At 34.7% G+C, this 57,671-nt stretch carries 53 protein-coding genes and 4 tRNA genes (2 of these 57 cut by a window edge); 45 read left to right on the top strand and 12 right to left on the bottom strand.

Annotation, left to right across the window (positions count from 1 at the left end; translation table 11 throughout):
- A protein-coding gene (soj, locus tag AAG068_RS27440) for a sporulation initiation inhibitor protein Soj (protein WP_000516117.1) crosses the window boundary here: on the top strand, positions 1–596 show its 3' portion. Its footprint begins 166 nt before the window's first position; 596 of the gene's 762 nt are visible here — the last part of the coding sequence; the start codon falls outside the window, past its left edge; it ends in the stop codon at positions 594–596.
- The gene (spo0J, locus tag AAG068_RS27435) at positions 589–1,440 is read left to right on the top strand and encodes a stage 0 sporulation protein Spo0J (protein ID WP_342716553.1); all 852 of its coding nucleotides are present in this window, start codon (positions 589–591) and stop codon (positions 1,438–1,440) included. Before soj ends, spo0J begins: the two co-directional genes overlap by 8 nt.
- Positions 1,441–1,460: 20 nt before the next feature.
- Here the strand turns inward: spo0J and yyaC are convergent, their stop codons facing one another.
- Positions 1,461–2,057 (bottom strand): spore protease YyaC, encoded by a 597-nt coding sequence (gene yyaC / locus AAG068_RS27430; RefSeq protein WP_342716552.1) that lies wholly within the window; start codon positions 2,055–2,057, stop codon positions 1,461–1,463.
- A gap of 259 nt (positions 2,058–2,316) precedes the next feature.
- Between yyaC and AAG068_RS27425 the strand changes: the two genes are divergently transcribed.
- The 27 genes from AAG068_RS27425 to AAG068_RS27295 all read left to right on the top strand — a co-directional run bounded on the left by AAG068_RS27425 (position 2,317) and on the right by AAG068_RS27295 (position 25,366).
- Positions 2,317–3,198, top strand: a complete 882-nt coding sequence (locus AAG068_RS27425) for a mechanosensitive ion channel family protein (RefSeq protein ID WP_342716551.1) — start codon at positions 2,317–2,319, stop codon at positions 3,196–3,198.
- Positions 3,199–3,218: 20 nt separating this feature from the next.
- The gene (locus AAG068_RS27420) at positions 3,219–3,416 is read left to right on the top strand and encodes a DUF951 domain-containing protein (RefSeq protein WP_000436051.1); all 198 of its coding nucleotides are present in this window, start codon (positions 3,219–3,221) and stop codon (positions 3,414–3,416) included.
- Positions 3,417–3,531: 115 nt separating this feature from the next.
- A complete protein-coding gene (ychF, locus tag AAG068_RS27415; RefSeq protein ID WP_342716549.1) occupies positions 3,532–4,632 on the top strand; it encodes a redox-regulated ATPase YchF in 1,101 nt (366 codons plus the stop codon).
- A gap of 191 nt (positions 4,633–4,823) precedes the next feature.
- Positions 4,824–5,114 (top strand): 30S ribosomal protein S6, encoded by a 291-nt coding sequence (rpsF, locus tag AAG068_RS27410; RefSeq protein WP_001233778.1) that lies wholly within the window; start codon positions 4,824–4,826, stop codon positions 5,112–5,114.
- A gap of 26 nt (positions 5,115–5,140) precedes the next feature.
- Complete coding sequence (gene ssb / locus AAG068_RS27405) at positions 5,141–5,662, top strand: single-stranded DNA-binding protein (RefSeq protein ID WP_000981967.1); 522 nt, start codon at positions 5,141–5,143, stop codon at positions 5,660–5,662.
- A gap of 45 nt (positions 5,663–5,707) precedes the next feature.
- Positions 5,708–5,941, top strand: a complete 234-nt coding sequence (rpsR, locus tag AAG068_RS27400; protein WP_000918873.1) for a 30S ribosomal protein S18 — start codon at positions 5,708–5,710, stop codon at positions 5,939–5,941.
- 80 nt (positions 5,942–6,021) lie between these two features.
- Entirely contained in the window at positions 6,022–6,957 is a 936-nt protein-coding gene (locus AAG068_RS27395) for a YybS family protein (protein WP_342716548.1), read from the top strand.
- A 78-nt stretch (positions 6,958–7,035) separates the two neighbouring features.
- The gene (locus AAG068_RS27390; RefSeq protein ID WP_001113895.1) at positions 7,036–9,009 is read left to right on the top strand and encodes a DHH family phosphoesterase; all 1,974 of its coding nucleotides are present in this window, start codon (positions 7,036–7,038) and stop codon (positions 9,007–9,009) included.
- On the top strand, positions 9,006–9,452 hold the full coding sequence (gene rplI, locus AAG068_RS27385; RefSeq protein ID WP_342716547.1) for a 50S ribosomal protein L9: 447 nt from the start codon (positions 9,006–9,008) through the stop codon (positions 9,450–9,452). Before AAG068_RS27390 ends, rplI begins: the two co-directional genes overlap by 4 nt.
- Before the next feature lie 27 nt (positions 9,453–9,479).
- Entirely contained in the window at positions 9,480–10,841 is a 1,362-nt protein-coding gene (gene dnaB, locus AAG068_RS27380) for a replicative DNA helicase (RefSeq protein WP_342716546.1), read from the top strand.
- A gap of 214 nt (positions 10,842–11,055) precedes the next feature.
- A complete protein-coding gene (locus AAG068_RS27375; protein WP_342716545.1) occupies positions 11,056–12,345 on the top strand; it encodes an adenylosuccinate synthase in 1,290 nt (429 codons plus the stop codon).
- Between the two features lie 140 nt (positions 12,346–12,485).
- A tRNA-Lys gene (locus AAG068_RS27370) sits at positions 12,486–12,561 on the top strand.
- Positions 12,562–12,574: 13 nt separating this feature from the next.
- Positions 12,575–12,646 (top strand) — tRNA-Glu (locus AAG068_RS27365).
- 21 nt (positions 12,647–12,667) lie between these two features.
- Positions 12,668–12,743, top strand: a tRNA-Asp gene (locus AAG068_RS27360).
- A gap of 41 nt (positions 12,744–12,784) precedes the next feature.
- Positions 12,785–12,857, top strand: a tRNA-Phe gene (locus AAG068_RS27355).
- A 437-nt stretch (positions 12,858–13,294) separates the two neighbouring features.
- Complete coding sequence (gene walR, locus AAG068_RS27350; protein ID WP_000971865.1) at positions 13,295–14,002, top strand: cell wall metabolism DNA-binding response regulator WalR; 708 nt, start codon at positions 13,295–13,297, stop codon at positions 14,000–14,002.
- Between the two features lie 3 nt (positions 14,003–14,005).
- Positions 14,006–15,847 carry a cell wall metabolism sensor histidine kinase WalK gene (gene walK, locus AAG068_RS27345; protein ID WP_098668536.1) on the top strand — a complete coding sequence of 614 codons (1,842 nt, stop codon included), beginning with the start codon at positions 14,006–14,008 and terminating at the stop codon, positions 15,845–15,847.
- Positions 15,844–17,160: a YycH family regulatory protein gene (locus AAG068_RS27340; protein ID WP_342716544.1), complete on the top strand. Its 1,317-nt coding sequence runs from the start codon at positions 15,844–15,846 to the stop codon at positions 17,158–17,160. Before walK ends, AAG068_RS27340 begins: the two co-directional genes overlap by 4 nt.
- A complete protein-coding gene (locus AAG068_RS27335) occupies positions 17,141–17,983 on the top strand; it encodes a two-component system regulatory protein YycI (protein WP_342716543.1) in 843 nt (280 codons plus the stop codon). Before AAG068_RS27340 ends, AAG068_RS27335 begins: the two co-directional genes overlap by 20 nt.
- Positions 17,967–18,761 carry an MBL fold metallo-hydrolase gene (locus AAG068_RS27330; RefSeq protein WP_342716542.1) on the top strand — a complete coding sequence of 265 codons (795 nt, stop codon included), beginning with the start codon at positions 17,967–17,969 and terminating at the stop codon, positions 18,759–18,761. The genes AAG068_RS27335 and AAG068_RS27330 overlap by 17 nt, the downstream gene beginning before the upstream one ends.
- A 63-nt stretch (positions 18,762–18,824) precedes the next feature.
- Positions 18,825–20,000, top strand: a complete 1,176-nt coding sequence (locus AAG068_RS27325) for a S1C family serine protease (protein WP_342716541.1) — start codon at positions 18,825–18,827, stop codon at positions 19,998–20,000.
- A gap of 53 nt (positions 20,001–20,053) precedes the next feature.
- Positions 20,054–20,239: a CxxH/CxxC protein gene (locus tag AAG068_RS27320; protein WP_001052827.1), complete on the top strand. Its 186-nt coding sequence runs from the start codon at positions 20,054–20,056 to the stop codon at positions 20,237–20,239.
- Between the two features lie 59 nt (positions 20,240–20,298).
- On the top strand, positions 20,299–20,778 hold the full coding sequence (rlmH, locus tag AAG068_RS27315) for a 23S rRNA (pseudouridine(1915)-N(3))-methyltransferase RlmH (RefSeq protein WP_266132488.1): 480 nt from the start codon (positions 20,299–20,301) through the stop codon (positions 20,776–20,778).
- Positions 20,779–20,896: 118 nt separating this feature from the next.
- A complete protein-coding gene (locus tag AAG068_RS27310; protein WP_000611313.1) occupies positions 20,897–22,396 on the top strand; it encodes an Eco57I restriction-modification methylase domain-containing protein in 1,500 nt (499 codons plus the stop codon).
- Between the two features lie 162 nt (positions 22,397–22,558).
- Positions 22,559–24,055 (top strand): GmrSD restriction endonuclease domain-containing protein, encoded by a 1,497-nt coding sequence (locus AAG068_RS27305; protein ID WP_170964299.1) that lies wholly within the window; start codon positions 22,559–22,561, stop codon positions 24,053–24,055.
- Between the two features lie 272 nt (positions 24,056–24,327).
- Positions 24,328–25,047: a DUF1643 domain-containing protein gene (locus AAG068_RS27300; RefSeq protein ID WP_342716539.1), complete on the top strand. Its 720-nt coding sequence runs from the start codon at positions 24,328–24,330 to the stop codon at positions 25,045–25,047.
- Between the two features lie 13 nt (positions 25,048–25,060).
- Positions 25,061–25,366, top strand: a complete 306-nt coding sequence (locus AAG068_RS27295; RefSeq protein WP_342716538.1) for a hypothetical protein — start codon at positions 25,061–25,063, stop codon at positions 25,364–25,366.
- Between the two features lie 137 nt (positions 25,367–25,503).
- Here AAG068_RS27295 and AAG068_RS27290 read toward each other — a convergent pair whose 3' ends face one another.
- Positions 25,504–25,956 carry a hypothetical protein gene (locus AAG068_RS27290; RefSeq protein ID WP_342716537.1) on the bottom strand — a complete coding sequence of 151 codons (453 nt, stop codon included), beginning with the start codon at positions 25,954–25,956 and terminating at the stop codon, positions 25,504–25,506.
- A 248-nt stretch (positions 25,957–26,204) separates the two neighbouring features.
- Between AAG068_RS27290 and AAG068_RS27285 the strand changes: the two genes are divergently transcribed.
- The 7 genes from AAG068_RS27285 (at position 26,205) to AAG068_RS27255 (ending at position 33,341) form a co-directional block, all read left to right on the top strand.
- Complete coding sequence (locus tag AAG068_RS27285; protein ID WP_332278591.1) at positions 26,205–26,714, top strand: hypothetical protein; 510 nt, start codon at positions 26,205–26,207, stop codon at positions 26,712–26,714.
- Positions 26,715–26,982: 268 nt separating this feature from the next.
- Positions 26,983–27,411: a hypothetical protein gene (locus AAG068_RS27280; RefSeq protein WP_215558981.1), complete on the top strand. Its 429-nt coding sequence runs from the start codon at positions 26,983–26,985 to the stop codon at positions 27,409–27,411.
- A complete protein-coding gene (locus AAG068_RS27275; RefSeq protein WP_342716536.1) occupies positions 27,404–29,008 on the top strand; it encodes a DNA primase family protein in 1,605 nt (534 codons plus the stop codon). The genes AAG068_RS27280 and AAG068_RS27275 overlap by 8 nt, the downstream gene beginning before the upstream one ends.
- Positions 29,009–29,262: 254 nt before the next feature.
- Positions 29,263–30,909, top strand: coding sequence for a recombinase family protein (locus tag AAG068_RS27270; protein ID WP_342716535.1), 1,647 nt, complete (start codon positions 29,263–29,265; stop codon positions 30,907–30,909).
- A gap of 112 nt (positions 30,910–31,021) precedes the next feature.
- Positions 31,022–31,312: a hypothetical protein gene (locus AAG068_RS27265; RefSeq protein WP_087986482.1), complete on the top strand. Its 291-nt coding sequence runs from the start codon at positions 31,022–31,024 to the stop codon at positions 31,310–31,312.
- A 672-nt stretch (positions 31,313–31,984) separates the two neighbouring features.
- The gene (locus AAG068_RS27260; protein ID WP_087986483.1) at positions 31,985–32,221 is read left to right on the top strand and encodes a hypothetical protein; all 237 of its coding nucleotides are present in this window, start codon (positions 31,985–31,987) and stop codon (positions 32,219–32,221) included.
- A gap of 241 nt (positions 32,222–32,462) precedes the next feature.
- Positions 32,463–33,341, top strand: a complete 879-nt coding sequence (locus AAG068_RS27255; RefSeq protein WP_342716534.1) for a radical SAM/SPASM domain-containing protein — start codon at positions 32,463–32,465, stop codon at positions 33,339–33,341.
- Positions 33,342–33,528: 187 nt separating this feature from the next.
- Here AAG068_RS27255 and pepF read toward each other — a convergent pair whose 3' ends face one another.
- Both pepF and guaC read right to left on the bottom strand, forming a co-directional pair.
- Complete coding sequence (gene pepF, locus AAG068_RS27250; protein WP_342716533.1) at positions 33,529–35,343, bottom strand: oligoendopeptidase F; 1,815 nt, start codon at positions 35,341–35,343, stop codon at positions 33,529–33,531.
- Between the two features lie 134 nt (positions 35,344–35,477).
- Complete coding sequence (guaC, locus tag AAG068_RS27245) at positions 35,478–36,461, bottom strand: GMP reductase (protein ID WP_000432444.1); 984 nt, start codon at positions 36,459–36,461, stop codon at positions 35,478–35,480.
- A gap of 477 nt (positions 36,462–36,938) precedes the next feature.
- On the opposite strand from guaC, the gene AAG068_RS27240 reads away from it, so the two are divergent.
- The gene (locus AAG068_RS27240) at positions 36,939–38,384 is read left to right on the top strand and encodes a DEAD/DEAH box helicase (RefSeq protein ID WP_342716532.1); all 1,446 of its coding nucleotides are present in this window, start codon (positions 36,939–36,941) and stop codon (positions 38,382–38,384) included.
- A gap of 39 nt (positions 38,385–38,423) precedes the next feature.
- Here the strand turns inward: AAG068_RS27240 and AAG068_RS27235 are convergent, their stop codons facing one another.
- Positions 38,424–38,984 (bottom strand): DUF1836 domain-containing protein, encoded by a 561-nt coding sequence (locus tag AAG068_RS27235; RefSeq protein ID WP_000427879.1) that lies wholly within the window; start codon positions 38,982–38,984, stop codon positions 38,424–38,426.
- A gap of 164 nt (positions 38,985–39,148) precedes the next feature.
- On the opposite strand from AAG068_RS27235, the gene trhA reads away from it, so the two are divergent.
- On the top strand, positions 39,149–39,796 hold the full coding sequence (trhA, locus tag AAG068_RS27230) for a PAQR family membrane homeostasis protein TrhA (protein WP_101169006.1): 648 nt from the start codon (positions 39,149–39,151) through the stop codon (positions 39,794–39,796).
- A 186-nt stretch (positions 39,797–39,982) separates the two neighbouring features.
- Positions 39,983–40,999 (top strand): UDP-glucose 4-epimerase GalE, encoded by a 1,017-nt coding sequence (gene galE, locus AAG068_RS27225; RefSeq protein ID WP_342716531.1) that lies wholly within the window; start codon positions 39,983–39,985, stop codon positions 40,997–40,999.
- Positions 41,000–41,048: 49 nt separating this feature from the next.
- On the opposite strand, the gene pelG is transcribed toward galE, so the two are convergent.
- From pelG to AAG068_RS27200, 5 genes are read right to left on the bottom strand one after another with little or no spacing between them, the layout of a single operon-like run.
- Complete coding sequence (gene pelG / locus AAG068_RS27220; protein WP_342716530.1) at positions 41,049–42,503, bottom strand: exopolysaccharide Pel transporter PelG; 1,455 nt, start codon at positions 42,501–42,503, stop codon at positions 41,049–41,051.
- On the bottom strand, positions 42,491–43,912 hold the full coding sequence (gene pelF / locus AAG068_RS27215) for a GT4 family glycosyltransferase PelF (RefSeq protein ID WP_342716529.1): 1,422 nt from the start codon (positions 43,910–43,912) through the stop codon (positions 42,491–42,493). Before pelF ends, pelG begins: the two co-directional genes overlap by 13 nt.
- 3 nt (positions 43,913–43,915) lie before the next feature.
- Positions 43,916–45,748, bottom strand: a complete 1,833-nt coding sequence (locus AAG068_RS27210) for a DUF2194 domain-containing protein (RefSeq protein WP_342716528.1) — start codon at positions 45,746–45,748, stop codon at positions 43,916–43,918.
- The gene (locus AAG068_RS27205) at positions 45,732–46,652 is read right to left on the bottom strand and encodes a tetratricopeptide repeat protein (protein WP_342716527.1); all 921 of its coding nucleotides are present in this window, start codon (positions 46,650–46,652) and stop codon (positions 45,732–45,734) included. The genes AAG068_RS27210 and AAG068_RS27205 overlap by 17 nt, the downstream gene beginning before the upstream one ends.
- A complete protein-coding gene (locus tag AAG068_RS27200) occupies positions 46,652–47,875 on the bottom strand; it encodes a nucleoside-diphosphate sugar epimerase (protein WP_342716526.1) in 1,224 nt (407 codons plus the stop codon). The genes AAG068_RS27205 and AAG068_RS27200 overlap by 1 nt, the downstream gene beginning before the upstream one ends.
- Before the next feature lie 297 nt (positions 47,876–48,172).
- On the opposite strand from AAG068_RS27200, the gene AAG068_RS27195 reads away from it, so the two are divergent.
- The 3 genes from AAG068_RS27195 to AAG068_RS27185 all read left to right on the top strand — a co-directional run bounded on the left by AAG068_RS27195 (position 48,173) and on the right by AAG068_RS27185 (position 51,004).
- Complete coding sequence (locus tag AAG068_RS27195) at positions 48,173–48,991, top strand: putative glycoside hydrolase (protein ID WP_342716525.1); 819 nt, start codon at positions 48,173–48,175, stop codon at positions 48,989–48,991.
- Positions 48,992–49,426: 435 nt separating this feature from the next.
- Positions 49,427–50,017 (top strand): AmiS/UreI family transporter, encoded by a 591-nt coding sequence (locus tag AAG068_RS27190; RefSeq protein WP_000542569.1) that lies wholly within the window; start codon positions 49,427–49,429, stop codon positions 50,015–50,017.
- Between the two features lie 105 nt (positions 50,018–50,122).
- Positions 50,123–51,004 (top strand): NAD-dependent epimerase/dehydratase family protein, encoded by an 882-nt coding sequence (locus AAG068_RS27185; RefSeq protein WP_342716524.1) that lies wholly within the window; start codon positions 50,123–50,125, stop codon positions 51,002–51,004.
- Positions 51,005–51,092: 88 nt separating this feature from the next.
- Here the strand turns inward: AAG068_RS27185 and sodA are convergent, their stop codons facing one another.
- Positions 51,093–51,719: a superoxide dismutase [Mn] gene (sodA, locus tag AAG068_RS27180; protein ID WP_342716523.1), complete on the bottom strand. Its 627-nt coding sequence runs from the start codon at positions 51,717–51,719 to the stop codon at positions 51,093–51,095.
- 215 nt (positions 51,720–51,934) lie between these two features.
- Between sodA and AAG068_RS27175 the strand changes: the two genes are divergently transcribed.
- A complete protein-coding gene (locus AAG068_RS27175; RefSeq protein WP_342716522.1) occupies positions 51,935–53,005 on the top strand; it encodes a nitric oxide synthase oxygenase in 1,071 nt (356 codons plus the stop codon).
- Positions 53,006–53,367: 362 nt separating this feature from the next.
- A complete protein-coding gene (locus AAG068_RS27170) occupies positions 53,368–54,936 on the top strand; it encodes a BCCT family transporter (RefSeq protein ID WP_342716521.1) in 1,569 nt (522 codons plus the stop codon).
- A gap of 96 nt (positions 54,937–55,032) precedes the next feature.
- Here AAG068_RS27170 and AAG068_RS27165 read toward each other — a convergent pair whose 3' ends face one another.
- The gene (locus AAG068_RS27165) at positions 55,033–56,331 is read right to left on the bottom strand and encodes an MFS transporter (RefSeq protein ID WP_342716520.1); all 1,299 of its coding nucleotides are present in this window, start codon (positions 56,329–56,331) and stop codon (positions 55,033–55,035) included.
- Positions 56,332–56,662: 331 nt separating this feature from the next.
- On the opposite strand from AAG068_RS27165, the gene lytS reads away from it, so the two are divergent.
- Positions 56,663–57,671: the 5' portion of a two-component system sensor histidine kinase LytS gene (lytS, locus tag AAG068_RS27160; RefSeq protein ID WP_342716519.1), read on the top strand. It continues 761 nt past the right edge of the window; only the first 1,009 of its 1,770 coding nucleotides appear in the window; the start codon lies at positions 56,663–56,665; its stop codon lies off the right edge, out of view.

Here is a 57,671-nt window from a genome sequence, read left to right as displayed (position 1 = left end):
TAGATCAATGTATTTACAACGTTCTTGTGGAAGATGCAGATGTTCAAGGGGTTATACGGAAAACCGCAACTGAAAACTTAGATGTTCTACCCGCTACAATTCAATTAGCAGGTGCTGAAATTGAATTGGTACCGACTATTTCCCGGGAAGTACGTTTGCAAAGGGCATTACAGCCAGTTCGTGATGAATACGATTATATTATTATCGACTGTCCCCCATCCTTAGGGTTATTAACGATTAATGCATTAACAGCAGCAGATTCTGTTATTATTCCTGTTCAATGCGAATATTACGCATTAGAAGGGTTAAGTCAGCTATTAAATACAGTTCGACTTGTGCAAAAGCACTTAAATAAAAATCTAGCAATCCAAGGTGTATTGCTAACAATGTTGGATGCCCGTACAAATTTAGGGATTCAAGTTATAGATGAAGTGAAAAAATATTTTAGAGACAAAGTATACCGTTCAATTATCCCTCGTAATGTTCGTTTGAGTGAAGCACCAAGTCATGGGAAACCAATTATGCAGTATGACGCTAAATCAAGAGGGGCAGAAGTATATATAGATTTAGCAGAGGAAGTGATTGCAGGTGGCTAAAGGATTAGGAAGAGGAATCAATGTGTTTTTTCCTGATTTAGATGTGAAAGAAGAAGAGACAATTCAGGAGATTGCGATAACTGAATTAAGACCGAATCCATATCAACCACGTAAACACTTTAATAAAGAGGCGATTCAAGAATTATCGGCTTCTATTAAAGAGCATGGCATATTACAACCGTTAATTGCTAGAAAGAGTATTAAAGGATATGAAATTGTCGCAGGTGAAAGAAGGTATCGTGCTGCTAAAGAGGCTGGGCTCGAAAAGGTGCCTGCTGTTGTAAGACAATTAAATGAGCAGCAAATGATGGAGTTTGCATTGCTTGAAAACTTACAACGAGAAGATTTAAATCCAATGGAAGAAGCAATGGCATACCAAATGTTAATGAATGAGCTAAATGTAACGCAAGAACAATTAGCAAAACGTCTTGGCAAGAGCAGACCTTACATTGCAAACTATACGCGATTATTAAGCCTCCCTTCTTTTGTGCAAGATATGATTGCAAACGGTCAACTTTCAATGGCTCATGGGAGAACTTTACTTACGATAAAAGATGAAGAACAGTTGAAATCTTTACTAAAACGAATTGAAAAAGAAGGATTAAATGTTCGTCAATTAGAGAAAATTGTTCAGGAGATTAATCAACGCGTTTCACGTGAAACAAAACAAGTGAAAAAAGAGAGAAACATATTTTTCGTAGAACGCGAAACGTTCTTAAGAGAAAAGTTTGGCACAGAGGTAAAAATTAAAGAAACAAAAAAAGAAAAAGGTAAAATCGAAATTGAATTTTTCAATAAAGAAGATTTAAATCGTATTTTAGAATTATTAGCGCAGCAAAACTAAAGAGCAAACCATCTTATTATTTATAGATGGTTTGCTTTTTTTAATACAGATAATTTTTGGTCTGTTTCTTTTATGCTTTGTGCAATTACATCAGCCATTTTCATGACTAAGCTTAATCTTGTATTTTGCAGGACGAAAAACTCCATAAAACCGTTCAGATTTACGATGCCATGAATATGTAAGTCACCAACTGCTGGTAATTTCTTATTCATCGCAGCTCCGGGTTTACTAGGCCCCATTCCGGTAGTGATGGAACCGATATTTTGAGATTTTCCTAAACAGGCATCAACCGCAATTATAAATGAAGTAGGGTTATCTTTCTGTATATTCCGAATTTTTTCTTCTAAATTTAGCGCATGTACTGGTTCATCTAGTGTGCCGAACACTTGGAAGTTTGTAATTCCTACTTGTTCTAGTTTCGTACCGACTAATGGCCCGAGTGCATCGCCTGTAGAACGATCTGTTCCGATACAAACGAGAATAATTGGTATATGGTTTTTAATAGGGATATGGGAAAGTAAGAAGTTACTAATTGTCTCGGAGGCTTCTAAATCTTGGTGCATAACGTTTTGAGTTTCTTTTTCGAAAAAAGGTAAGCGAAAACTTCCAATATTCATGAAGCACCCATCCTTTTAATAAATTTTCAAAATATGTTATATGTTGAGTGAAATGGAAAACTATAAGTGCATATGTGATGTAAAACTTAAATGAAGACGGAAATAATAGTACTAGTATATATATATTTGTTCCATTTTATACCTGCATGGAAGTTAATAAATAGAATTAAAGTTATAAAATTTTTTCAGCAATCAGGAGACTTCTGATACAATAAGAAGGGTAATTAAAAAGAAATTTTGGCTGGAGAGGTAGAGGTACATGGATTTATTAACGAATTGGTTTAATGCTACGAAACAGTATTTATTAGATGCTGATCGTTGGGCTCATATTGGAATTGCGGCATTAAAAATATGTATCATTTTAACAATTGGTGCAATTGTAGTGCGAATTGCAAGAGCGGTTGTACGAAATGCGTTTCGTATGGGAAGTCGTTCTCCAATTCAAATTTCAGAACGTCGTACAGTTACAGTAGCGAAGTTACTTGAAAATATTGTGGCATACGTTGTTATGTTCATTATGTTAATTGCGATTTTAGGTGTGTTTAATATTAATGCATCAGGTTTATTAGCCGGTGCTGGGGTAATTGGTTTAGCAGTCGGATTTGGTGCTCAAAGTTTAGTAAAAGATGTTATTACAGGATTATTTATCTTGCTAGAAGATCAATTTTCAGTAGGTGACTATGTAAGAATTGGGCAGTTTGAAGGTGTCGTTTTAGAAATTGGACTTCGTACAACAAAAGTGAAAAGTTGGACAGGTGAAATTCATACTTTACCAAATGGAAGTATTATTCAAGTTACGAACTTCTCGGTAAGTAATAGTGTAGCGTTTGTGGATGTATCTATTTCATATGAGGCGGACATTGCAAAAGCAGAGCAAGTCATTGAAGAGTTATTAGAGGAATTACCTGCAAAGTATGAAAAAATGGTAACAACGCCTCAGTTGTTAGGTGTACAAACATTAGCTGCTTCAGAAGTTATACTACGTGTTATTGCTGAAGTAGAGCCAATGCAACATGCAGTTATTGCAAGGGCACTTCGTAAAGAAATTAAAAATCGTCTAGATTTACATGGTATTGAAATTCCATATCCACGTATGGTTTTATATAATCGTGAAGAATTAGTGAGTGGAAAAGCAATTTAGTATGGAGAGGGGTTTGGAGAATGGAGCAAAAGCAGTATAACTTGTATGATGTTGTGGAAATGAAGAAAGCCCACCCATGTGGTGAGAATCGTTGGAAGATTATTCGTATGGGAATGGATATCCGCATTAAGTGCGAGGGATGTGACCATTCAGTAATGATTCCTCGAAGAGAGTTCGATCGTAAGGTAAAAAAAATACTTGTGAAGCACGAAGAATAGAGAGAACGTAACAGTTGCGGTAGGTAGCTGTTACTTTTTTTCGTTTGGAGGAAACTTGTCATTTTTTTCGTTACTATCTATAATGATGAAAGATTGAGACATAGGAGTGAAAAATATGGGATTAACGGCTGGGATTGTTGGATTACCTAACGTAGGGAAGTCCACTTTATTTAATGCAATTACACAAGCAGGAGCAGAATCTGCAAACTATCCATTCTGTACAATTGATCCAAACGTAGGAATTGTAGAAGTACCAGATGAGCGTTTAAATAAATTAACGGAATTAGTAGAACCGAAAAAAACTGTTCCGACTGTATTTGAGTTTACTGATATTGCAGGTATCGTAAAAGGTGCTAGTAAAGGTGAAGGTTTAGGAAATAAATTCTTATCTCACATTCGCCAAGTAGATGCAATTTGCCAAGTTGTTCGTTGTTTTGAAGACGAAAATATTACGCACGTTTCAGGGAAAGTAGATCCAATTGATGATATTGAAACAATCAACTTAGAGCTAATCTTAGCAGATTTAGAATCTGTTGATAAACGTATCGAACGTGTTGTGAAATTAGCAAGACAAAAAGATAAAGAAGCAGTATATGAGCATGAAATTTTAGTTCGTTTAAAAGAAGCTTTTGAAGAGGGAAAACCAGCTCGTACTGTTGAATTTACAGAAGAGCAAATGAAGATTGTTAAAGGCCTTCATTTACTGACAACGAAAGAAATGTTATATGTAGCAAACGTAAGCGAGGACGATGTAATCGATCCTTCTGAAAACAAATATGTACAAATGGTAAAAGAATTTGCTGCGAATGAAAATTCTCAAGTAATCGTTGTATGTGCAAAAATCGAATCAGAAATCGCCGAGCTAGACGAGGAAGAGAAAAAAGTATTCCTTGAAGAACTAGGTATTGAAGAATCTGGTTTAGATCAATTAATTCGTGCTGCATATGATTTATTAGGACTTGCTACTTACTTCACAGCTGGTGTGCAAGAAGTACGTGCATGGACGTTCAAACAAGGTATGAAAGCACCACAATGTGCTGGCGTAATTCACACAGACTTCGAGCGTGGATTTATTCGTGCGGAAACAGTATCTTACGAGGACTTAATGACAAACGGTTCTATGACAGCTGCAAAAGAAGCTGGTAAGGTTCGTTTAGAAGGAAAAGAGTATATCGTAAAAGACGGAGACGTTATGCATTTCCGTTTCAACGTTTAATTTGATATTTCCTAGGAAAAATAAAGATATGAACTTGGCAAATATATTATGTGTTTGCCAAGTTTTTTATGTATGGGTGAGTTGATTCATCTAACTTACTATGATATAATCTAAACTCGTGAGTAATTACTATAAATTAATTGCTCCTTGCCCATTATGGGCCGTTTAGACCAAAAGGAGGTGAAAGTGTAATGAGAAAGTACGAAATTATGTACATCATTCGTCCTGGCGTTGAAGAAGAAGCTCAAAAAGCTTTAGTTGAACGTTTTGCAGGTGTTTTAACAAACAATGGTGCAGAAATCATTAACACGAAAGAGTGGGGTAAGCGTCGTTTAGCTTACGAAATCAACGACTTACGTGAAGGTTTCTACATGATCTTAAACGTGAAATCTAACGCAGAAGCGATTAACGAATTCGACCGTTTAGCTAAGATCAACGAAGACATCCTTCGTCATATCGTTGTTAAAGAAGAAGAAAAATAATTGATATATAAGGGAGAGTGGTTCGATTGATGAATCGTGTTATCCTCGTTGGTCGTTTAACTAAGGACCCTGACTTACGTTACACGCCCAATGGTGTTGCAGTAGCTACTTTTACGTTAGCTGTGAATCGCGCATTTGCGAATCAACAAGGTGAGCGTGAAGCTGACTTTATTAATTGTGTAATATGGCGTAAACAAGCAGAAAACGTAGCAAATTATTTGAAAAAAGGTAGCTTAGCAGGCGTAGATGGGCGTCTTCAAACTCGTAATTACGAGGGACAAGATGGTAAACGTGTATATGTAACAGAAGTTCTTGCGGAAAGCGTACAATTTTTAGAGCCGCGTAATGGCGGTGGGGAGCAACGTGGTTCATTTAATCAGCAACCATCAGGAGCTGGTTTCGGTAACCAAAGCTCTAACCCATTTGGTCAATCTAGTAATTCAGGCAACCAAGGTAACCAAGGAAACTCTGGATTTACGAAGAATGACGATCCATTTTCAAATGTAGGTCAACCGATCGACATTTCTGACGACGATTTACCGTTCTAATACAGTAAATTTGTTAGTTTTAACAAAGAATGGAGGGAAATAGACATGGCAGGACGCAAAGGTGGACGTGCGAAACGTCGTAAGGTGTGTTTCTTCACAGCTAACGGCATCACTCGCATCGATTATAAAGATGTTGATTTATTAAAACGTTTCGTTTCTGAGCGTGGTAAAATTTTACCTCGTCGTGTAACAGGAACAAGCGCAAAATACCAACGCAAACTTACAGTTGCAATTAAACGTGCTCGTCAAATGGCACTTTTACCATATGTTGGTGAATAATAGCGTATGAAATGCACAGTAGAGTCGGACTCTACTGTGCATTTTGCTATGCTTTTCTTTTTTGAAAGAGAGGTTAGATGATGAAAAATACGAAATTTATTACTGGGGGTGCAGCGTTGTTAGCGATATATGCAATGTTATTGCTTATATCTATGTATGTTCCGATTTTAGGTACAGTCGTAACGTTTGCATTGCCGTTGCCATTTATATTGCTAACGATAAGATATAAAATATCTAATGCCTTTGTAATTTTTACGGCAGCGCTTTTTATTACTATTATTGTCAGTCAACCGATGAACCTAGTAAAGACAACTATGTTTGGATTAATAGGTATCGTTTTAGGACATATGTATAAAAAACAAAAGAAGCCAGTAGAAATTTTGATGGCGGGGACGCTTGCTTACTTAATTGGTATTATGCTCATTTATGTTGCGAGTATAAAGTTTTTTAACATAGATTTAATGAAGCAAATGCAAAATATGTTTAATGAAAGTATGGCGCAAAGCGAAAAGATAGTTACTGCTGCGGGCATGCCTATTAGTAAAGAGCAAAAAGAGTTATTTGCACAATTTAATGATGTGTTACAAACGTTATTCCCAAGTTTACTTGTCATGGTATCGGTATGTTTCTCTTGGATTACAGTTATGATATCCGGTAGTGTTTTAAGAAAGTTAAAACATGACGTTATACATTGGCCTAAGTTTAAAGATATACAATTACCAAAGAGTATTGTTTGGTATTACGTTATATTTATTTTGCTATCAACTTTTATAAAAGTAGAACCGACATCATATTTACATATGGTATTTTCTAACCTATATGTCATATTTGCGTTACTACTAGTACTGCAAGGTCTGACATTTATCGCTTTTCTAGCGCATAGTAAAGGTTTTACGAAAGGGGTTCCTATTATTAGTTTTATCGCTTGCATGTTTATCCCGATGCTGTTTCCTCTTGTGACAATCTTAGGTATAATTGATTTAGGGATTTCATTGCGTTCTAAAATAGGAGGATAAAATAATATTCCTTATACTATTTTAATCTGTATTACTAACTGGAAGATGAGTTAGTTTTACTTTATAGGAGTTGTATACATGCCTGAATTTTATAAGAAACAGTGGTTTTTATATCCTGTTTACGTATTGGCATTTTTTGTGTTTGTGCTCATTTCAATCCTCTGTTATTTTCACTTGATAATGGGGATCGTCTCCTTCTTTATTTTTTGTATCGTCCTTTTTCTTGTTGTACGATTTGAACTAACCTTTCAAAAGAATTTCGAGAAACATACGACAGATATGATTACAAGGGTAAAGAAAGTGAGTAATGAAGCATTTAACCAGATGCCAATTGGTATTTTGTTATACAATAAGGATTATGGGATTGATTGGGCGAATCCTTATTTATCTTCGTGTCTCGGGCAGCATGCATTAGCTGGATGGCACCTTTATGATGTATCAGAAACGTTACTTCTTTTTATTAAGGGAGAAACTTCCGATGATATAGTCTCTTTAAATAATCGAAAGTTTCGTGTCTTTGTAAGGAAAGAAGAAAAGTTAATTTATTTCTTTGATGTAACGGAACAAACAGAGATTGAAAAGATGTACGAGGATCAACGTACTGTTTTGGCTGTCATTTATTTAGATAATTATGATGAAGTTACACAAGGATTAGATGATCAATTACGTACGAATATAACAAGTCTTGTAACATCAAGACTAAATGAATGGGCCGTTAAGTATGGGGCATATTTAAAACGTGCATCTTCAGAAAGATTCTTCGTTGTGTTAAATGAAAGTATTTTAGCACAGATGGAGAAAGGGAAATTTAGCATTTTAGATCAAGTGCGTGAAGAAACATCTAAAAGGAATATACCACTCACCTTAAGTGTAGGTGTCGGTTCAGGTGATTTACCTTTATCAGAACTTGGGGCAATGGCTCAGTCCGGCTTAGACCTTGCACTTGGCCGCGGTGGAGATCAAGTAGCTATTAAGCAAGCAACAGGTAAAGTTAAGTTTTATGGTGGTAAGACAAATCCGGTAGAAAAACGTACTCGTGTACGTGCTAGAGTTATTTCGCACGCATTAAAAGATTTAGTATTAGAAAGTAGTAACGTCATTATAATGGGGCATAGGGCTCCTGATATGGACGCAATTGGTGCTGCGATTGGTATTTTAAAGGTAGCGCAATTAAATGAGCGCAAAGGATATATTGTGCTAGATGAAAATGATTCTGATAAGGGAATTAAGCGTTTAATGGATAAAGTGAAACAAAACGAAGAGTTATGGTCTCACTTTATTACACCAGAACAAGCGATGGAATTTGCAAATGATGATTCATTACTTGTTGTTGTTGATACGCATAAACCTTCAATGGTGATGGAAGAAAAGCTGTTACGCAAGATTGAAAATGTAGTTGTTATTGACCATCATCGCCGAGGAGAAGATTTTATTGAAGATCCATTGCTTGTTTACATGGAGCCTTACGCTTCTTCTACGGCAGAGCTTGTTACCGAATTGCTTGAATACCAACCGAAAAATTTAAAAATGACAATGCTAGAAGCAACGGCATTGTTAGCAGGTATTATTGTTGATACGAAAAGCTTTACATTCCGTACGGGTGCTCGTACGTTTGATGCCGCTTCTTATTTACGCTCTCATGGTGCAGATACCGTACTTGTACAAGAGCTTTTAAAAGAAGATATGGATCAGTATTTACGGGTTGCAAAAGCTATTAAAAATGCGTACATTTATACAAATGGAATTGCGATTGCAAAAGTTGATAGTGATGATTACTACGATCAAGTGCTTATTGCGCAATCAGCGGACACATTATTAACAATGACAGGAATTACTGCATCATTTGTTATTGCAAAACGTGGCGAGAATTTCATTGGAATTAGCGGCAGGTCTTTAGGTGAAGTGAATGTGCAGCTAATTATGGAAAACTTAGGTGGTGGGGGGCATTTAACGAATGCAGCCACACAAATGAAAAATGTTACAGTAGATGAAGCTGAGGAGAAGCTTCGATTTGTTATTGATGACTATTTACAGGGAGGCACACAATCATGAAAGTAATTTTTCTAAAAGACGTAAAAGGTAAAGGGAAAAAAGGAGAAGTAAAAAACGTACCAGATGGTTATGCAAATAACTTCTTACTAAAACAAGGATTAGCTGCTGAAGCGACAAATAGCAGTATGAAAACTTTAGAAGCTCAAAAGCGCAAAGAAGAAAAAGATGCAGCAGCAGATCTTGAAAATGCAAAACAATTAAAAGAAACGTTAGAGAAACTAACTGTAGAATTAAAGGCTAAATCTGGAGAAGGTGGACGTCTATTCGGTTCAATCACAAGTAAACAAATCGTAGATGCAATGCAAAAATCACACAAAATTAAACTTGATAAGCGTAAATTTGAAATGGATGATGCAATTCGTGCATTAGGCTATACAAACGTTACTGTGAAATTGCATCCGCAAGTAACAGCAACAGTAAAAGTTCATGTTAGTGAACAATAAAACTAAGTTAAGCAAGGAGGATTGCGTATGAGTGATGTAATGGCTGATCGTACCCCTCCGCATAATATAGAAGCTGAGCAGGCAGTCTTAGGTGCTATATTGATTGATCAGGATGCATTAACGTCAGCATCGGAACTATTGGTACCTGACTCGTTTTATCGAACGAAACACCAAAAGATTTTCGAAGTCATGCTTGGGTTATCTGATAAGGGGGAGCCAATCGACTTAGTAATGATGACGTCAGCGATGGCTGATCAAGGGTTACTAGAAGAACTTGGTGGTGTTTCTTACTTAGCAGAGTTAGCAGAAGTTGTTCCAACTGCTGCTAACGTAGAGTATTATGCACGAATCATCGCTGAAAAAGCGCTGTTACGTCGTTTAATTCGAACAGCGACTCATATTGTGTCTGATGGATATGAGAGAGAAGATGATGTGGATGGCCTATTAAATGAGGCTGAGAAAAAAATATTAGAAGTATCACATCAAACGAACGCTAAGGCATTCCAAAATATTAAAGACGTTCTTGTAGATGCCTACGATAAAATCGAACTTTTGCATAACCAAAAAGGTGAAGTTACCGGGATACCAACTGGATTTACTGAATTAGATAAGATGACGGCAGGGTTCCAACGAAATGATTTAATCATCGTGGCAGCACGTCCATCGGTAGGGAAAACGGCATTTTCATTAAATATCGCACAAAACGTAGCGACGAAAACGGATGAAAATGTAGCGATTTTTAGTCTAGAGATGGGTGCCGATCAGCTAGTTATGCGTATGCTTTGTGCAGAAGGGAATATTGATGCACAAAGACTTCGTACCGGATCATTAACTTCTGATGATTGGGCGAAATTAACGATGGCGATGGGGAGCCTTTCTAATGCCGGTATTTATATTGATGATACGCCTGGGATTAAGGTGAATGAGATTCGAGCAAAATGTCGTAGATTAAAACAAGAACAGGGTCTTGGTATGATCTTGATTGACTACTTACAGCTTATTCAAGGAAGTGGGAAATCAGGAGAGAACCGTCAGCAGGAAGTATCTGAGATTTCTCGTACACTAAAAGGGATTGCACGTGAATTGCAAGTGCCTGTTATTGCCTTGTCGCAGTTATCTCGTGGTGTAGAATCTCGTCAAGATAAACGTCCGATGATGTCTGATATTCGTGAATCGGGAAGTATTGAGCAGGATGCTGATATTGTAGCCTTCTTATATCGTGAAGATTACTATGATCGAGAAACGGAAAACAAAAATACGATTGAAATTATTATTGCGAAGCAGCGTAACGGTCCAGTAGGCTCAGTAGAGCTTGCATTCGTTAAGGAGTTCAATAAGTTCGTTAACTTAGAACGTCGCTTCGAAGATGGACATGCGCCGCCGGCATAAAGATGGTATAAAAAAGAAACACATTTCTTATAATAAGATGTGTTTCTTTTTTTTATATAAAAGATAAGGCTTTCATAATGTGAAAATATAATTCTTACGAACGAAAAAGTTTTTTTGTAAAAAAATGTTCGCTTTTTGGTTGACTTCTTTTTCCGTTTTGGTACAATTATATTGTTTGAATAGATCGTTTGAAAATTGCGGAGGTGCTGTAATAATGTCTTCAGTAGTAGTTGTAGGAACACAATGGGGCGACGAAGGAAAAGGTAAAATCACTGATTTTCTTTCTGAGCATGCGGAAGTAGTTGCAAGATATCAAGGTGGAAATAACGCAGGACATACAATTGTATTCGGCGGGGTTAAATATAAATTACACTTAATTCCATCTGGTATTTTCTATAAAGAAAAAATTTGTGTAATCGGAAACGGCTTAGTAGTAGATCCGAAAGCGTTACTTGAAGAGTTAAAATACTTACACGATCGTGGTGTAAGTACTGAAAATTTACGCGTAAGTAACCGTGCGCACGTTATTTTACCTTATCACTTAAAACAAGATGAGTTAGAAGAAGCAAGTAAAGGTGATGACAAAATCGGTACAACGAAAAAAGGTATCGGTCCTGCATATATGGACAAAGCTGCTCGTATCGGTATCCGTATGGCTGATCTTTTAGACCGTGAAGCATTTAAAGAGAAGCTTGAGCGCAATTTAGCACAAAAAAATCGTTTGTTTGAAAAAATGTACGATACAGAAGGTTTCAGTGTAGAAGAAATTTTCGAAGAGTACTTCGAGTACGGACAACAAATCGCACAATATGTGTGTGATACGTCTGTTGTATTAAATGATGCATTAGATAACAATCACCGTGTACTATTTGAAGGTGCACAAGGTGTTATGCTTGATATCGACCACGGTACGTACCCATTCGTTACATCTTCTAACCCGATTGCTGGTGGTGTAACAGTTGGAACTGGAGTTGGTCCTGCAAAAGTTACTCGCGTTGTAGGTGTATGTAAAGCATATACAAGCCGTGTTGGTGATGGTCCATTCCCTACTGAGCTTCATGATGAAATTGGTCATCAAATTCGTGAAGTTGGTCGTGAGTATGGAACGACAACTGGTCGTCCACGCCGCGTAGGTTGGTTCGATAGCGTTGTTGTAAGACATGCACGTCGTGTTAGTGGTTTAACAGATTTATCATTAAACTCTATCGACGTTCTAACTGGTATTCCAACTCTTAAAATTTGTGTTGCTTACAAATGCAATGGCGAAGTTATCGATGAAGTTCCAGCAAACTTAAATATTTTAGCGAAATGTGAGCCTGTATACGAAGAGCTTCCAGGTTGGACAGAAGATATTACTGGTGTAAGGTCATTAGACGAGCTTCCTGAAAATGCAAGAAAATACGTAGAACGTGTTTCTGAGTTAACAGGAATTCAATTATCTATGTTCTCAGTTGGACCAGATCGTAACCAAACAAATATCGTTCGTAACGTATACGAAGCTTAATTGATATTTTTGAGAAAAAACTCATGTTTACATGAGTTTTTTCTTATCTTTTATAAAAAATAAAAAAAGGTATTGCAAAAGATAAAGAAAACATGTTATGATACATCTTGTCGTCACGAAAATATGACGTTGGTGAGTATGAGCCATTAGCTCAGTTGGTAGAGCATCTGACTTTTAATCAGAGGGTCGAAGGTTCGAGTCCTTCATGGCTCACCATTTTATTTTTCGTGGCCCGTTGGTCAAGTGGTTAAGACACCGCCCTTTCACGGCGGTAACACGGGTTCGAATCCCGTACGGGTCATGTTTTTTTATGTTCATTTTTGGTCCCGTGGTGTAGTGGTTAACATGCCTGCCTGTCACGCAGGAGATCGCCGGTTCGACCCCGGTCGGGACCGCCACTTTTGTTTATACCACCATTAGTGGTTTTATATATAGTTTTGGCTCGGTAGCTCAGTCGGTAGAGCAGAGGACTGAAAATCCTCGTGTCGGCGGTTCGATTCCGTCCCGAGCCACTCTCAGGATATTAAGTGGGCCCACTTAATATCCTTTTTATTTGTGTAATTTTACAAAATTGAGTAGTTATTTTAAAATAGAATGAGGAGCCTCTAGCAGTTGAAGCTAGAGGTTTTTCTATAGATCGTATAGGATTCCGTGTAAATGTGGATTATACATGAGTCTGTGAGAATAGAGGAAAAAGTACTTAAGCAAAAGATGCGGTCATATAGGGACATACTATGTAGACATCAATGTGTTTAAGGATATTGACCATATTTTTACCCCACTATTTACTGGGCAGTAAGCCCCCCCGCCTTAAAATTCAGCGAAAGCAAAGAAGTTAGGTGGGGAGCGGGCTGCCCGTAAAAGCCCAATTGGTGAGGGCTAATAATCAGTGGGTGATGAAGAAAACACCCACCAATTAAAGTTTCACTTTATAAGGAGGAAATAGACGATGATGGGAAAGAAAATTTTAGTAGTTGATGATGAAAAGCCGATTGCAGATATTTTGAAGTTCAACCTAGAAAAAGAAGGTTTTGAAATTGTAATGGCGCATGATGGTGATGAAGCAATTGAAAAAGCGAATGAAGAACAGCCGGATATGGTTTTATTAGATATTATGCTACCAGGTAAGGATGGCTTAGAGGTTTGCCGTGAAATACGTAAAAGCTCAGAAATGCCGATTATTATGCTTACAGCAAAGGATTCTGAAATCGATAAAGTATTAGGACTTGAGCTTGGAGCAGATGATTATGTAACGAAGCCATTTAGTACGAGGGAATTACTTGCTCGCGTGAAGGCGAATTTACGTCGCCATCAACAAGGTGGTGCTGCAGAAAAAGAAGAAAATACGGAAATGGTTATTGGACCGATTGTTATCAATCCGAATGCATATAGTGTAACGAAGCGTGAAGAAAATATTGAACTTACACATCGTGAATTTGAGCTACTACATTATTTAGCAAAACATTTAGGACAAGTTATGACGCGCGAACATTTATTGCAAACGGTTTGGGGTTATGACTACTTTGGAGATGTACGTACAGTGGATGTAACAGTTCGTCGTTTACGTGAAAAAATTGAAGATAATCCAAGTCATCCTACATTAATAGTCACTAGACGTGGAGTAGGGTATTACTTGCGTGACCCAGAGCAGGAATAGTATATGAAGAAAGTCGGTTTTTTTCAATCTATTCATTTAAAATTTGTACTCATATATATGCTATTAATATTGATAGCTATGCAGGTTATTGGGGTATATTTCGTTAGAGAATTAGAAAAGAGTCTTGTACAAGGATTTAGAGATTCTTTAACGCAGCAAACGAATTTATTATCATATAACTTGAAACAAGAGTTTAAAAAAAGTCATACAAAAGCAGAAACAGAATCAACAGATGAAACGATTAAAACTTCAATTCGAAAATTTGCCTCTGATCGAAAGAAAGATATCCAAGAGGTAAGTGTATTTGATTCGAATAGAAAGTTACTTGCTATTTCAGATGAGTCAAAGCAAAACAAGGTAAATAGAACATCAACTGATATAGCCGTTCAGCGGGTATTGGTACAAAAAAAGCCAGAAGTGAAAATTGAGAAGGATGGTCGTACAGGTCATCGCGTACAAGTTATGCTTACTCCTATTCTAGATGATAATGGAAAGGATGCACTTGGTGTTATTTACATTGTTGCATCTATGGAAGATGTCTATAAACAGATGAAGGATATTAATCAAATTTTTGCGACTGGAACCGTTATTGCATTACTCGTAACAGCTGTACTTGGAATTTTGTTAGCTCAAACGATTACGAGACCAATCTCAGATATGCGAAGACAAGCGATTGAAATGGCAAAAGGAAACTATTCAAGAAAAGTAAAAGTGCATAGCCATGATGAAATTGGACAATTAGCATTATCTTTCAATAATTTATCAAAAAAATTACAACAAGCTCGTTCTTCAACGGAAAGTGAAAGACGTAAATTATCATCCGTTTTATCACATATGACAGATGGGGTAATTGCTACCGACCGAAAAGGAGACATTATTTTATTAAATGATCCTGCGGAAAAGATGCTAAATGTTTCGCGTGAAACGGCACTCGATCAATCTGTTTTAGAAGTATTAGGGATACAGGAAGAATTTACGCTCGATCATTTATACGAAGAGCCTGATTCCGTTTTATTAGATTTTAGTACGAGAAATGAGCCATATATTTTACGTGCTAGTTTCTCTGTTATTCAAAAAGAGACAGGGAAAGCAAATGGTTTAATAGCCGTATTATATGATGTAACTGAACAAGAGCGTATAGAGAGGGAACGCCGCGAGTTTGTGGCAAACGTTTCCCATGAATTAAGAACGCCATTAACGACGATGCGAAGTTACTTAGAGGCTCTTACGGACGGCGCGTGGCAAGATCCGAATATTGCACCGCAATTTTTAACAGTTACACAAGAAGAAACAGAAAGAATGATTAGACTTGTAAATGCGTTATTGCAACTTTCTAAGCTTGATAGTACAGAGCATCGATTAATGAAAGAATGGGTCGACTTTACTGACTTCTTTAATAACATTATTGATCGTTTTGAAATGTCTAAAGAGCAAAACGTAAGTTTCAAACGATCTTTCTCTAAGAAATCCCGATTTATTGATATGGATACGGATAAAATTACACAAGTATTGTATAACATTATTTCGAATGCATTAAAGTATTCACCAGAAGGTGGAACAGTAACATATCGCTTACGTGATCGTGGTGAGTTATTAGAAATTAGTGTAAGCGACCAAGGAATGGGTATTCCGAAAGAGAATGTTGATAAAATCTTTGAACGTTTTTACCGCGTAGATAAAGCACGTTCAAGACAAATGGGTGGTACAGGACTTGGATTAGCGATTGCGAAAGAAATGATTGAGGCACATGGTGGCTCGATTTGGGCGAAGAGTGAGGAAGGAAAAGGGACAACTATTTATTTCACATTACCAATGGCAGCGGATGAAGAGGACGATTGGGAATGAGTATGGAAAATGTTAAAACGATCGTTTTAATTAATTTAGTTGTAATTAGCCTATTTCTTACTTTTAACTTATGGACGTATGTGCCAGATTCCACGTCTATGCAAAACGCAAAATTTGTGCAGGGTAATGAAGGAACTACTCAAACTAAAATCGGTGATGTTGTCCGCCCTACTTCTATCATTGTCCACAAAGATAAAAATCATTACGGGAGCAAAAGAGAGGGAGATATAGAATCAATTTATAAACCTTTGGAAGCAGGGGAATTATATGATTTCAAAGAGATATCGCTTGCTAAAGCTGATTTCCTTTCTTATGTGCATGGTGAAGGGAAAATTGAACTTGTTTTTCCTACCAACATCCCGTTTGATGCAGTTAAATCTATGTTTAATATGAAAGAAAAAAGTATAAATAAGCCTAAATATTTTAATCGAATTATTCTTGATCCTTCTAGAAGTAGGGATCAAGAAATTAAAATTAATTTTGTTTCTGATGGTGATAACTCTAGAATATATGAAGCAAAATTAAGTGGTGTGTATTTAAAAGATATTGTAAATGCACAAAATCAATTTATAGTATCGGCAAAACCTTATTTTGACTATCAAATTAATGATATGAAAAAGTTATTTTTACCAGATGGAGCGACAGAATTAAGTAATATAACATATATTTCATCTAATTTAGCGGTGGATACATTTAAGAATGCTCTTTTTAGTGACCCGCGTTATTTAAGTCCTATTACCGAGAAATCGAAAGAAACATTTACAGACGGTATTAGGTCTATGGAGATTGAAAACGATCATCATATGCTAAAGTATAAAAATTCTTCTGTTTCAAGTGAGAAAACGACAGATAATTTAATGCTTTTACAAAAAAGCTTTGATTTTGTAAATGGTCACAGTGGGAGCTTGGATTCATATCGTTTGGACTATATGAATAAAGGACAGACGGTATTTCGTCTACATGAAGATGGATATTCTGTATTCAATACAGATGGATTAGCTGAATTGAGACAAGTATGGGGATCAGAAGAAGTAATGGAATATGAAAGACCGTTGTTGTCTTTAAATACGAAAGGTATAGAGCAAAAGGTCACTCTTCCATCAGGTCACGTTGTAATAGCATCCTTAGAAAATAATCCCGCAGTAGATAAACGATTCATTAAAGACATTGGTATTGGATACAAATTATCACTAGATGGGCAAGTAGCTCGACTACAGCCAATTTGGTATGTAAAGTTTGTTGAAGATGAAGCTGGCAAACAAAAAATATATGAGTGGAGTGAGGGAGGACTAAATGGATTGGGATCGGATTAAAACCATATTTATTGTGACCTTTTTTGTTTTGGACCTCTTTCTCATTTTTCAATTCATTCAAAAGCAAGATAGTAATCAATTGGAGCTTATTGCAGAAACAAAGATAGATCAAGAACTAAAAGCGAACAAAATTACGATGGGTAATTTCCCTAAAGAACCAAAAAAAGAGTCATTTATTAGGGCGGAAAATAAGGCATTTAAAGAAGAAGATGTACAGTCTTTAAAAAATCAAACGGCCCATATACAAAATATGTACAAGATAGAAAGTAAGCTAAAAGAGCCCTTTTTGAATACAAAATCATTATCTAAAGATAAGTATAGTGATTTTTTGAAGAACTATGTATTGGATGGGCAAAAGTATGAGTTTGGTGCGATGAAAGACTCTAAAATTTACTTCTTCCAAAAATATAAAGATAAGCCTATTTTTTATAACGATCAGGCGATGATTGTTGTGGAATTAAATGAAAAAAATGAACTTGTGTCGTACACGCAAACGATGCTAACTGATTTAAAAGAAATGGGCGAAAGTGAAAAAACGAAACAGCAAGAAATTATTACTGCCCAAACGGCTTTAGAAAACCTATATTTAAAAAATAAAATTCATGGGAATACACATGTAAAAGAAGCACAAATTGGTTATGCCAACCTTACCGCATCTACTTCTAATAACCAAGTACTCGCTCCAACATGGAATTTAAAAACGGAGCAGAAGCAGGACTTCTTTGTAAATGCAATTGAAGGACAAGTTATGGAATTAGGTGAAAAGGAAAATCAAGTGGTTGATGAACATACTGGAGTGAGAAAGAATGGGGTTGCATTTTAGCGTACTTGCAAGTGGAAGTACAGGGAATATGCTATATGTAGGAACAGATGAAAAGAAATTACTCGTCGATGCAGGTTTAAGTGGTAAAGCAACAGAGGCTTTATTTAAACAGGCAGAACTAAATATAAATGATGTATCAGGTATTCTTGTAACACATGAACATAGTGATCATATTAAAGGATTAGGTGTATTGGCACGTAAATATGATTTGCCTGTTTATGCAAATGAGAAAACATGGAACGCAATGGAACACTTAATAGGAAATATCCCGACTGAGCAAAAGTTTATTTTCTCAGTTGGGGATGTGAAAACATTTGGTGATATTGAGGTCGAGTCATTTGGGGTGTCTCATGATGCGGCAGAGCCGATGTTCTATGCTTTTCATAACAATAATAGAAAATTAGCCCTTATTACAGATACGGGATACGTGAGTGACCGTATGAAAGGTGTTATTAAGGGAGCTAATGCTTTTGTATTTGAAAGTAATCATGACGTAGAAATGCTTCGTATGGGGCGTTATCCATGGAGTATTAAGCGACGTATTTTAAGTGATGTGGGTCACGTTTGTAATGAGGACGCTGCATTAGCGATGGCCGATGTAATTACAGATGAGACAAAACATATTTATTTAGCCCATTTAAGTTTAGATAATAACATGAAAGAACTAGCACGTATGTCAGTATCACAAGTATTACAGGAAAAAGGATTTGGAGTGGGAGAAGCCTTTGAAATTCACGATACAGATCCAAAAATGCCGACAAAAATTCAATACGTATAATTCTTCATTTTAGTAAACAATAAAGGTGAATATAGTTGTTTTCAGGAAGATAGGTGAACAAATATGTCCTTTATTGATGAAGAAAATTATCGTATGAAACGTGCAAGAAAAAAGAAGCATAAAGGTATTGTTATTTCTAGTATAGCAGGAACAATTGTAGGAGCTTCGTTATTTGCATTTGGAGCTCCTTTGTTTTCAAATGATGCAGGCGCGTTTCCACAAGCGGAAGCAAGTGGAAGTAATATGGCCCAAGCACAAGGAATTAAACAGATTAGCTTTGTGGATGCTGTTGATCGTGCGTCTGAAGCTGTTGTTGGCGTTATTAATATTCAGCGAGATAATTTTTCAGAGGCAGATTCAGAAGCTGGTACAGGATCAGGTGTAATTTATAAAAAGACAGATGGCCAAGCTTACATTGTAACGAATAATCATGTTGTTGCTGGGGCGAATCGTATCGAAGTAAGTTTAAGTGACGGTAAGAAAGTTCCAGGAAAAGTATTAGGAACGGATGTAGTCACAGATTTGGCTGTACTAGAAATAGATGCAAAGCATGTGAAAAAAGTAATTGAAATTGGCGATTCTAATGCGGTTCGTAGAGGAGAACCGGTCATTGCGATTGGAAACCCGCTCGGGCTACAATTTTCTGGAACTGTCACACAAGGCATTATTTCGGCTAATGAACGTATTGTCCCTGTAGATTTAGATCAAGATGGGCATTATGATTGGCAAGTAGAAGTATTGCAAACAGACGCAGCAATTAATCCAGGTAATAGTGGTGGTGCGCTTGTAAACGCAGCAGGTCAATTAATTGGTATTAATTCAATGAAAATTGCTGCAAAAGAAGTAGAAGGAATTGGACTAGCCATTCCTGTTAATAGAGCTGTTCCTATTATGAATGAATTAGAGAAGTACGGAAAAGTAAGAAGACCATATGTTGGAATTGAACTTAGATCGTTAAATGAGATTCCGAATTATTATTGGTCAAAAACATTGCATTTACCAGGCAATGTAACAGAGGGAGTTTGCATTTTAGATGTGAAAAGTCCTTCACCAGGTGCAGATGCTGGTTTACGAGAACATGATGTGATTGTAGCAGTAGATGGAAAACCAGTTCGTGATATTATCGGATTCCGTACGGCCTTATATGATAAAAAAATTAATGATAAAATGACTCTTACATTTTATCGTGGTACAAAACGAGCAACAACAACGGTTAAACTAGGCATTCAAAAGTATTAAAAACAGGAGGGCCTACCTCCTGTTTTCTATTGTAGAAAAGTGAGGTGAAGAATATGAATTTACCTTGTTGTTTAGAACATGTTGAATTAGCTTTAGATATTATTGTGGATGAGTGTGAAGTTGCACCGGTTATCAACAATGTGGATAACTCAGAAAAAGAGAAAAAAACATGTGAATTTTGTCAAAATGAGGCGACATATGTTGTATCGAACACAGATTCTCACACAATATGTGGGTAAAATTTGTGGATATGTGGATAAGTTATGTGGATAACATGTTTGTAAGGTGGGGAATACGTGTGAATATCTCGATTATTTCAATTGGGAAATTAAAAGAAAAATATTTAAAACAAGGTATAGCAGAATACTTAAAACGATTATCTGCATACGCAAAAGTAGAAGTAATCGAATTGCCAGATGAAAAGGCGCCAGAAAATTTAAGTGAAGCAGAAATGTTAATTGTAAAAGAAAAAGAAGGTATACGTATACTGGATAAAATTTCTGATAATACGCATGTCATTGCGTTAGCGATAGAAGGAAAACAAAAATCATCAGAAGAATTTGCGGTAAGTTTAGATCGTCTTGCTACATATGGAAAGAGTAAAGTTGCCTTTGTAATTGGTGGATCACTTGGACTAAGTTCAGAAGTAATGAAGCGTTCAAACGAATCACTTTCTTTTTCAAAGATGACATTACCACACCAATTAATGCGATTAGTATTGCTGGAGCAAGTGTATAGGGCGTTTCGTATTAATCGTGGGGAACCGTATCATAAGTAAATGAGGTTTTTCGCTTGAACTGCAGAAATGTAGTTCAAGCTTTTTTAGTACTCAAAATTAGCAATTTAAAGTAAGTCGTAAATCATTTATAATTATAACTTAATGGAGGTTGTGTTTGATGATTAACGTTTTACTAGAAAAAATTAATAAAAGATCCATTGAGACAACTTCTGATGAAACTAGAGTTCAACTCAAAGAAAAAAATGATCAGTACTTCACACCAATAGATATTGCTGATTTCATGAGCTCGATGTTTAAAGAAGTTAAAAAAAATGAGATAAATATATTAGATCCGGGCTGTGGCATAGGAAACCTTACTGCTGCTTTGATTTTTAAAATATGTAATTGGAAAAGAAAACCTAGAGCTATTAACATTGAGCTATACGAAGTCGATGACACGTTATCAGACAAGCTCGATGAAAATTTATTAGATTTAAAAAACTTATGCAAAGATAAAGGAATCACTTTGAATGTTAAAATAAAATATACAGATTTTATTTATGCAGGATTGAAAAAAATTAATGAATCTGAGAGTAGATTTGATTACATTATCTTAAACCCACCATATCGTAAATTAAACAGTGATTCTAATCATAAAAGAGCCCTATTACAAGCAGGGATTGACGTCCCTAACCATTACGCAGCTTTTATAGCTATTGCAAATAAACTATTAAAAAATAAGGGACAATTAGTATGTATAGTTCCTAGGAGTTTCTGCAGTGGAGCGTATTTTAAATCGTTTAGAGAAGCTTTGATTATGCATACTAAAATAGACCGTATTCATATTTTTAAGTCTAGGAAAGACCTTTTCTATGACGAGGTTTTGCAAGAAACAATTATTTTATCTTTATTCAAAGATACTCAAAAATATAATGATAAAATTCAAATAACGGAATCACTAAAAAATGATTTCGCTGAAACAAAACGTACATTTAAGCGTTTTGACAATGTTGTCTTTCCCACAGATACAGAAAAGATAATTCGTATTATTCATACAACAGATAAAGCGATAGTAGATAAAATGCATTCTTTACCATGTGTTTTATCTGATTTGGGAATTAGTGTGTCTACAGGACCTATAGTTGATTTTAGAGAAAAACCAGAAAGCTTAAGGTTTGAGGCTGATTTTTGGTCATATCCTATGATTTATCAAGATAATTTTGAAAATGGATTTATTAAATGGCCAATTGAAAGTGAAAAACCAGGAGTAATTGTAGAAGACGATAAGAACTATAAAAGATTGCGACCTGCTGGAGTCTATGTTTTAGTAAAAAGAATGACTACAAAGGAAGAAAGAAAACGAATTGTTGCAGCTATATTTGATAATACAGATAACCCAGAACAGAAAGTAGGATATGATAATAAATTAAACTACTATCATATTGATCATAAAGGTCTTTACAGTAAAAGTTTTGCCAGAGGGTTATGTTTATACCTTAACTCTTCAATGGTTGACTTTTATTTCAGGACGTTTAGCGGTAACACACAAGTAAATGTCTCAGATTTAAAGTCATTAAAATATCCGAGTAAATCAGATTTGGAACGAATTGGAAAGGGAATAACAACCTTACCCTCTCAAAGTAAAATTGATGAAATTGTAGAAAATATTTTTAATTAATGCCTCTAGGTTTTCATAGCCTAGAGGTATTTTTTTATTTGGCTGATTTTTTTATTTTTATTTTTTTATTTGACTTATTGAATCAGTCGTATTATCATGACTGATATAAGGTTTTATTTTCCAACAAGAGACTTATTGAATCAGTCAGAAGGGAGATTTTTTATGATCGGTTTAGAATTAATAGTTAAGCTAAAGGGCATGGAATTCAAGGAGGTTGCAGAATTTTTAGAGCTTGCACCTCAAACTGTAAGCGATTGGGTGAAAGGAAAAAGAAAAGTACCTTCAAAGAGGGCTTTTCAATTGGCAAATCATTTTAGCGTAGATGCAGATTTAATTGGCAAGGAAATTGATAAGGAAGATGAAATGAAGATTTACTATTCTTTAGGAAAAATATATGACGGAATAGGGATGCGTTCGGCGTTAAATGAAGGCAATATTGAAATTGGGGAGGAAAATGAAATGACTTATGAACAATTATCTCTTATATCTGATGAGGAATTAGATATTACTAATGTGGGGACAGTGAAAGATTTAGAGGATCAGATTAGTGAAGAGCGTAAAGAATTAAAAACTGAAACCAAAGATGTTACTATTTCAGAGTTGATGAATATGTATGCAGTTAGGAACGTGTTAGACATTCATCCAGAATTTCAGCGATTATTTAGATGGTCAATGAAACAAAAAACAAAACTAATTGAGTCTATTATATTAGGCATTCCTATTCCTCCCTTATTTGTTGCAGAAGATGAGAATGCAGCTTGGGATGTAATTGACGGTGTTCAACGACTATCAACGATTTTTGAGTTTTTAGGAGTACTTCGTGATGAAGATGAAGAATTAGTTGAACCAAGTGTATTAGTAGGGACTGAAAAACTGAAAGCCCTAGAAGGTAAAGTATGGAATACTAAGCACCCAAAACATACACATCGCTTTTCTTTTGAGCAAGGGAAAAGCTTAGCTAATAAATTCTTAGGGGCGACATTGAAAGTAATTGTCGTGGGGAATGAAAGTAATCCTAAAGCTAAATATGATATTTTCGATAGATTGAACACAGGAGGCAGTAAACTAACAGAACAGGAAGTTAGGAATTGTTTAGCAATTATGATAAATAGAAACTTCTATACATGGCTAAGAACACTTTCACTGAATCCAACTTTTGTCTCAACATTACCTATTAGTGATAATTTAGTAAAAAAACAGAGGGATATTGAATATGTTTTAAGGTTTATGATTTATCGCAACATTGACCAATCAGAGTACAGTTTAACGGATGATATTCATGATGTGCTAACTGAAAAAATGCAGGATTTATGTTTAGAGGATAGTCTAGATTATGTGAGAGAAAAGGAAATATTTGATAAGACGTTTGAACTGTTAAATGAAGCCCTAGAAGGGAATGCATTTAAAAAATATTTTAAAGAGGAAGAAAGGTTTAAGGGAGCTGTATCATTATCAAGCTTCGAAATCATTGCAATCGGTATCGCTGAAAATTTAAACTACATCACTTCTTTAGATAATCCTATTGAATATATTGCTGATAAGGTGAAAGAATTATATTCCTCTGAAGAGTATAACAGTATTCAAAATGTTATCAGTGGTCGGGCTGTAACAAGATTTACAATTTTGACGGAATTAGGGAAGAAATATTTCGCTCAATAAATGATTTGATTCAGATTTCGAATATATATTATAAAGGTGAAATAATGAGCCCAGGTGTTTTTATACCTGGGTTATTATAGTTTTAGGAGGTAAACATGGGAGGAGCAAAACAAGTAAATATCATGTCATTTAAATTAGTAAATGGATTAAGTGTGTATTACAAAGAACGTTCATTAAGTCACCAAAAGATAGTTATTAGTTAATGAAGGAAACAGAAAGTAAGTATTTTATCTTTGCTTTACTTAACAATAAAAATAAGCAAGTATTAATTAATGTCTGCCACATTGGGGGATTATCTATCTGGAAAAACAAAATCCAGCAAAGAAGATATACAGGTCAGTAAAAGATTAATGGAGGCTGGAAAAGTCATTGGTATAGACGCCTTGAACCACATAATCGTAAGTAATAATAGCCACACTTTTTTAAAAGAAAAAGTTATAACTGAAAGGGGTAAAAAATCAGTGGAAACAAAAAAAGGTACGATGAAAACAGAAGTCACTTATGATGATGAAATGAAAAACAAATATCTTATTAGGAAAGAGTGGGACAAGAACAGGAAAAAAGCACTTGTAATCATGAAAAAAGCAGGTCAGGCGTATGAAGTTGCGCAAGACCAAACGACGATGTATGTCATTAATAATCTTTCGAAATTGGGTTACGGTGTTGTAGAAATTGCAAATTTATTTTCAACAGTTGAAGGAGTTGAAATGAAAGAGTCTGTTGTTGAAAATTTAAAATGTATTCAAGAAGCTATCGCAAAAGTGGATGATGTTATTATTGCGGTTGGAAAAGGGGTAGAGACAAACAAGAAGGCTGTTGAACGGTTAAACATGATTTTAGCCATATTGCTAGATAAGAAAGCAAACATTCTTCAAATAGAAGCGCATTTTGGTCGAAAAGGTTTCCATCCTCTTTATCCTGCCCTGAAAAATCGTTGGAAATTAGTACCACACGACGATACCATAATGTCAACCAATAATATTATTATTTGAAAGGAGTCACGTCATGTTTGGTTTCGAGCAATTGATAGATTTTATGGAAGAGAAATTCGGTATAATAGTTGAATTAAATGAGGTAGGAGAGGAAACAGTACTTCTATATCATGAGGAACTAGACGAGAAACTCATTTCAGAGGATGTATTGGAAATATTACCGAATCCAGTTTCATTTCAAACGTATATATACAATGATGAATCAGAGTGGATTATTGGAGTTGCTTTAGGGGCAGAGTCCAATAATCCACTCTTTTTATTTTGCTTACAGGATGGTGTAAAGGTGTATCAAGAAATATATACAAAAGACCAAGAATAGAAAGAGATATATCTTAAAACTCGAACTAAATATATGAGGAGGAACTCATTGAGAAGATTCTTGAATGCCGAAATAGATATAAGCGAAGATGATGTGCATGAGCGGGTGAAGGGGAAAATATGTCTCTTCACCATCAATCATAAACCATTCTTATGGATATCCTCTCTAATTTTTCTCACATATTTATAGAAATTATCTATGGTAAAGTCTGTGGAAAGATTAGGGTTTTCTTTTTTTTGCTGCTGAAGGTATTCAAATAGCGTCTTTATGGATTTTGCCTCTTCTAATCCCAGTCTAGCCAATTTTTCATTTTCTATGACTATTTTTTTTATAAAGGTAACTGTTTGCTTATTCAACTTATAGGGTCTTCGTATTCTCTTTATGGAAGGAGGAACAATTATCTCCTCAATATGCTTTAATAAATCAGCCTCTGGTGCTAAGTTAAGCTTAAATATTTTTTGTTGGCATTCATTTATAATCTTATCAATTGTTCCTCTGCTTATGTTCAATCTTCTGCTAATTTCCCTTTTGGCATGCCTTTTTATAAACCAAAGGTCAAAAACTTCTCGCCTTTTATCTAAAGTAATCATTAATGCTATCTCCCTAGTCGTTTTATCTAATTATATCAGTGTTCAATTTTAAATTACAAATTGGTATTCGCATAATTATAATGATGAACTCCGAACATATTATTGTGACCATTATAGTTTAATCAATAATGGAAAATGTATGGTAATGCTCATAGCGTAAGGGTTTACGTATCAATCGTGCATATACTATTAGTCTTTCATAGTATTGAATGTTAATGGTTACAAAAACAATTAGGAGGAAAAGAACAATGAAAAAAAATTCAAACTATCAAACAGCAATATCAGTACTTTCATATGCAAGAGAGGACCACTTTGATGGAGTGAACGCCTTATATAGATTGGGAGCTATCTTAGAATTAGATTCAAGTATGTCTCAGGATGGTTTAGAACGCTATCTTAAGAAATTGAAAAAACAACTAGAGGAGCTAAGTATTTGTCCAAATAGAATCCTTATTTCCGGAAATCATGTTGAAATTGATTGGTATCCAAAAGGATATCAAATGGTCATGAATCGAGGGCAATATGCAGGGTTATTTCTTGAGTTTGCCAAGTATTTAAATGAGTGCCCAATTCAAAATATTCGTATTGGAGATGGATGTGTTGATGACGATCCAGATGATTTAGTAAAGAGCGCATTAAATGGAGAAATAAATTTCTTTCCGGAATTTAATGAAAAATGTTTTGGTATCCAAAATGGTGAGTCAATAGAGATTCTGAACTGTAACCCCAATTATGGGATAAGTGAACTATGGCGCTAAATAAAATAATTCGCTTAAAAGGGGATGTTCTAGTAGCCGAAAAGAAAGAGCTAACAAATGCTCTTTCTTTTTAAATTTTTAGATGTGTAAGAATTTCAATTCGCATAACAAAAAATGTGAATTCCGAACAATATATTATAGGCCCCATAGAAATATAATAGCGAACAATTAAAAAATCAACTTTAATCATAGTGCTATTAACTAAAAAGGATGAAAGAGTCGTAAAGTCTAGGGGACTCATAGATTAATTTAAGAAGAGGTGGATTAAATGTTTAGTTGTAGTCCAGAAGAGTTAAGAAGATTAATTGAACAACGAAAAAACAATCCTAATGGATTAGAACCAATTTCAGGTGAAAAGGTGGACTTGGTTATTTACCGGTTTGAAATAATTAGGTTTGAAACGTTTAGAGTGAAATCAAATCAATACAATATTGTAAAGTTTTTATTTTTATTATCAAATGAACATGAAAGTTTTGAAGAAGAGCAAATTTTCTCATATGACGATGATATGAGTTTTACGAAAAGGTACGATGAGTTCCTGCAACAATTTGCTAATTTCGTTGAGTTGAAGGATGATATTGAGTTTGAAGATTTTGTGGGCGAAAAAGGGACCTGCCATATTATAAATGTTTATGAGAATTTAAAGGTATATAGAAAAATTATGATTAATTCTTTGGAGGTAAGCGAAAATGAATGAGGTGATTAAGCCATTTACAATAAAAAAACTGTATGTTATGGAAAAACATAAGCAATTAAAAGAAATGCTAGCCAGTTTAAATGAGGGTTCAACAGCTAGCGATTTCTTTAATGCAATTCGAGGTATCAAAGGTCATAATACACAAGATATAGTTAATTGTTTGTTAGCAAACTCCTCTTTTTATGAAAAAGATATTAACAAAGGTGAGTATGAAGAGTCCGAACGTATCAAAAAAATTCGTGCTGAGATTTTAGATGTAATCCATACTTCAGAGGCTATTCAAACAGGATTTTGTTATGATGAAAAAAAAGAAAAATTTTATTTTAATGCTAACTTATTTGCTGATTACTTCTTACAAAGAGTTATTACCTGCTGTGATCAACATGGCATACTTTACGTTTACAATCATAAAGGCTATTATCAAGAATGTAATAGTGTCCAATTAGGGAAAATCATACGCACACTGATGAATGAAGGGTTGGCAAATAGTTGGAGAAGCGGTTATGAAAAAGAAGCCATACAAGCGATTCAACGTGAAGCTGATTATGTTGAAGAGCTAAATCCATATAATGACTGGATTAACTTAGAGAACGGTATGTATAATTTAACCACTTATACTCTAGAGCCGCATCACTCTAAATATCTATCAACAGTTAGAGTTCCTATTCATTTTAATGAAACTGCAACTTGCCCAAAGTTTTTACGTTTTATGAAAGACATCACAAACGACAATGAAGAACTGATAAAAGTTCACCAAGAGCTACTGGGTTACTGGTTAACAACAGAAACCCAGTGTGAAAAGGCAGTGTATTACTATGGTCGCGGTGCTAATGGTAAGAGTGTTCTTGCAAATCTAGTATCCATTCTAGTAGGTTCAGGGAATGTAAGTAGTGTACCATTATCGCAGTTTAGTAAAAATTTTGGCTTAGAGGGTATCATAGGCAAGACTTTAAACATTGCGGCAGAGAATGAAATGCAGGGCTCCAGATTAAACACGGAGGCATTCAAGTCCATTGTCAGTGGTGACGGTATTACAATTAATATCAAATACCGTTCACCTATTGTGAATTATAAGTCGAAGTGTCGTTTGCTCTTTTTAGGTAATGAGTTACCTGATACAACGGATTTAACACAAGGTTATTTTCGTAAACTTGTGATTATACCGTTTAAGCGAACATTTACAGAAGCAGAACGTAACAGAAATTTATTAGAAGAATTGAAAGAAGAATTACCTGGAATTTTTAATTGGGCGATTGAGGGGTTGAATCGTTTAAAGAAGCAGAAATATATTTTTAGTCATTCAAAAGTAATTGAAGCTGAAATGAGTAAATACAGATTAGCTCAAAATCCAGTGTTACATTTCTTTGAATCATCTATAGAGATAGAAGTGGGTTCGAAAATCAGAAGACCATCATTGTATGAAGCTTTTCAGAAATGGAGCCATGAACAAGGAATGGATAGTTCAGCATTAAGAAGTAGACAACGCTTCTTTAAAGACTTTGAAAATGTGTTAGATAGTAAAGGGATTATCTTGAATCAAAAAAGGATTAATGGTTATGAGTACTTAGTTGATATTTCTATAAAAAATTTCAGCTAGGGGGCGGAAGTGTCGAGGGGAAGTTAAATTTTAATTTTTTTAATTCGTTAAATCATCTATTTTGTAGACGGTTTATTTTTTTTGTCTTTATTCTTCCCTTTGACCCCTAAATGTAATGAAAAAGAAAAGAAATATATATTATAAATGGGAGGTTAGCTCATTGGAAAATGAATTGAAAGTTCAAGAAGTGTTAGATATTTTAACGTCTATGATTTTAACGACTGTGCAAAAAGAAAAAGTGGGGGAGATATATAATGAGAAAAAGTGAGCTTACTAACCAAAAGATAGTCGCCATTTATGCTAGGGTCTCAACAACGGAACAAGCTGAAGAAGGATACAGTATAGATGAGCAAATAAGGGTTTTAAATGAACTTTGTGAGCGTGAGGGTTATTTTGTTTATGAAGAGTATATAGATAGAGGGATTAGTGGAAAAAACATATCGGGTCGACCAGCAGTACAACGCTTACTTATGGATGCCGAACAGAAGAAGTTTGATGTTGTGCTAGTATGGAAAATGAATCGCCTAGCACGTAAAAGCTTAGATTTAATGAACATTGTTGAAAAATTAAATAGTAAAAATATTGCTTTTCGTTCTTACACGGAAAAATATGAAACGGAAACTTCTACTGGTAAATTACAGTTTCAACTGATGGCTGCAATAGCTGAATATGAGCGGAATAACATAGCTGAAAACGTTAAAATGGGAATGATAGCGAGAGCTAAAGAGGGTCGATGGAATGGCGGTCAAGTATTGGGATATGATGTTATAGAATGCGAAGGTAGCAATAAGAAGCGGAAGAATACTCAGTTAGTAGTAAATGAAAAAGAAGCATATATAATCCGTACTATTTTTAAAATGTACACCTCTGGTCACGGCTACAAATCAATAGCGAACACGATTAACAAACTTGGTCATCGTACAAAGAAGGGTAAAACATTTTCATTAAATGCGATTAAAATAATTGTAACTAATCCAATTTACGCAGGCTATATTCGATACAATGTTAGGCGAGATTGGAGTGAAAAAGGACGCAACAACATTAATCCAGCACCAATTATTCAAAAGGGAGAACATGAACCGATTATTTTAGAAGGAGTGTGGAATGTTGCCCAAAATGTTTTTAAAAGTCGTTCATGTAAGCCAAATCGTGTACATGATGGTGAGTTTCCACTGACAGGTATTATGAGATGTCCAGTTTGTGGAGCTGGGATGGTCATTAGTCGAACTACGAACAAATTAAAAGACGGTACAAAGCGAGTACTTGAATATTACGTTTGTGGCGCATGGAAAAATAAAGGCACGTTAGTATGTCGCTCCAATGGTGTACGAACAGAGTATGCGGATGCATTTGTATTAGATAAGCTTCAACGATTAATGCGTAGTGATAAACTTATTAAAGAGCTAGTCAAAAGTGTGAACAGCCGTAATGAAAAGATGTTTGCACCGTTGCAAAAAGAATATAATATGTATGCCAAACAGATGAAAGAATTAGAACAAAAAATGTCTAAAACATTTGATGCTTATACAGACGAGTTGATTTCTAAAGTAATGTACGCAGAAAAGGCGAAAAAGTTAGAAGAGCAAATACAGCAATTAAAAGAGCTGATGGAGCCTTTAAGGAAACAAATACAAGGAAATACAGCGAAACATGTTTCATATAAGCTGATTAAAGAAGTATTGTTAAATTTCTCAAAGGCTTTCCAAAGTGCCTTGACTAGAGAGCAGCGTAAACGGTTGTTACATCTAATTATTCATAAGATAACTATTAGGGAAGATAGAAAAATTGAAAGCATTCAGTTGAAGCTAAACAATGGCATACTGAAAGAATTAAAAATGGGAGCAGATGACTTATCTAATGATGAGTCATCTGCTCCTTTTTCTATTTTAATTGCAATTTAAAGGGGGTGAGTAAATGTAAGATACTTCTGGTTTTATGGGCATTTCAGAATGAAGGAATGAAAGATATCCTCTTTTTCTATATCAAATTAATAATAAGAAGGAGCAAAAATATATGAGTGTTATTAGGCTATTTAGGAACTATATTAAGGTACATCATCCGCATTTAGTAGGAAAGGATTGGATAGTGGATGTTAAAGTCATATCTGCAGCAGACATCAAACACGAGAATGTTAAGGCTATTATTCCCGGTGGAATCACACAAGAACTAAAATGTTGGGTATTCTACTATGATGAGGGTACATCAAACGTTGTATATCTATTACAAGACAAGCGTGGTTCACAGGATATTGGCATGGGCCTACTAAAAGAAGGAGAATTGATTAAGCCTATTAGCTTTGTGTAAGATACTGTCAACTGATAAAGCATACCCATGAAGGTGAAAACATGTTATCAAGATTAGGACTATAAAGAGTGTAGTCTCTTTTTTATGTTCAATTTCACTGAAAAGGAGGTGACAAATTGTGACACCAATTGACCTCTTTAAAGCAGGCGTGTCATTTGGAATTTCCATTTATGCTGCGATTAAAGGAAAACGATAAGTTAGTAAAAGAGAAAGGAAGTGACCAGCATTGCAATATTTCTTGTTGGGAACAGTAGTCGGAATAGCCGTATGTTTAGCGTCGGAGATTGTGCAGAAAACAAATAGGAGTTATCAGGGATGAAAAGAATTCAATGTATAAAGGACTTTAAAGATATTATTGGTTAAATTCCTGGTGATTTTGCAGATTATATGGAAAGTGGATTTTTCAGTTTATATGAGTATTATAGCCTTAATCAGAAATGAGCAGATTTTATTTTAAAGCAATGTCAGCCGATGGTAATCCTCTAGATTGATGAGGAATTCGAATCAATTTTACAAGAACTATTAGAGATTGAATTTGTTGAAAGGTATTGGAATGTTTTTCATTAATGGTAGAATTATAGTATATATTACGATATTTCTAAAAATGTATTAATTTCATCTTTGGGGAGATTTTTATGGAAAAAAAATTAAAAAGTAAATGGAGGGAAATTTATGTCAGATTATATTAGAAAATTAACAGAAGAATTCGAGCAAAGTGCAACTAGTGTATTAAAAACTCAGGTAACTTATCCAGTTGGTAATGAAGCTAATACTGTTGGCTTTAGAGTTGATAAGGAAACAGCTAGAAAATTGGCTATACAAATATTAATAGCTGCAGAAACAAGTGAATCAATATTTATTACAGGAGAAAGAAGTAATAATACAGTTAGGGTTGCAAGATATAAATAAGATTATAAAAAGCAAATTTAGTAAGTAAATCTACTAACTTTGCTTTTTCATCTTTTGTTAAAAACCTCATTTAGATGCGTTACGGTGAACCGTATCATAAATAGTAATAGTACATTCAAACGGCTACAGATGTGGCCGTTTTCTATATTTCCTAAAATAAGTATGTTTCTATTTCTAAAAAAGTATGATGTAATATGAAGAGGAAAAAAGTACAAGTAGTCATAGAAGTGAGGAATTAAAGGTGAAGAAGTTTAAAAAGTTTTACTTGGAGATTACGAGTGTATGTAATCTTGCGTGCAGCTTTTGTCCGCCGACGGAAAGGCAGAAGCAATTCATTTCTGTGGAGGATTTTGCGAAAAGATTAGACCAAATTAAACCTCACACAGACTACATTTATTTGCACGTGAAGGGTGAGCCGTTGCTTCATCCAAAAATAGATCAATTGTTAGATTTAAGTCATGAAAAAGGGTTTAAAGTTAATATTACAACGAACGGAACGTTAATTAATAAGAGAAGGCATAGACTGTTAAATAAGCCTGCTCTAAGACAAATGAATTTTTCGTTGCACAGTTTTGATGGACACCCAGGTTCACAAGATAAAGAGGGGTATGTAAGAAGTATACTTTCCTTCATTAGAGAGGCGACAAGTCAATCGGATTTAATTGTTTCACTTAGATTATGGAATTTAACGCAGGATAATAAAACAAATGCTGAAATCCAGAAAAATAGAGAGTTATTATCCATCATTGAAAATGAGTTTGGTTTATCTTATCAAATCGAAGAGAAGCTTACACCAGGAAAAGGTATAAAAATTGCGGAACGTGTCTTTATTAATCAAGACTATGAATTCCAGTGGCCAGCATTGCATGAAGAAGAGGATGATGGAAAAGGATTCTGTCACGGCCTTCGAAATCAAGCTGGTATCTTAGCGAATGGAACGGTTATTCCTTGTTGTTTAGATGGTGAAGGGATTATTAACCTTGGAAATATTAATAATGATTCATTTTCTAACATTATAGAAGGCGAAAGAGCTACAAACATTGTCGATGGATTTTCGAGAAGAGTTGCAGTCGAAGAGCTATGCAGAAAATGTGGATACCGTAAAAGATTTGGAAAGTAAATATGAAATAAGCCCTCATAAAGCGAGGGCTTATTTTTTATCGCGTATTAACGGGCAGTAAGACCTCCACCTCAAAATTCAGCGGAAGCAAAGAAGTTAGGTGGGGAGCGGGCTGCCCGTAAAAGCCCGATTGGTGAGGGCTAATAATCAGTGGGGATGGCCCTCCACTGATTAAAGTTTCACTTTATTATTGATAAGAGCGCTCTAATTCATCAATTAAGGAACCAACGTAAGAAACAGCCCTGCGGATTGCGTCTGGTTTTGACATATCGACTCCCGCATGTTTCATTAATTCAAGTGGTTTCATCGTACCACCAGCGCGAAGTACATCTAACCAGCGATCAACGGCAGGTTGCCCTTCTTCTTTAATCATTTGAGCTACCGCAGTAGATGCGGTGAGGCCTGCGGAATACGTGTAAGAATATAAGCCCATATAATAATGAGGTTGGCGCATCCAAGTTAAGCCAGCACCTTCATCAATTTTTACGGAATCTCCCCAAAATGTTGAAAGTACATTTGCTTTTATTTCAGTTAAAGTTGTAGCTGTAAGTGCTCCACCTTCTTCTGCTAGGCTGTATACTCTTCTTTGATATTCTCCCTCAAGTAAGTGAGTAACAAAGTTATGATAATATGTGCCGAGTAGTTGCAGAATCACCCATCTACGCATTCTCTTATCTTCAGTGGTCGCTAATAAATGCTGGGCTAATAGTAATTCATTCATTGTAGATGGTGCTTCAACAAAGTACATAGATGGACGTACATTCATAATGCGCTGGTTTTTATTTGCTAAATAAAAATGACCAGCATGCCCAAATTCATGAGCTAATGTGAAGCATCCGCGCATCGTATTTTGCCATGTAATTAAAATGTATGGATGAGAACCATACGGACTTGAACAAAATGCCCCTGTTGATTTCCCTACGTTATCTGCAAGGTCGACCCATCTTTCTTTGAATCCTTTTTCGATAATGGAACTATATTCATCCCCGAGTACTTGTAAAGAGTCTTGAATAAGTTTTCCAGCTTCTTCGTAAGTAATTGTCGGATTAAATTTGGGATCTAAAGGTGCATGTAAGTCGCAGAACAGCATTTCATCGAGTCCTAATACTTTCTTTTTTAAATCTGCAAAACGTCGCATATGAGGTGCTAATTCCTTATATATAATATCAAGTTGATTGTTATACATTTCAAGAGGAACTTTTTGAGGCTCTAACAGCATATGAGTAACAGATTCAAATTTGCGTAAGCGAGAAAGTGTCACTTGTTTTTTTACTTCAGTCGCATATGTTGTTGCCACTGTATTCTTATATCGTTTCAAGGTGGAAACAAATGATGAGTATGCTTTCCTACGTATGTCTGCGCTTGGAGAAAACTCATATTTGCTTTCAAATAATGCAAACGATACAGGGAGTTCATTTCCTTGTTCATCTTGTATGGAGTTAAAATCCATATCGGCTAATTTAGTCATACCGTAAATTTTGTATGGAGAACTATGTACTTCGCCAAGTGCAGCAAGAGCTTCTTCTGTTTCAGGAGAGAGCGTGTGCTGCCTTTTTTGTAGTATGTCTAGTAATGATTTACGGAAAGGTTCCAGTTTGATTTCTTCTGTTAAATATTTTTCAGTCGTTCCTTCGTCAAATAAGAGGATTTCATTATGGATAAAGGATAATGCAGTATGTACTTTCGTCCATAAAGCAGCAATTTTGGAAGAGTTCGCTTGAACAACTGGATTTGTACGGTCAGTAGATTCTTTTAAATTTGCGTAGGAGTATAATTTTGTTAACTTCATTAGAAGCTCTTCTTCTAAAAGTAGGCAATGTAATAAAGTAGTGGGGCTAGTGTGTAAATGCCCTTTAAACACATCAAGTTTTTTTATATCGTCTGTTAATACACGTAATGCAGTTTCCCACTCTTTATCAGATTCGTATAAATCAGAGAGGTCCCATGTTAGCTCAGCAGGGACTTCCGCGCGAATATGGCGTTTCTCAATGGTATTTTTCATTTGTTATATCCCCCTTAGTATAAGTATCTAAAAATATGATACTAGAAAATTCAGTAAAATGAAAATATTTTACATTTCTATATATGAAAAAGAACAAGCATAAAAATGCTTGTCCTTCGAGTTAAATTTAAAAATTAATATACTTTATCACCGTTGAAAATAGAGTTTTTCACGACCACATAATCTACAGTACGAATTGAGTCTAATTTTGTTCCACCAGCGTAAGAGATAGAAGATTGAAGATCTTGTTCCATTTCGATTAAAGTGTCTTCTAAAGAACCTTTATGCTCAACGAACATTTTCTTACCTTCAACGTTTTTCTTTTCGCCTTTTTGGAATTCAGAAGCTGAACCAAAATACTCTTTATAAAGTTTGCCGTCTTTTTCGATTGTTTCCCCTGGAGACTCTTCATGACCAGCGAATAGAGAACCGATCATAACCATAGTCGCCCCAAATCGAATAGATTTAGCTACGTCACCGTGTGTACGAATACCACCGTCAGCGATAATTGGTTTACTTGCAGCTTTTGCACACCAGCGAAGTGCAGCTAGTTGCCAACCGCCAGTTCCAAAGCCTGTTTTAATTTTAGTAATACAAACTTTACCAGGTCCAATACCAACTTTTGTTGCGTCAGCACCAGCGTTTTCTAATTCTCTTACCGCTTCTGGAGTTCCAACGTTTCCAGCGATAACGAAGCTTTCTGGTAAATGCTTTTTAATATGTTGAATCATGTTGATCACAGCATTAGAATGTCCATGCGCAATATCAATCGTGATGTATTCAGGTGTAAGTTGTTCAGCAGCTAATTGCTGTACGAATTCATATTCGTCTTCTTTTACACCAACGCTAATAGAAGCGATTAAACCACGTGATTGCATATCTCTAATGAATGAGATTCGTTTCTCTGGTTGGAAACGATGCATGATATAGAAATAATTGTTTTCAGCTAAGTAAGTTGCGATTCTTTCATCAATAATCGTTTGCATATTCGCAGGTACGACAGGTAATTTAAATTTATGTTTACCTAAAGTGACAGTTGTATCACATTCAGAGCGGCTGTTCACAATACATTTTGCAGGAATTAATTGAATATCTTCATAGTCGAATACGTTTTCCATCATTTACACCCCTAAAATACGAATATTTTATTTTTATTAATCAAAAATGTTCGTCCATAGGATAATTTACATTATTTTCATTAAGAAGTCAAAGGATTTCTTAACATTTTTTGAAAAAGTAGATTTTATATCTGAAAAACAACGTTAAAAACGAATTTAAAATGTTTTTTTTTTTGTATTGTTCGTTTATGGAAAAAGGTTGGAAAATTAAGATAATTATACAAGGTTATATGTATTCTTTTTATTTTTTGGAGTGGATATAGGATACTATGAAAAGGTTAATGCTAACAATACGAGTAAAAGATGTTATCAAGTAGTTGAACAATATATGAAATGATAAGGTTTATTTCTATATAAAAAGATGAATCTGGCATGATTCACCTTTTTATGTGAGGTTTCAAGTATAATAAGTAGGGTGATAGTAACGTATACAAAAGATAAAAATGAAAATAATACAGAATAAAATGAGGTTAATATATGAGTAAAAAAAGTTTTTCTGATTATAAATTAAGTAAGGAAATTGTAAGGGCGCTTACTGGGTTAGGGTATGATCATGCAACAGAAGTACAAGGTGAGGTTATTCCAGTCGCATTACAAAAGAAGGATCTTGTTGTGAAGTCCCAAACTGGAAGTGGAAAAACAGCTTCATTTGGTATTCCACTTTGTGAAATGGTGGAGTGGGAAGAGAATAAACCACAAGCATTAGTTTTAACACCAACGAGAGAGCTTGCGGTACAGGTAAAAGAAGATATTACAAATATAGGTCGATTCAAAAGAATCAAGGCTGCGGCAGTTTATGGGAAATCCCCATTTGCACGTCAAAAATTAGAATTAAAGCAAAAGACACATATTGTAGTTGGGACTCCTGGTCGTGTGTTGGATCATATTGAGAAGGGTACCCTTTCTTTAGAGTGTTTGAAGTATTTAGTTATTGATGAAGCAGATGAGATGCTAAATATGGGCTTTATCGATCAAGTAGAGGCAATTATTGATCAATTACCTACAAAAAGAATGACAATGTTATTTTCAGCAACACTCCCAGAAGATGTTGAGAAATTGTCTCGTACATATATGAATTCACCAACTCATATTGAAATTAAAGCGGCTGGGATTACGACGGATAAAATTGAACATACTCTTTTTGAGGTGATAGAAGACGAGAAGCTTTCACTACTTAAAGATGTAACAACGATTGAGAATCCGGATAGTTGTATTATTTTCTGCCGTACACAAGACAATGTAGATCATGTATATAGACAATTAAAACGAGCTAACTATCCTTGTGACAAAATACATGGTGGTATGGTACAAGAAGATCGTTTTGAAGTCATGGATGATTTTAGAAAAGGAAAATTCCGTTATTTAGTAGCAACAGACGTGGCTGCGAGGGGAATTGATATTGATAATATTACACATGTTATTAATTATGATATTCCACTTGAAAAAGAAAGCTATGTACATCGTACTGGAAGAACGGGACGAGCTGGAAATAGTGGAACAGCCATTACATTTATAACACCATATGAAAATAGATTTTTAGAAGAGATTGAGGAGTATATTGGCTTTGAAATTCCAAAGGCAATTGGACCCTCAAAAGAAGAAGTTATGAAAGAGAAAGCTGCATTTGAAGAAAAGATACATGCTAAACCAATTATAAAGAAAGATAAAAATGCAGACATCAACAAAGGTATTATGAAGCTGTACTTTAATGGCGGGAAGAAAAAGAAAATTAGGGCGGTAGATTTCGTCGGTACAATTGCTAAAATTAAAGGTGTTACAGCAGAAGATATAGGCATTATTACGATACAAGATAATGTTTCTTACGTTGAAATATTAAATGGAAAAGGACCACTTGTCTTGAAAGTCATGAAGACTACAACGATTAAAGGGAAACAACTAAAAGTTCATGAAGCAATTAAGTAAATAAAAACTATCCACTTTAATAGGTGGATAGTTTTTTATTTATGATTCTTTTAAATCATCCACTAGTTGCTCCGCTAAACGTCTATACATATTACTCATAGTCACGAAGGACGTTAGTAGTAAGAATTTTTCTAGTTTTGTATCTTCTAAGGAAGAAATCTCATTTACTTCTGTAACACGGTTATTTACGTCTTGTTTAAAGCTTTCGACATTGCTTTCAGTAAGAGCAAGATAATTTTTGTATAACGTATTTAATTCGAATGAATCATCATTTAATAAGGAGTCATTTATAGTTTCTAATGAACTTTTTATGTCGTTAATGGAAAGAGCACCTTTTAATTGATAAATTAGGCTAATTAAAATCATATGCTCTTTTGAATACTTTTTATTTTTGATAGGGATGAATAGTTTCCCTTTTGCGTAATTATTAATCATCGTTTTTGTTAATACTTTTTCATCATCAGTTCTCGTTGTATCTGCATAAGTATTCTCAAATAGTTGGACAACTTGATCTACATATAAGTCAACATTTGGAATATCCTCAAGTTTAATGTTTTTTTCTAAATGCAATGTCTCAAGTAATTCATTTATATTTTCCACGTAGAATCCCTCACTTTTATAACTTAGTGGAACGTAATGTCTAATACATCTTTAAATATGGTATTACGAAACAAATGAATTGTAAATGTTGACCTTAAAGAGAAATGTGTATATAATTACATGTAGTTATCAAAACTACATGTAATTATATGAGGGGTGTTATTATGAATGCTTATGTAAGGGAACCAGTTAATGCATTTACTCACTTAGGTGGAGCGATATTATCATTTATTGCCTTATTAGCTATGCTTGTGAAAGTTTCTATCAAGATGCCATCATTTGCTGCAATTACAGCTGTTATTTTGTTTGGTATTGGAATGATGGTCCTTTATATGGCGTCAGCTGTATATCATAGTGTTGTGGCCAATGAACGTGTTATTTACTTCTTTAGGAAGCTAGATCATTCTATGATTTTTATATTAATTGCAGGTACATATGCACCCTTTTGCTTAATTACATTAAATTCAGCAAGTGGTTTGCTATTATTTTGTTTAGTCTATGCAACTGCGATTTGTGGCATTGTATTTAAAATGTTTTGGTTTAATTGTCCAAGATGGTTATCGACAGCAATTTATATTACGATGGGTTGGTTAATTGTTTTATTCTTTGCACCGTTAGCTGAGAATTTAAGTACAGGAGGCATTGTTTTCTTAGTACTTGGGGGCATTTTTTATACCATTGGTGGATTTATTTATGGAACAAAGCCAAAATGGCTAGAGTTTAAATATATGGGACATCATGAAATTTTTCACGTTTTTGTATTATTAGGTAGTCTTGCGCATTTTCTAAGTGTATATTGTTACGTAATTTAATAAGAAAAACGCCACATAATAAAAATTATGTGGCGTTTTTCTTATTACCTGATTGGAATCGTATATGTTATAAAATTATTATGGGATAAAATGTAAGTTTCTGTGTTCGCATATTAAACATAGGATAAGAAATATGTGATATACTTTTAGAAGTTTATAATGAATGAAATATGGAGGACTATAATTATGGCAATACTTGTAACAGGTGGAGCAGGGTATATTGGTAGTCATACATGTGTAGAATTACTAAATAGTGGTTACGAAATTATAGTAGTTGATAATCTTTCGAATAGCTCGGTAGAATCTATAAATCGAGTGAAAGAAATAACAGGAAAACAATTTAAGTTTTATAAAGAAGATGTTTTAAATCAAGAAGCACTTGACGCAATTTTTGAAGAAAATGCAATTGAAGCAGTTATTCACTTTGCAGGATTTAAAGCTGTAGGGGAATCAGTAGCAATTCCATTAACATATTATCATAACAACATTACGAGCACGTTAGTGCTATGTGAAGTAATGCAGAAACATAATGTAAAGAAGATGATTTTTAGTTCATCTGCAACTGTATATGGTATCCCGGAAACGTCACCGATTACAGAGGAGTTTCCATTAAGTGCAACAAATCCATATGGTCAAACGAAATTAATGATTGAGCAAATGATGCGTGATGTGGCATTTGCGGATACAGAATGGAGTATCGCATTACTTCGCTATTTCAACCCATTTGGTGCACATGAAAGTGGACGTATTGGAGAGGATCCAAATGGAATTCCAAATAACTTAATGCCATATGTCACACAAGTGGCAGTAGGTAAGCTAAAAGAATTAAATGTATTTGGAAATGACTACCCAACGAAAGATGGAACAGGCATCCGTGATTACATTCATGTTGTAGACTTAGCAAAAGGTCACGTAAAAGCGCTAGAGAAAGTACTGAATACAACAGGAGTAGATGCTTATAATCTGGGCACAGGTACAGGGTATAGTGTACTAGAGATGGTTGAAGCTTTTGAAAGGGTTTCAGGAAAAAAAGTTCCTTATAAAATTACAGAGCGTCGTCCTGGTGATGTGGCAATATGTTTTGCAGATGCATCAAAAGCAAAACGTGAACTAGGATGGGAAGCAAAACGTGGATTAGAAGAAATGTGTGCAGATTCTTGGAGATGGCAATCAAATAATAAAAATGGCTATTTAGAAGTTTAATATGTAGATACAAAAATGACCTTTGCTCATGCAAAGGTCATTTTTGTATTCATTTCCCGTTAAGTTTATTAGCTAATTTGGTAAAAAAGGTCCGCTGTTTTATAGGAATATTTGACTGGCAAAATGTATAATAATCAATATTTTTAATGTAAGTAAAGAGTCTAGAAATAGCATATAGGAATGTAATAGAAGATCCAACTGCGAAACTAATGCCGTAACCATTGAATCCGAATGGAAGCAAGAGAAGGCTTAATAACAGGTTTGCAAAAAAGAAAATAGCTGATGTTCGAAATGCCCCTTTACGATCCTCAAAGTATAGGAGTAGTAATGTAATAACGAGCACCATTCCATTTGCATAAGCACCAACTATAGTTAGTTGCAGAATAGAGTAATTAAGTGTTGTGTTTCCAGATTGCGAACTAAACATCCATATTATAAAAATAATAAGTAAGGAAAAAATACCTTGATTACGAAGTATACGTTCCATTTCCTGCTTTAAGACAAAGTTCATGGAATCTTTTAATTGTAAAAGCGTATTTAATGTTCCGCCATTGTTTACCGAACCGAAGAACTTTTTATATCTTTCATAAAACCTGGTTTCAATGGATACTACAAAGAAAATATAGGTTGGGATAATACTTAAATACGCCCAGAAAACAGAAGTATCATAAATTTGATGATAAATAAATGTGTCTTCAATATTTCCACGACCGTCTCCAAACCAAATAACAAAATTACATACCCAAATACCCACATTGTAAAATAGGCTTGACCAAAATAACTCTGGATATTTATCTAAATAAGAAAGAAAGGTAAATTGTTCAGTAGCATCACTATTTGGAAACATTCGTACAATAACGATACTTAACCATACTAGTGTAATGAAAGTACCGAGTGTAAAAGAAATTAAAAGCAATAGGGCAGATCCATGTTCTAACCCAAGTGTAGGGTGCCAGTAAGCTATTAGGATAATTCCTAATAGGGAAAAAATGGAACCGATTAAAAATGCCAGTGCAATTGATTGATAATCTTTAGCCGCTGTTAAATAAATGGACTGAATCCAGATAATATTTAAAGCTAAAAATAAAAATAGCATCACGATTTTATAATATAAAGCTAATGGTGTGAAAAGTGCAAACAAAAGCCATAACATAATAGCCAAAAAAAGTGTGATCTTCGTCATTCCTAAAAATGAAGAAAATACTTTATCAGCTTTTTGTTCGTATAAAAGGTCAGCTACATATCTAGTTACAATGAGCTGCAATGCTCCGTAAATAATTTGAGAAAAAATAAAGCAATATGAAATTGAAATAGTGAAAAGGCGCTGTTCTTCAATTGAAATAGAATGAAATAAACTCAAAATGAATCGAATAGTTGTTACTGCTAAAATAACGACTAACCAAGGACCAGCTGTAACAAATAACGAAAATCCATAAGCTTTTATCCTTGAAGAATAGTAGTCTTCCTGAAATAATTTTTGTAATCGAAATCCTATACCTGCCATGTTTTCGCACCCCTTTCTAAATAAAGCTTACGATAACTATCAACAACACCTGATAATTGATAATATGCTTCAATACGATTACGCCCATTGTTTCCGAATTGCTGAATGGATTCAGGGTGGCGATAATACCATTCTAAGTGGGTGGCAACTTGTTCAGGAGATACAGGTGGTACAACAAAGCCACATTGGCCGTAAGGATCTTCATCTTGTCCATAAATTAACTCCTTACAAGAACCAACGTCTGTAACAACCCATGGTAATCCCGATGCCATTCCTTCTAACATAGCTAGTGGTTGTCCTTCAGATATGCTAGTTAATACGAGAATATCCGTTTGTTTTAAGTAATCTTTAATGTTTACTCTGCCAGTCATTATTACATGTTCTTTTAATCCAAGTTGCTGAATTAAATCACGACATTCTTGGGCATACTCTGGTTCTTCCGTATCAGGACCTAATAAGTAGAATATAAAAGGAATATCTTTTTCTAATAATAATTTAGCTGCATAAATCATTGTTTTTACGTCTTTAATTGGCACAACCCGTATGACAGCAGAAATAATGAGTTTATCTGAATTATGTTTTGGCTTACGTAGCCCTTTATAGTCAGATAAAGTAACGCCATTTGGAACAATTTTTAGTTTATGGGCCGGAGCACCTAGTTCTTTTTGATATGCACTATTCCGACCGAATAACGTAATCACATCAGTAGCTTGTTCATATGCTTGGTGAGATAAATGATGGAAGAAAGAAACCCATCTTTTTTTGTATTCGATTGGTATCCAAGTTGATTGGAGTATTTCCTCTTCACGTTCCCGAGAATAAATACCATGCTCTGTTAGAATAAATGGTATGTCAGACTTGGCACCAATTGCAGCTCCAAGAAGCCCACCATAGCCTGTAGATACAGAATGGATAAGATCTAATTCGGGAAAATCAATTTGTAAAATTTGAATGATTGGTGTGAACATAGATCTCCACATCCAAAAGTAATTTAAGAAAGAACCACTACTTTCTTCATACAAATAGCTTTCTTTCACTATTTCATAAAATTCACGGCTTTCGAAGAAGGAATGTAGTGTTCCTAGCTTTTGCTTGTTCCCTAATATTTGTAATGCTTCTGTGTCGTTAGCTTGGAATGTAAACCATTTTTGAAGTATTTGTACTTCATCAGTAGTTAAATTGGTTTTTACATGTTTTGGGTCACTTTCTGATTGTAAGGGAATCATAATTATATCTTTTACATTGTTAGGAATTTCATATTGATATTCCTCTTCTGTTTTCACTTGCGGTACGATCGCAAAAATGGTGAATTCATGTTCTTTAAATTGCTGGATGATCATTTGTACCCAGCTTGCTACTCCGCCACTGACAAAAGGATAACTTCCTTCAACAACTAAACCTATTCTCATCTGCTATGCCCCTTTAATTGGAATTGTAGCGTTAGCTTGTTTTAATATAACGCTATAAATTTGTGAATCTAGCTTTGTAACTGTGCCGTATGGGAATGAACCGGTTTTCAATTTTTTCCCTTCTTCCACACGTATAATGGTTGCAGTGTGGTTTGGTAATCCTTTATATGCAATGTGAACAGCATCATCTTCATAAGAAACAGCTAAATCACCAGTTTGATAAATCTTCATGGAAGCAGTTGCTTCGCTTTGAGTCATACTTTTTATATAAGGATATCTTTCTCGTATTTCTTTAATTGTCATTTTATAAGCTTTAAATAATTCTTCCCATGTTAAATTACCCGAGCGTTTTTCATCAAGGATATCATCTGGATGGACGAAATGTGAGATAACCCCTAAATTTGCGGTAACATCAGCTAAAATAAATTGTTCTTCATCCGGGATAGCATAGCCACTCGTAATACGCGGGAAGTGATAAATATTTTTGTTATGTTCATCTGGTCCAAATTCTTGAATTAAACTGCCGTTACTTTTACTTCCCACATATAGAGAAGCAACTGTTTCCATAGTTGGAACCGCGTCGTTTAATGCACTTAATCCAGTTGTATTTATAATATTGGATGGTGGTACATAGGTTTTTAGTTTTTCGTTTGGAAAGAAGTTATACACGAGTTTTTGTAAGGCATCTAAGGATCTCTCCATGTCCTCTTTTGAATTCCATGGAACATATTCAAGTGCTTTATCTACTGGATCTAGTGGTAATAATAAAGGTTGATGGTTATAGCCATGAATACCGATTTCTCCACCGTGACTTAATAATTCTCTCCCAAATAATAAATAGGTATTTCTATTTTTACCTGTGAAATCTTCAAAAGGTGGCGTTACTTTATTTTGGTATGTCCCAATTGCAACCCCCGTATATTTAATATCAAGCTCTTCAGAGATATCCTTCATATTTTTCCACCAATGTTTTTTATAAAATTCTTCAACAGAAATTTTTTCTGTTGTTAAGTTTTTTAGTTTTCCACTTGGAATTGGAGATGGAAAGTCATCGATATACATAATCTCCGCTCCAAGTTGTGCTGTAGCGAAAGTTGGAAAAATAGCACCCAGTGATTGAACGAACATACCTCTACCTAATTTATCGTTCAATGCTGTTGTATTCCAATATAAGACCTTTCCTTCACCGTAGTCATTGGTCCAAAGAATGGGAGTATCTTCTGCCGTAATCCAAGTGTTAGTTGTATTCTCATCTAGCGTAATATTCATTGAGCTATGAGTAAACAATGTAGAAGAACTTGAGAGATCGGGATAACCAGGGAATAAAACTTCTTCAAAGGTTAATCCTTTCGCATCTTTGAAGCCTTCTTTTTTTGTAATACCAAATAATGTGTTCCAGGAAGGATCTGAATCAAGTCGGTTTGCGATAATAATTCTTCCGCCCATTTGTACAAAATTTTGAATATCAGCTTGTGGAAGTTGCACCATTATTTCACCTGTAATAATAATCCCTGTATAGGGAGAGGGAGTAAGTCCCTTAATTTCATTAGCTGTAATATCTTTATAGTGTAGGTGTGCGTAATCCATTGCCTTTTTCGTATTAAATTCGACTTGTTGCCCTAATGTATTATCCGTTTTTAAAACGTATAATTGCATTTTCTGTCCATTTTGAGCTACATCTTTTGCTTTGAGTGTTTTAACAGTATCTGTTTCTTTAGTTTTAGGAACAGAAAACTTTTGATAGAAATTTTCTGTTCGATATATAAGGATAGATATAATTAAGAGAAATAAAATGATACTAACAATTCCGATATATATATTAATCCCCTTTTTCAATGTGTGCACCTCCAAACTGCCTTACAAATAATTGATATTTACGCGGTAGTATATGAACTCTTTTTGCAGCTGCTAGATTATTGATTAAGTTATAGAGCTCGTCCCATAATTTTTGCTCATAATATATTTCAAGTAACCCAACGTAACCGTAATATGATTCAGGATAGAAATGAATAAGATTTAAAAATTGTTCTTCAGACTTTGCATATTGTTTTGTATGTAGAAACAGATTTCCAAGGTGGAAAGGATAAAGAGGTTCGCTAGGGAATAGTTCTACACTTTGTGTAATAAAATTCATAAATTCAGCGATTATTTTTTCCTTTTGCTGATTAGAAAGAAGACCACTGTCTATATATCTTAAATAGTTAGAAACCAACTCTTTTGCAATTTCATTTTGTGGATTTTGTAGAAATTGCTTATTTAAGTATTCGATCTGTTTTTCGTACCGTTCATTTAGTAAATTAATAGTAGTTGCTGCGTAATGTACAGTTTCAGGATCTTTATGGTGAATGGCTTCTTTCAATAAGCCTCCTTCATTGGAAATAGAGGAGGAGCTTAACTGTACAATGAGTTGTTTATGTAATTCAGGCTTATCTAGTTCTAATCCAGAAGAAAATGAAATTAGATCCATATCTTGTTTTGCCGATGTCAAAATATCTTCATAATGATCAACTTGAAAGGAAACATAATCAGAATATTGCTGTAACCACTCGGGTTTGGAGCGTCTTATATTAAGTAATAACATGATTGCTGATACAATAAGTCCGACAAGCGGGAAAAGAAGAGAGATAATCAAGCAAAATTCAATAATTCCTTTCTTATCTTCAGTAATCAAACCTTTCGTAAATCGAAATAAAAGAAAAACCAAAGTAGCATAAATAAAGTAAAGAAGGAGTAAAATCATTAGAATATCACCCCTTTAGAAGAAAGAGCGTTTTGTATACGAGTTTGAACTGGTAATAAAAACTTTTCTTCAGTGCCAGGTAATAGAATCATAACTTTTTGCTTGGTAGTGCTATAACCGAATATATCGATATCTCGCAAATGATCTTTTAAAATAGAATTTATCATTTCTAAGGAATCCTGTGGAACAGTGAATTCAAAATAGGAATATGGATAAGATAATGTTTCGTAACGTTTCTTTTCTATTTTTAGTAAATGTTCAAATTCATCTTCATAATAAATGCTCGTTTTAGGGAAGGTACGATCCTCTTGACTTGATAGCCAAAGATTAGACGCGTTTTGTAAACGATCACCCATCCAGCGTAAATACCATGTGAAAAGTTCGAATTGCTCAGAAGTTACTTTTGAAAATTCAATTTCATCTAATATAATGACGTATTGTACATCATCTTGGAATAGGACGGGACCAACTAAAAGTGGAGCGTCTTGAAAATCCTCTTCTGTACGGAAAAAAGGTCGATTATGCGCTAGAGCATTTTTGATGACTAGCGAAGCATTTTTAACAAAAATGGATTGAGGTAATGTATTTTTACCAGTTTCTGCTCTTAATTTAATACGAAGTGATTGTTTATTGTTATCGACGTGATAGATACCAATTTTTTTTGCTCCGAAATACATTTTTAATACATTTATTCCTTCATCGAGTACAATTTCAGGATGTGTATGATTTAAAGCTTTAAACATGTGATACATTTTAGATAAGTGGTTATTTGATTCAAGTACACGAGAACGTAGTGTAATACGTGTTTCATCCAATTGTTTCACAACATATTTTAATTCTTTATTTTCGGCTTTTAGCTCATTATTTATCATATGTACATCTTCATACCGTTCTTTTTGTGCAGTACTCATTAGTCCACAACATAAACTAATAAAAAGTAAGAAAATCCAATTAATCCAGTAATCTAATGAATAAAAGTACAGTAATATATCATCTTCTTTATATATACCGCTTACAAAAACATAAATCATTGCTTCTAGAAAGGTGAAAAGGGCAATAGATATGCCATACCGGCTAGAAATAATTAATGTAATAAATAAGAGTAGGAAGTATTCATACGTTGGTGTTAGAAAATCAGTTAGTATTGAGAGAAAAAATAGAGCAGTAAAGAGAATCGTAGGTTCAATCATTTTTTGTAATAAATTAGATTGTCTATAGTGCATAAAAAAATCCCTTCTTTCGTTTGCAAATTTAATTTTGAGGAATAGTACACTGAAATAAAATACATAATTTAAAAGAATTATTTTAAAATATATAATATATGAAGCCCAAATCATTTTATCAACAGAGATATAGTAAATTCAAGTGAAATAAATTCTATTTTTTGTTAATTTATTGTATTTATTGGAATTTTTATTAAATATCGAGTTTGAAAAAATGTAAAATGTTATTGTATTACTATACTTGTATTAATATTTAAAACGATAGAAAATTACAGTTTTATAGGGGGTAATATTATTATGGAGTGGAAACGTTCCATATGCTTTTTAGCTATATTTTCTTTTATTTTTTCCTCAAGTACATCCGCACAAGCAAATGTCGTGGAACCAGTTTTAAAAAATGTACGAAGTTATAAAATTTATTATGGCGAAGCAAATGAGCAAGTAATTGAGAGACTTTCAAAGTATGACATGGTTATTATAGAGCCATATGCATTTACGAAAGGGCAAGTTCAGCAATTAAAAAAATCAGGAACAGTAGTCCTTGGGTATGTTAGTGTTTTAGAATTAGAATCGTGGCATAAATCGCAAGTAGTTGAATCAGACTATTATTATCGAGACGGTAAGAAAATGAAGATTGAGCAGTGGGATACATATATTATGAATTTAGCTGATGAACATTACCGTCAGATTGTTGTAAATAAGGTGAAACAGCAAGTTAGTGGAAAAGGAATAGACGGTGTGTTTTTAGATACGGCTGGTGATATTGATGACTATTTTTATGATCAGCCAGTTACACAAGGGAAATTTCGCGAAGCATATGTAAATTTATTAAAAGAAATAAAAAGTGTTGATTCTGATTTGCTTCTCATACAGAATTGGGGATTTGACACAATCAAAAATACATCCTTGAATTTTATACATGGTGTATTGTGGGAAGACTTCAATAAACAAGTTATTACGAAAGATGAATGGAGTCAAAATTGGATGCGCTATTTTAAACAACAAAGCAATAAAATTGTAACGTTTACCGTTACTCCAAATACCGTATCTAAAAAATATAGTTCTATAAATGGATTTATTCCTACAATTAATCCGAATGATATTTATGATAAATAGCAATTATTAGGGATGAGAAACTATCAATATTGACTATGAAAGTTTAGGTCAGTAATACGATTATCTTATAAAGATGAATGTATTACTGACTATCTCATTCTATAATATTTCATGTTAGAAATTAGTAGAGTGAGATAGAAAAAATGCATTATCCTATTAATTTTTATAGAAATAAAAAACGTAATATTTAAATAACATCAATACTTGTGTCATGGTTAGAGTACGTTTATAATCAAGGAATCCTATTAATGTTCTGATGGGGTTATTTATGTTTGAAAGCGTTTTAAATTCGTTATTCTTCAAGGTAGGAAGTCTGACTTATTTAGATTAAAAATTATGTATGTAGTTTTAAATAGGAAGAAAAATAATAAAGAATCACTTTATATTGTGGGGAGGTTAAAAGTGTGAAAGGGAAAGACTTTCACACGAATATATATGGGTTACGTAGGATTATTACTTTCGGGTGCAGCTTTATTTTTAAATAGTCTTGTTATATTAGGAAAAGCAGAGATGAAAAGTGCGGGTGTTTTTAATTTATTTGTAGGTGCACTACAAATTATTATTCCGTTCTATTTGATCATGATTTCTGACCAAAGCAATTGGACAGTGTATTCATATGCAGCTACTTTCTTATTTGGATTAACCTATTTATATGTAGGTGTTACTTTTATAAAAGGAATGGATAGTAGCGGTCTAGGCTGGTTTTGTATTTGGGTAGCAATTATTGCTTTATTCTATATGGTTGTTTCATTTGTTCAATTCCACGATGTTGTGAATGCATTAACGTGGTTTATGTGGGCATTGCTTTGGTATTTGTTCTTCGTATTAAATACACAAAAAAAGAACATCAATCAATATCTTGGAAGAATTGCTTTCGTACAATCATGGGTAACATTGACGTTACCTTCACTCTTTTATTTTATGGGAGTATGGGGAGAGGGATTCGTATATGAATTATGGGTTTATGTATCTGTAATTTCTATTTTATACTTCTGTTATTGTATTTATAAATATCGAGTACGTTAATATATGTTCTGTAGAAAAGCATGGAATCGTTAAACGAATTCCATGCTTTTTATATGTTAGCACTTATAATAAAGAGGTAGTATTTTACAATTTATTAAAATGGGGATGATGAAGTTGAAAAAAGTATTGGTACTAGGGGGAACAAGATTTTTTGGTAAACATTTAGTAGAAGCGCTTTTGCAAGATGGGCACGATGTAACGATTGCGACGAGGGGAATTACGGAAGATTCTTTTGGAAGTGCAGTAAAAAGACTTATTGTAGATAGAGAAGATGAAAAACAACTAACAGAGCGTCTAGAAGATAAAAGTTATGATATTGTATACGATAATTTATGCTATAGCTCGAATGCAGCGAAGATAATATGTGAAGTGTTACGAGGGAAAACGAAGAAATACGTTATGACATCTTCAATGGCTGTTTACGAGCCAGCAATTGGCTTGTTAGAAGAGAACTTTAATCCGTATGAGTATGCCATTACGTATGGGGATAGGAAGGATTTTACTTATGGCGAAGGCAAGCGATTAGCTGAAGCTGCTGTATTTCAACAAGCAACATTTCCGGTTGTTGCAGTGCGTTTTCCAGTTGTTATTGGAGAAAACGATTATACGAAAAGGTTACAATTTTACGTTGAACATATTGTGAAACAAGAGCCTGTCGCCGTGAAGCATTTAGATGGAGAGTTGTCATTTATACATGAGAAAGAAGCAGGAGAATTTTTAGCTTGGTGCGGGATGAAGGACATAGAAGGGCCAATTAATGCTTGTAGCAATGGGGTAGTTTCTACTAGCGAAGTTATTCATTTCATAGAAGAAAATACGGGAATAAAGGCACTCGTTCAAGAGGTAGGAGATCATGTAGCGCCTTATAATGAAGTGATTAATTGTACATTACATAATGGAAAAGCTAGTGAATTAGGATTCCCGTTCCGAGAGTTGAAAGTAGAGATAGAACAAGTATTACGTTATTACATACATGCAATGAAATGATCATAAATCCCCCGGTGGCAATCCGGGGGATTCTGGAGGATTTCGACAATACTAATTTTACATTACCAAACTTACCTTATACGCACGACTAATGTGTTTGTGATTGAATTGCTTGTAAATACTTTTCATTTACCTGGTCCCAGTTCACTGTATGCCACCAATTGGTAACAAATTCTGGACGCCGATTTTGATACTTTAAATAATAGGCATGTTCCCATACATCGATGACGAGTAATGGAGTCTTCCCTTCTTGCAGAGGTGTATCTTGATTAGGTGTACTCATAACAGTAAGTTCTTCACCATCAAGGACAAGCCACCCATAGCCACTTCCAAAACGGCTAATTGCTGCTTTGGACAGTTGATTTTTTAAGTTGTCAAAGGTATTGAAATAATAATCAATTACTTTTGCAACGTCTCCATTAGGCTCGCCGCCACCTCGTGGGCTCATTACTTCCCAAAAAAGACTATGACAATAATGTCCACCACCGTTATTTCTGACAGCTGTAACAATTTCCTTTGGTAAAGTTTCTAAATTACATAGTAACTCTTCTAAAGATTTATTATGTAATTCCGTATAGTTTTCTAAAGCGGCATTCAAGTTTTTTACGTATGTCGCATGGTGTTTTCCGTGATGAATAGAAAGTGTGTCGCTATCGATATATGGCTCTAATTCATCATAGTCATATGAAAGCTTTGGCAATTGAAATGAAGACATAACATAACCTCCTTTCTCTTTAAAAGTTGGTCTAGGTAAAAAAAATTTACCTGAGTCAAAAATACACCTATTTTTCATGTAAGTCAATAGTAATCTCTTTAATTTTCTGAAAAATATTACAATAAAAGTAACACTTCGACTTTCGTTTGTGACTCTTATTCTTTTTGCTTATACTGTAAAGTAGAACGTTTTGTTGAAATAGAAGGAGATCGTTTATGACTAAAACGAAACAATTAATAGAGGAAGCAAGTCAATTTATTACGATTTGCTATAAAGAACTTAATAAAGAACAATTCATAGAAGAACGCATGAAAGAAATTCAAGTTGAAATAGAAAAGACGGGGACGTATGAACATACATTTGAAGAACTTGTCCATGGATCGCGAATGGCATGGCGCAATAGTAATCGATGTATCGGAAGACTATTTTGGAGTAAGATGCACATATTAGATGCACGTGAAGTAAATGATGAGGAAGGTGTATATAATGCATTAATTCATCATATTAAATATGCAACGAACGATGGAAAAGTGAAACCGACAATTACGATTTTTAAGCAATATCAAGGTGAAGAGAATAATATACGAATTTATAATCATCAATTAATTCGATATGCAGGATATAAAACAGAAATGGGAGTGATTGGTGACTCTCATTCTACTGCGTTTACGGATTTTTGTCAGGAACTTGGCTGGCAAGGAGAAGGCACGAATTTCGATGTATTGCCACTGGTGTTTTCCGTTGATGGAAAAGAACCTGTATATAAAGAAATTCCTAAAAACGAAGTGAAAGAAGTACCAATTGAACATCCAGAGTACCCAATTTCATCTTTAGGAGTCAAGTGGTATGGAGTACCGATGATTTCAGATATGCGCTTAGAAATTGGTGGTATTTCCTATACAGCAGCTCCGTTTAATGGATGGTACATGGGTACGGAAATTGGGGCCCGTAATTTAGCGGATCATGATCGTTATAATTTACTTCCGGCAGTTGCGGAGATGATGAAGCTAGATACATCGAGAAACGGTACGTTATGGAAAGACAAGGCATTAATTGAATTAAACGTGGCTGTTTTACATTCCTTTAAAAAACAAGGGGTTAGTATTGTTGATCATCATACTGCTGCACAACAATTTCAGCAATTTGAGAAGCAAGAAGCTGCTTGTGGTCGTGTTGTAACGGGCAATTGGGTGTGGCTCATTCCACCGTTATCTCCAGCTACCACTCATATTTATCATAAACCGTATCCAAATGAAATTTTGAAGCCGAATTTCTTTCATAAATAGTTTGTAGCATAGGGCATTTTTTATAAAAATATAATTTTTTTCATTACTGTTACGTAGCAAATGGAAGCCTTTACTCTCGGTTATTTTTGGAAGGAGCTTTTTGAACCAATGAGTTCCTTATGTTATAATCAAATTTCTGTTTCGAAGACCTTATAGAAATATAAGGTCTTTTGTTTTGCTTTTTTATGTAAGAGGAATAGAAATTTTCTTTTAAATAAGGGATTTAGCATATTTTTAGGGACAACATAAGTGTGTAGAAAATCGATGAATTATTATGCTTATATAATCATTTCGTTTTAGGTGTAAACGATAAAACATAATAAAGTTGTTTTTTTAGATTGCTGAGGAAGGAGGAAGTGTAAATGAGGATGAAGAGTCGAAAAACGGATTGGCCTGTATTTCTTATTAGTGGTGGCTCGCTTTTATTATTTGTAATTGCGGTTTTCTTAAATAAAAGTTACGTAGAGAGAGTCATTAATAGCAGTTTTGCAGCTTCAATTAAATACTTTGGTGCTTTTTGGCAGATTCTATTAATTGGTACATTTGTTGTTGCAATGTGTATGGCGTTCTCGAAGTATGGAAGAGTTAAACTTGGGGGATTAGAAAAACCTGAGATTAGTACGACAAAATGGCTCGCTATTATAATGTCTACATTACTGGCCGGAGGTGGTGTTTTCTGGGCAGCGGCAGAGCCGATGTACCATTTAATGACGGTGCCACCAATACATGAAGGTATAACTGCTGGAACGAAAGAAGCGGTAATGCCTGCTTTAGCACAAAGTTATATGCACTGGGGTTTCCTGGCTTGGACGATTTTAGGGACAATTAGTGCGGTAGTTATGATGTATGGGCATTATCATAAAGGTATGCCGTTAAAACCTCGAACGCTTTTATATCCTATTTTTGGAGAAAGATTGCGAAAGAGTTTGCTTGGAACAATGATCGATGTATTTGCCATTATTGCGGTAGCAGCAGGGACGATTGGTCCAATCGGATTTTTAGGACTACAAGCAAGTTATGGCTTACAAGCATTGTTTAACATCCCGGATGTGTTTACGATTCAATTAGCCATTATTGTTTGTGTAGTTGCTATCTCTACTATATCTGCGGTAACAGGAATTGATAAAGGGATTCAAATTATAAGTAATTTAAATGTTAGGTTAGCAGTTTTATTAATGCTATTCGTATTACTGTTTGGACCAGGTGGATTTATTATTGATTCATTTGTTTCTTCGTTTGGATTTTATATAAATGAATTTATTACAATGAGCACATATCGTGGTGATACAACTTGGTTAGGATCGTGGACAATCTTTTTCTGGGGATGGTTTATTGGGTATGGACCGATGATGGCAATTTTAGTGAGCCGTATTTCAAGAGGAAGAACAATCCGAGAAATCATCGTTGCAATTGGAATTATTGCACCAATTATTACAACGTTTTGGTTTACTATTTTGGGAGGATCAGGTGTGTTTTATGAGTTAATGAACCCTGGTTCTATATCGGCAGCATTAAGTGAATCTGGTATGCCAGCGGCTATGATTGCAATTACAGAGCAACTGCCACTCTCTCATATTATTGGACCCGCGTTTCTTTTATTAACAATTTTATTTGTAGTAACAACAGGAGATTCAATGGCGTATTCGATTTCAATGGCAGTGACTGGAGATGGAGATCCTAGAATTAGCTTACGCGTGTTTTGGTCGCTTATTATGGGAACAGTTGCAGCGATTCTTTTATACATGGGTGAGGGCAGTATTAATGCGTTGCAATCATTCATCGTAGTAACGGCTGTCCCGGTATCTATTCTGTTATTCCCAATGCTATGGCTAGCGCCTAAAGTTGCAGGAGAATTAGCCTTAAAGCAAGGTATCGTAAAAGAAGAAGAGAAAACTAGCTTCTTGTTCCAAAAAGCTAGTAGATCAAAATAAATAATTGTATTTATATAAAAGGAGGAAGCATCTTATTTGAGATGCTTCCTCTTTCCTATTTATCCAACTACTTTTCTTGAAGGATACAGTTTCAATCTATTCTAATACTTTATCTTTCGTCTCTGGAACACATAATAACATCGTAACTAAACCAATTGGATAGATAATGAAGATGAGAGATAATGCTCCCATTAAATTATCATCTGCAGCAAGTAAGCCGATAATAACAGGCCCAAATCCAGCTAAACCACGTCCTGTACCGAAAATAAAGTTTTCTGCTGTAGAGCGAGCTTCAGCAGGATAGTTTTCAGCTAAAACTGCCCCGAATCCTCCCATCATGCCATTGGCAAAGAATCCAAGCAATGCACTTCCCCATAACAATAATGTTGAGTCTGTGAATAAGAAGAAGTAAATGAGACAGTATATAGTACCACCGACATAATAGATTGTAAAAGTTTTACGGCGACCAATTTTATCAGCTAGAATACCAAAAATTGCAATACCAATTAGCATACCAATCGTAGAGATGAACATCCAGCCGCTCGCCTTTGCTAATGTGTAGTTATATTTATTCGCTAAAATAGTTGGCATCCATGTGAAAATCCCATAATATCCGAAGTTTTGGATGAATGACATAATAATAAGACCAATTGTTGTTATCGTTACTTTTTTATTTGCAAATAACTTTCGAAGTGGAAACTTTTTCATTTGCTTTAGTTGCTCTGCCTCAGTAGTTGTTAAATTACCTTCAGCTTCTTTTTGTAACAATTCTTTTTTGTATCGTTGTTTTTGTTCCCATATTTTCGGTTCACTTAAACTTTTTCGGACATAGACAGCTAGTAGAGCGGGAATGAGCCCAAATAAGAAAACAGCTCTCCATCCAAAATGTGGAACGATAAATGCTGGTAGGAGTGAAGCGACTAGTACACCGAATTGCCATCCAAGTGCCACAACGGATGTTGCCTTTGCGCGCATTTCTTTCGACCATGTTTCAGTTACGATGGCCATTCCAATCCCGAATTCACCACCAACTCCCATTCCAACTAAAAAGCGAAGAATTAATAATTGCCAATAATCTGTTGCGAAATAGATGAGTGCTGTCGCGAGTGAAAATAGTAAGATTGTGAAGGCCATCGTACGGATACGCCCAAATAAATCAGCAATAAATCCAAATAAATAAGACCCGATTAGCATTCCTATTGTGGTAGCTAATGTTAAGTTTCCACCTTCAACAGGGCTTAAATGAAATTCTTTTAAAATGTAGACGAGTACGAAAGATAAGAGCAACATATCTAAACCTTCTGCTGCATACCCTAGCGCAGAACCAAATAATGTTTTATATCTTTTCTCTTTCGTCTCCTCTGTTGTTGATTGTACATCAGTAGTGACATTCATCATTACTCCTCCTCATTTTCTTTCTACAGTCGCTATGGAAGAATAACAAAAGGCCTTCTCACCTGATATGATGAGAAGGCCAAAAATTCATACGTATCCCTAAAAAAGGACATACGTATAGAGTATATTCCGACTTCCTTCTCAACCTCACGGGGTTGGGTTAAAGGACTGTATTATATTACTTTATTTTTAGCACTCTTCTATTACATTGTCAAATAATGAGGGAATTGTTATGTGTAAAATATTTCAAAAGATATTTCATTCTTCTTGACGCACACTTCATTATTTTTCCATAATAAAACTAACTCATATAAAAAGGAATGAATCAAAGATGCTAAATTTAGTACTTATGATGATTGAACGTGTCGGACTTATTGTTATTTTAGGATTTTTACTTTCTCATATTAAAACGTTCAGGCGCCTTCTTCATAAGCAAGATGGATATGTAGATAAGCTTAAGCTTATTTGTATTTTTTCAGTGTTTACAATTGTAAGCAATTACACAGGAATTGAAATTGCTGGGAATACAATTATGAAAGAAAATTGGCTACAAGGTGTTTCGTCATCTAGTACAATTGCGAATACACGTATTATGGGTGTTGGAATTAGTGGATTGCTTGGAGGTCCTATCGTCGGCATTGGAGTAGGATCGATTGCAGGTATTCACCGTTATATGCTTGGCGGGACGACAGCGCTAAGCTGTGCAATTTCGTCAATTTTAGCAGGTGTTATAACGGGGTATATTGGATATATTTTCAAAAAATACAATCGTGTAATTACGCCTAAATTTTCAGCGGTTTTAAGTGTGTTTATCGTTTCTTTAGAAATGATTATGATCCTATTAATTGTAGAGGATGGGAGTAGTATCGTGAAAACAATTGCGATACCAATGATCCTTGTAAATAGTTTCGGGAGTTTTATTTTACTTTCTATGATACAAGCTATTTTGCGTCAGGAAGAAAATGCGAAAGCCCTGCAAACGCATAAAGTATTACGAATTGCTGACAAAACATTACCATATTTTCGCCGCGGATTAACAGAAGATTCTTGTAAACATGTGGCACAAATTATTCACCGCTTTACGGGAACAGATGCGGTATCCTTAACAGATACAGAGAAAATATTAGCCCACGTTGGATTAGCATCAGATCATCATATTCCTTCACATAGTTTAATAACGGGTTTATCGAAGGAAGTGTTGAACACAGGAAAAATAATGAAAGCGAAGTCGCGTGAGGTTATTAATTGTCAACATGAAGGCTGCCCTTTGCAAGCGGCGATTGTTATTCCACTAACTTCACATGGGAATACAATTGGGACATTAAAACTGTATTTTAAGA

The sequence above is a fragment of the Bacillus paramycoides genome (genome assembly GCF_038971285.1).
Taxonomy (GTDB): Bacteria; Bacillota; Bacilli; order Bacillales; family Bacillaceae_G; genus Bacillus_A.
The sequence above is the reverse complement of the archived record's forward strand: the minus strand, read 5'-3'. Positions and strand labels throughout refer to the sequence as shown.

What these genes read in the sequence shown, in the direction of transcription:
- AAG068_RS27320 (WP_001052827.1), top strand. Translation starts at nt 20,054, where the DNA reads ATGAATTTACCTTGTTGTTTAGAACATGTTGAATTAGCTTTAGATATT.
- AAG068_RS27265 (WP_087986482.1), top strand. Translation starts at nt 31,022, where the DNA reads ATGAGTGTTATTAGGCTATTTAGGAACTATATTAAGGTACATCATCCG.
- AAG068_RS27395 (WP_342716548.1), top strand. Translation starts at nt 6,022, where the DNA reads ATGAAAAATACGAAATTTATTACTGGGGGTGCAGCGTTGTTAGCGATA.
- AAG068_RS27270 (WP_342716535.1), top strand. Translation starts at nt 29,263, where the DNA reads ATGAGAAAAAGTGAGCTTACTAACCAAAAGATAGTCGCCATTTATGCT.
- AAG068_RS27285 (WP_332278591.1), top strand. Translation starts at nt 26,205, where the DNA reads ATGAAAAAAAATTCAAACTATCAAACAGCAATATCAGTACTTTCATAT.
- AAG068_RS27165 (WP_342716520.1), bottom strand. Translation starts at nt 56,331, where the DNA reads ATGAATGTCACTACTGATGTACAATCAACAACAGAGGAGACGAAAGAG.
- rpsR (WP_000918873.1), top strand. Translation starts at nt 5,708, where the DNA reads ATGGCAGGACGCAAAGGTGGACGTGCGAAACGTCGTAAGGTGTGTTTC.
- rplI (WP_342716547.1), top strand. Translation starts at nt 9,006, where the DNA reads ATGAAAGTAATTTTTCTAAAAGACGTAAAAGGTAAAGGGAAAAAAGGA.
- AAG068_RS27280 (WP_215558981.1), top strand. Translation starts at nt 26,983, where the DNA reads ATGTTTAGTTGTAGTCCAGAAGAGTTAAGAAGATTAATTGAACAACGA.
- AAG068_RS27205 (WP_342716527.1), bottom strand. Translation starts at nt 46,652, where the DNA reads ATGATTTTACTCCTTCTTTACTTTATTTATGCTACTTTGGTTTTTCTT.
- AAG068_RS27390 (WP_001113895.1), top strand. Translation starts at nt 7,036, where the DNA reads ATGCCTGAATTTTATAAGAAACAGTGGTTTTTATATCCTGTTTACGTA.
- AAG068_RS27275 (WP_342716536.1), top strand. Translation starts at nt 27,404, where the DNA reads ATGAATGAGGTGATTAAGCCATTTACAATAAAAAAACTGTATGTTATG.
- AAG068_RS27170 (WP_342716521.1), top strand. Translation starts at nt 53,368, where the DNA reads ATGAGGATGAAGAGTCGAAAAACGGATTGGCCTGTATTTCTTATTAGT.
- pepF (WP_342716533.1), bottom strand. Translation starts at nt 35,343, where the DNA reads ATGAAAAATACCATTGAGAAACGCCATATTCGCGCGGAAGTCCCTGCT.
- AAG068_RS27175 (WP_342716522.1), top strand. Translation starts at nt 51,935, where the DNA reads ATGACTAAAACGAAACAATTAATAGAGGAAGCAAGTCAATTTATTACG.
- pelG (WP_342716530.1), bottom strand. Translation starts at nt 42,503, where the DNA reads ATGGCAGGTATAGGATTTCGATTACAAAAATTATTTCAGGAAGACTAC.
- yyaC (WP_342716552.1), bottom strand. Translation starts at nt 2,057, where the DNA reads ATGAATATTGGAAGTTTTCGCTTACCTTTTTTCGAAAAAGAAACTCAA.
- AAG068_RS27420 (WP_000436051.1), top strand. Translation starts at nt 3,219, where the DNA reads ATGGAGCAAAAGCAGTATAACTTGTATGATGTTGTGGAAATGAAGAAA.
- pelF (WP_342716529.1), bottom strand. Translation starts at nt 43,912, where the DNA reads ATGAGAATAGGTTTAGTTGTTGAAGGAAGTTATCCTTTTGTCAGTGGC.
- ychF (WP_342716549.1), top strand. Translation starts at nt 3,532, where the DNA reads ATGGGATTAACGGCTGGGATTGTTGGATTACCTAACGTAGGGAAGTCC.
- AAG068_RS27185 (WP_342716524.1), top strand. Translation starts at nt 50,123, where the DNA reads ATGATGAAGTTGAAAAAAGTATTGGTACTAGGGGGAACAAGATTTTTT.
- trhA (WP_101169006.1), top strand. Translation starts at nt 39,149, where the DNA reads ATGAATGCTTATGTAAGGGAACCAGTTAATGCATTTACTCACTTAGGT.
- AAG068_RS27425 (WP_342716551.1), top strand. Translation starts at nt 2,317, where the DNA reads ATGGATTTATTAACGAATTGGTTTAATGCTACGAAACAGTATTTATTA.
- AAG068_RS27195 (WP_342716525.1), top strand. Translation starts at nt 48,173, where the DNA reads ATGGAGTGGAAACGTTCCATATGCTTTTTAGCTATATTTTCTTTTATT.
- AAG068_RS27375 (WP_342716545.1), top strand. Translation starts at nt 11,056, where the DNA reads ATGTCTTCAGTAGTAGTTGTAGGAACACAATGGGGCGACGAAGGAAAA.
- AAG068_RS27200 (WP_342716526.1), bottom strand. Translation starts at nt 47,875, where the DNA reads ATGCACTATAGACAATCTAATTTATTACAAAAAATGATTGAACCTACG.
- AAG068_RS27305 (WP_170964299.1), top strand. Translation starts at nt 22,559, where the DNA reads ATGATCGGTTTAGAATTAATAGTTAAGCTAAAGGGCATGGAATTCAAG.
- AAG068_RS27325 (WP_342716541.1), top strand. Translation starts at nt 18,825, where the DNA reads ATGTCCTTTATTGATGAAGAAAATTATCGTATGAAACGTGCAAGAAAA.
- AAG068_RS27340 (WP_342716544.1), top strand. Translation starts at nt 15,844, where the DNA reads ATGAGTATGGAAAATGTTAAAACGATCGTTTTAATTAATTTAGTTGTA.
- AAG068_RS27300 (WP_342716539.1), top strand. Translation starts at nt 24,328, where the DNA reads ATGTCTGCCACATTGGGGGATTATCTATCTGGAAAAACAAAATCCAGC.
- walR (WP_000971865.1), top strand. Translation starts at nt 13,295, where the DNA reads ATGATGGGAAAGAAAATTTTAGTAGTTGATGATGAAAAGCCGATTGCA.
- AAG068_RS27240 (WP_342716532.1), top strand. Translation starts at nt 36,939, where the DNA reads ATGAGTAAAAAAAGTTTTTCTGATTATAAATTAAGTAAGGAAATTGTA.
- dnaB (WP_342716546.1), top strand. Translation starts at nt 9,480, where the DNA reads ATGAGTGATGTAATGGCTGATCGTACCCCTCCGCATAATATAGAAGCT.
- AAG068_RS27335 (WP_342716543.1), top strand. Translation starts at nt 17,141, where the DNA reads ATGGATTGGGATCGGATTAAAACCATATTTATTGTGACCTTTTTTGTT.
- walK (WP_098668536.1), top strand. Translation starts at nt 14,006, where the DNA reads ATGAAGAAAGTCGGTTTTTTTCAATCTATTCATTTAAAATTTGTACTC.
- AAG068_RS27290 (WP_342716537.1), bottom strand. Translation starts at nt 25,956, where the DNA reads ATGATTACTTTAGATAAAAGGCGAGAAGTTTTTGACCTTTGGTTTATA.
- rpsF (WP_001233778.1), top strand. Translation starts at nt 4,824, where the DNA reads ATGAGAAAGTACGAAATTATGTACATCATTCGTCCTGGCGTTGAAGAA.
- sodA (WP_342716523.1), bottom strand. Translation starts at nt 51,719, where the DNA reads ATGTCTTCATTTCAATTGCCAAAGCTTTCATATGACTATGATGAATTA.
- AAG068_RS27310 (WP_000611313.1), top strand. Translation starts at nt 20,897, where the DNA reads ATGATTAACGTTTTACTAGAAAAAATTAATAAAAGATCCATTGAGACA.
- AAG068_RS27260 (WP_087986483.1), top strand. Translation starts at nt 31,985, where the DNA reads ATGTCAGATTATATTAGAAAATTAACAGAAGAATTCGAGCAAAGTGCA.
- AAG068_RS27295 (WP_342716538.1), top strand. Translation starts at nt 25,061, where the DNA reads ATGTTTGGTTTCGAGCAATTGATAGATTTTATGGAAGAGAAATTCGGT.
- galE (WP_342716531.1), top strand. Translation starts at nt 39,983, where the DNA reads ATGGCAATACTTGTAACAGGTGGAGCAGGGTATATTGGTAGTCATACA.
- AAG068_RS27190 (WP_000542569.1), top strand. Translation starts at nt 49,427, where the DNA reads ATGGGTTACGTAGGATTATTACTTTCGGGTGCAGCTTTATTTTTAAAT.
- AAG068_RS27330 (WP_342716542.1), top strand. Translation starts at nt 17,967, where the DNA reads ATGGGGTTGCATTTTAGCGTACTTGCAAGTGGAAGTACAGGGAATATG.
- guaC (WP_000432444.1), bottom strand. Translation starts at nt 36,461, where the DNA reads ATGGAAAACGTATTCGACTATGAAGATATTCAATTAATTCCTGCAAAA.